The organism is Acinetobacter sp. MF4642, from assembly GCF_002018925.1.
Classification (GTDB): Bacteria; Pseudomonadota; Gammaproteobacteria; order Pseudomonadales; family Moraxellaceae; genus Acinetobacter; species Acinetobacter johnsonii.
Map to the genome: position 1 here is coordinate 1 of NZ_MVON01000010.1, position 57,671 is coordinate 57,671.

Genomic DNA, 57,671 nt, shown 5'->3' on the forward strand with positions numbered 1-57,671 from the left:
TTGCTATAGACCACATTTAAGTTTAAATATGAACACCCCGAATCAGATGTATGAGCAAACTAAAACCGAGCTAATTGCTTAACTCGGTTTGAAGTGGAATACTGTCAATCTATTTCAGGACAAGACATTAAGAAATGGATGCGGGAAAGGTAATCACCTTTTCCAACTGCATGTGTTCTGTTGCAATCATTAACAAACGATCCACACCTAACGCAATACCTGCACATGCGGTCATTTGAGGCAAAGCAGCCAATAAAAACTCATCGACTGGCATCACATGTAAGTCTAACTTTTCACGTTCAGCATTATCGGCTTCAAAACGCGAACGCAACACCTCTGCGTCGATCAACTCATCATAAGCGTTGGCGAGTTCCAAACCTTCAATATACAACTCAAAACGCGCTGCAACCAATTCACCGTCTTCATCCGTTTTAGTTTTGGCAAGCGAGGCTAGCTCTGGTGGAAAATCGGTTAGAAATACGGGCGTATCAAAACCTAGACTTGGTTCTACAAAATGTGAAAAGAGCAAATCGATATAGCCAAGTCGGTCATCACCCAAGTCCAAATTTAAACCCACGCGATTACAGCAGTCTTTTAACTCCTTCAAACTGGCTTGCAGTGGGTTCAAATCCAAACGATCCATAAACGCATGCTTATAGCTCAAAATGGTAGGGCGAACCTCACCAAAACGCTGCTTTAATGTGACATTCAATAAGTCTGTCACTTCAAACATCAAATCCTTCAAACTGAAATTCGGTCTATACCATTCCAGCATGGTAAATTCACTATTGTGTTTACGACCATGTTCATCATCACGGAAAACTTTACAGATTTGATAAATCGGCCCACTACCACTGGCCAATAAGCGCTTCATGGCAAACTCAGGTGAGGTCTGCAAATAATGCGTTTGTTGTTTGCCTTGTAGATGGCGCTGTGCTTGAACCGAAGCCAAATGCACATCGGTCACACCAGCTTGAGATAAAATCGGGGTTTCAACCTCAAGTACTTCACGTTCAGCAAAAAACTGACGAATTTGGCTGTACATTTGCGCACGCGCTCGCATGGCTTTTAAGTCACAGGTTGGCTGATAATGGATCACGTCCTGACTCATGCCTTCGGCCCTCCGTGTGCAGCCCATTCACGACGTAATGGATAAGTCTTTCTTAAATGATCAAAGGCTTTTTGGTCAATCATCCCCTCTTTTAAGCAAGCACGTAAGGCTTGGTCATCTCGTGCAATCGGGTAGATTTCCCTTAAATGCTGTTGAAGTACAGATTTCAAATCTTGGCCTTCAAAATATTGAGCACATACAGGCAACTGCGACTCGAAACTTTTATGTGCTTCAAACTGAAAGGTTTTACAGAAAGCCTCATAGATCATTTGTGTACCACGCGCTTTGCCTTCTAAGCTATAACCTGCGATATGTGGCGTCACCAGACTCACAGCATTCAACACTTGTTCAGAAATCACAGGCTCATGCTCAAAGACATCTAGTACCACTTTACGCTGTGTTTTTTCGATGTCGGCCAATAAAGCCTGCTCTTCAATTACAGGCCCACGCGCAGAATTAATCAATATTGCTGTCGTTTTCATCGCAGCGAAAGCTTCGGCGTTGAACAAATGGTAGGTTGGATGTGATCCTGTTTTGGTTAAGGGCACATGCAATGAAATCGCATCAGCAGTACTTAATAAGGCATTTAAATCGACCTGCTGAATCGCATCTTGCTGTACAAAAGGATCATGACCGATCACATTCCAGCCCAATAGTTTGACCATATAAGCTAAGCGAGAACCGACATTTCCTAGGCCAATAATGCCCAAAGTAAAACTTTCTTTAGCGTTCAGCAATACTGGATTGAGATGGAGTAAAGCCGTAATTACATATTCAGCCACCGCCTGCGCATTACAACCTGCGGCATTCGCCCATTGAATATTCTGTTTCTCAATGGCTTCAATATCTAAATGGTCTGTACCAATGGTTGCACTACCCACATATTGAAGTGTGGTGTTATTGATTAATGCTGGATTGACTTGAGTTACGGAACGCACCAACAGTGCTTTGGCATCTACAACATCGGCATGTGTTAAAGTACGCCCTGCTTTGTGCTCAATTTCACCAAATTCGGCAAAAAAATAATCGGTAAATGCGAGATTTTCATCTGCCACGATTTTCATAATGTCTTCCAACGCTTTGTTGACTCTATGATAACCGTTGCACAAGCTCAACACTATGTTGCTCTGCAATACATCTTAAGAAACAGTCACGATGTTTTATCTTCATGGTAAAAAACCGAATCCTTGAAAGGCTGGTTTAATATAGATTGGCTTTGTTGCATAAATATTTTGCAAGATATTGGTTTTTAATGAATTTGCGAAAATTTCAATAAAAAATAAATATAATAAAACCATAGTTTTAGGTATTTATGAAACAAAGTTCACTGCCACTGACAATGTAATTTTTTTCAACTGGCTCAGTTCCAACATGTACACCCATGTGTACACCCCAAACAGTCGGAGTATCAGACATTTATTAACCTTAAATACTTGTAATTTATGCCGATCAGCATATCTTAAACAAGGGTAAATTTGAATATGAGTATTATTGTGGGTATCGTTTCTGAGTTTAAAAAATTTGATGCTGATCTAAAAAATCCAAACTGGTCAGTATCCTCAATTAGCTCTAATAATGAACTAATTGTTAGTTTATGGGGTCATAAACCTTTAATGTCCAAACATCCAACTGAAAGAAAACAAGTTTATCGTGACCGTATTGATAGATGGTCTGGTAATGGACGTAATGAATTTAAGAAAAACCTTGATCTTGCATTAGAAGAAAAATTAAAAATTAGACCAATTATAGCTATGCTCGATAAAAGCTCGGATTTTCAGAATATTTTAGATGGTAAAGATGGCAGTCAATACCCCAAAAGATTTAATGCAAAAACCGATTGGATCGGTGAATTAACTATTTGGGACAGTATCCAATTTGAGATTGTATTTAGTCTTGAACAATAATTTAAACTCAAACCAAGTTTTTATTATGCTTACTACAGGCTTACGTTGCATAAGCCTAGAAACAACAAAGCCCTGAGGATGTCAGGGCTAAGTCGTTGATATTTGGCGGAAGCGGTGAGATTCGAACTCACGGAGGGGTATAAGCCCTCGTCGGTTTTCAAGACCGGTGCATTAAACCGCTCTGCCACGCTTCCATGTGCGCCATCATACGGAGCTTTTGTTTCAATGACAAGTGAAAATTCACCTTGAAGCAACCAACTGCATATTGTTTCATCAAACGTTTACAATTTTGCAGCAACTTCTGCACCTTCACGAATGGCACGTTTTGCATCTAACTCAGCTGCGAGTTTAGCACCACCAATAATGTGATAATTGGCTAACGTATTTTGCTCAGCACTTGGCATCAGATCTTTCACTGACTCCTGTCCTGCACACACAACGATGGTATCGACACGTAACAATTGATCTTGTCCTGCCAAATCTATCCAAAGACCTTCATTAGTCACTGCTTTATATTGCACCCCACGTAGCATTCGAACTGCATGTTTTTTCAACTGTGCACGGTGTACCCAGCCTGAGGTTTTACCTAAGCCGGCACCCAATGCAGAGGTTTTACGTTGCAATAAATAAATCTCACGAATAGGCGGATGAACTTTTGCAATCTGCATGCCCCCTTCAGAGACATAATTCGGGTTTGGATCTACACCCCATTCACGTTGCCAATCTGCAAGCAGTTGTGGCTGAGGTTGATGCTCTGGTTTCAATAAATACTCAGACACATCAAAACCAATCCCTCCAGCACCAATCACCGCAACTTTTCGACCGACAGGTGCGCCGCGTAACACTTCTGCATAAGACAAGACTTGCGGTGAATCACTCCCTTCGATACGTAATGCACGTGGCACAACACCCGTGGCAATGATAATTTCTTCAAAGCCTTCACGCTCAAGCTGCTCACGATTCACCTTGGTGTTTAAACGTAAGTCGACTCCCGTTTTTTCAATCTGTACTTTGAAATAACGAATGGTTTCATGAAACTCTTCTTTACCGGGCACAACTTTTGCCAAGTTGAACTGTCCACCCACTTCATGACTTGCTTCAAACAATGTCACTTGGTGTCCACGACTGGCTGCAACCGTCGCGGCTGACATCCCTGCGACACCACCACCCACTACCGCAACTCGTTTCGGTTGTTTCGCCTTCAAATAAACCAACTCTGTTTCAAACGCTGCACGCGGGTTGACCAAACAGGTTGCACGTTGGTTTTTAAAAGTATGATCTAAGCATGCTTGGTTACAAGCGATACACGTATTGATCTCATCAACACGATTGGTCGCTGTTTTATTCACCCAAAAAGCATCAGCCAATAACGGACGTGCCATTTGCACCATATCCGCTTTGCCCGATGCCAAAATCTCTTCCGCGGTATCTGGCATGTTAATACGGTTTGAGGCAATCACTGGCACAGCCACGTGCTTTTTCACTTCCGCAGTATAGTCAACAAAAGCAGCACGTGGTACCGAAGTCACAATAGTTGGAATCCGCGCTTCATGCCAACCAATCCCTGTATTCAATAAGGTAATGCCTGCTTTTTCTAGTGCTTGCGCAATCGTAACCACTTCTTTCATGGTATTGCCATCATGCACCAAATCGAGCAATGACAAACGGAAGCAAATAATAAATTTTTCGCCGACTTGTGCACGTATTCCTTTGACGATTTCGACCGCAAAACGCATACGGTTTTCAATCGGCCCACCCCAACGGTCTTCACGTTGGTTCACATGACGGCTTAAGAATTGATTCAGTAAATAACCTTCTGAACCCATAATTTCCACACCGTCATAGCCCGCCTTTTTGGCAAGACTGGCACAGTTAACATAGTCATCAATGGTATTCAAAATTTGTTTTTCAGACATTTGACGCGGTTTAAAAGGCGAAATTGGCGATTTAATTGGGCTGGCAGAAACCACAAAGGGTTGGTAGCCATAACGTCCAGCATGCAAAATCTGCATTAAAATTTTTGCGCCATGCTTATGTACGGCATGGGTCACTAAACGATGTGGAGCAATATCCCCCAGTGTATTCATCGTTCCACCCGCAGGTAGGAGCCAACCTTGACGGTTTGGAGAAATTCCACCTGTAATGATCAGGCCGACTCCACCTTTAGCACGCTCACCGAAGTATGCTGCCAATTTTGGATAATTATAAAAACGATCTTCCAAGCCCGTATGCATGGAGCCCATCACCACACGGTTTTTAATGGTAGTAAAACCCAAATGTAAGGGTTTTAAAATATGTGCATAGCTATTGGTTGTCATCATGAATCCTTATCTTTGGCTTTGCAACTTGTTGCATACTACTTTAGCTGTTTTTTAAAATATTGGGATGACAATTTATAAAAAATTCTTGGCATCTACGGTCAATTCAATTGAGCTCTCAAAAACATACGACAATAAAAAACCAGTGACGTTGCCCTCACTGGTTTAGTTTTTTAGACCAAAGTCCTTTACTGCCAATGCTTCAGCTTACTGGTTTGACCAATACCCACATTAAAACTATTGGTTGGATCAAGCTTTTCATAATGCGTTCGTAGTGCAGGTTTTGCTACATATAAATGTCCGACATTATGCTCAGCTGGGTATTCCGCCCCACGAGCATCCAGTAAATGCCACATTTGATGTTCCATCGCCAAAGGATCCACGCCTTTTTTCACAATATAGTCCTGATGAAACACATGACATAAAAAGTGACCATAATAGAGTTTATGAACAATCAGATCATCCATCTCTTTGGGTAAGGTTTCCACCCACTCGCGATCATTACGACGCAATGCGATATCCAGAGCCACAATATCTTCAACCTCTGAACGGTGCGTATCCCGATAGCGAATTGCTGCACCTGCAACAGCAAAGCGATGTAAAAATGCTTTACGTCCTTCTTCCTCTGTACAGTGGAAAAAATCACCTGAGGTTTTATCTTGGAAATAATGTCTTAAAAAGCTTTCAACTTGCTCGACATCTTGATTTTCAATCCGAATAACCAAGTGATGTTCATATAAATCACGGAAAGCATTCATCCGTTTCGGTAAATGACTAGGCAAAAATTTGGTGATCAATTGCAGGACTTTATCTGACAGTCCTTTCATACCAAATTTTTCTAAGTACGCATCGACCTTATCTTTCATTGCAAATGCAGCAGGTACTTTGGCTGTGCCGAGTTTTTCAATGAACATAAAAGTATCTTTGCCGTACTCCGCCCCAATATCATAAGCCACACGGTGGATGTATTCCCCTGCAATCGGCAATCGCGGCAAATCTTTTAGTAAAAAACGGCGAATTGCAGTCAAATCATCATGTGAGTTTGTACCTACATAGAACACCTGACTTGGGATTTTTTCAAAGGTATCCAAACGTACAGCAAAAACACACACTTTACCTGCCGAACCCGATGCTTCATATAAACGAGTCGGATCGGCATTAAAACGTGCAGGCGTATTTTCATCCACTTGTTTAACATCATGTCCATAACGATGGTCCGATGCGCAGCAGCCCGAATTATTGATAATATCGCCGATTTGATAATTTTTCGTTTCAAGCTTGCTTAGAATTTCTTCTGGTGTTTCTCCAAGATTTACCCCTAGATGATTCACCAACTCTAACTGACCATCATCATTGACACGAGCGTACAATGCCAGCTCAGTATAAGCAGGACCACGGCGTACCAAAGCACCGCCCGAATTATTACAGACACCACCTAAAACCGAAGCACCAATACACGATGAACCAATCACCGAGTGTGGCTCCCGATTAAATGGCACCAATTCTTTTTCAAGTCGATCTAGTGTTGCACCAGGTAGACAAATCACTTGCTGACCGTCATTAATAACCTGAATGCCAATCAAACGACGCGTGCTGATCAGTACCACAGGACGGTCATAGTCATCGCCAAAAGGCGTTGAACCACCGGTCAAACCTGTATTGGCTGCTTGCATAATCACAATACAATCTGCATCAACAGCCGCTTGTAGTACCTGCCACTGTTCAAGTAATGACCCCGGTGCAACAACAGCCAGCACTTTCCCCGCACCATAACGACGGCCTTGGCGATATAAACGCGTGTCTTTATCATCGGTTAAAACGTGTTGTTTACCCACAATAGTTATGAGCTTTTGAATAGTTTGCGGTGCGTCTAAATTGGATTGCATTTTATATCCTGCCCATTAATTTTTTGAGCTTTTCAATAAAGCTAGATTATGAAATAACACATTCATTTTTTAAGAGTATTAATCACGGTATTCGATGTCGTGTGGCGGCATGGATGCCGGCGTTGGGAGGGGGTACAGGACGTACCCCTCGCCCAACAAAAGATTTTTGTTACTTTTCATCTTTGAAAAGTAAGGTATCGCCTACGCAATTGAACTTAAATTTTTTAATTCAAAATGAGGCAAAGGATGCTTCTTTATATTCATTCGCTTTTATTAGAGAGTTTTACTCAGCCAACTCTCGTTCTAACTTCACTAAACAATCTGAAGTAATATCAGCAATGGTTTTTGCACCTGTTAAGGTCATAGCAACACGCATTTCTTTATCAATCAATTCTAAAAGATTTGAAACACCTTCACCGCCTGCTGCACCTAAAGCATAAACAAAGGCACGACCAAGCATACACGTGTCTGCACCCAACGCCAGCATACGCACAACATCTAGACCATTACGAATACCCGAATCCGCAAGGATTTTAATATCACCCTTGACTGCATCTGCAATTGGCGGAAGTGCACGTGCAGAAGATAAAACACCATCGAGCTGACGACCACCATGGTTTGAAACCACAATCCCATCTGCACCAAAACGCACTGCATCTTTGGCATCTTCAGGATCCAGAATTCCTTTAATGACCATTGGGCCATCCCAAAACTCACGAATCCACTCAAGGTCTTTCCACGAAATAGACGGATCAAAGTTAGAGCCTAACCAACCAATATAATCTTCTAGACCTGTAGGCTTACCTAAGTATTTAGAAATATTGCCCAAGTCATGCGGACGTCCCATCATGCCGACATTCCACGCCCAGTGTGGGTGGAAACACGACTGCATATAACGGCGCATTGCTGCATTTGGGCCACTCATACCCGAGTGGGCATCACGGTAACGTGCGCCCGGAACAGGCATATCCACAGTAAACACCAAGGTTGAACAGCCTGCCGCTTTAGCACGTTCCAAAGCGTTTTTCATGAAACCACGGTCACGCAGTACATAGAGCTGGAACCACATTGGACGCTGAATCGCAGGCGCCACTTCCTCAATTGGACATACTGAAACGGTAGACAGTGTAAACGGAATACCCTTTTTATCTGCAGCGACAGCAGCTTGAACTTCACCGCGGCGTGCATACATGCCTGTTAAACCCACAGGAGATAATGCAACAGGCATCGACAAAGTTTCATCAAACAGTTTGGTCTCTAAACTTAACTGTGACATGTCGTTCAGTACACGCTGGCGCAAAGCAATTTTTGATAAATCTTCTACATTACGCTTCAGGGTATATTCTGCATACGCACCACCATCGATGTAATGGAATAAAAATGGCGGTAAACGACGTCGTGCCGCTTCACGGTAGTCATTGGCAGAAGAAATAATCATGCTTATATCCTGTTTAATCGACTGGCACGCTGACGACGAGCTTCTTCCTCATCAATCATTCGCACCTGTTGTACTACAAACTCAATGTGTCCACAGACTGCCTTACGTGCAGCTTCTGGATCACGACGTTCAATTGCATTCATGACTTGAAAGTGCTGATCATGCAATTGATCAAAACGGTGTGCTTCGCTATAGACTTTTCGACGTCCCAAAGCGACGTTGAACTGCAACAAATCAAACAAACCACGCATCATCTGAATCAAAACCAAATTATGAGATGCTTCAGCAATCGCTAAATGAAATTTCGCATCTGCACGAGCCGCCTCGTCATCATTTCCCAAAGCCTGAAAATGGTTAATCTGATCATAATGATGTCGGATGTTCACCAGATCTTCTTGGGTTGCGCGTTGTGCTGCATACCAAGTTGTTCCACCTTCTAAAATAATGCGCGCCTCTTGCACATCAAATCGATAGGCAGGATCCTCACTCATCAAATTACTAATCGGTTGTACGATTTGATAACTGGACCAAGTTGCTGGTAATTGTTTTAAAAAAGTCCCCGCCCCCACTTTGCTGACCAACATACCCATGCTGGTCAACTGCGAAATGGCCTCTCTTAAAGAAGAGCGAGAGACTTGAAGCTGTTCACACAGTTTTCTTTCAGCAGGCAGACGGTCTCCAACTTGCATATTGCTTTGTTCAATCAATACACGCAGGCTTTGTACAGCTTTATCGGAGACTTTCATCTGCTTTCCTTAACGTTGATACACAATTTGTGTTATGGAATCATCCATGGGAACACATAGGCTTGTAGAGTAATCATAATACCCATCATAATTGTGAACGATATACTGTGTTTTAAGGTAAAACGGAATAAATCAGACTCTTTACCAACCAGTCCTACCGCCGCACACGCAATTGCAATCGATTGAGGTGAAATCATCTTACCGGTCACACCACCACTGGTATTGGCTGCCACCAGTAAAACTTCTGGCACACCAATTTGCTGAGCTGTAGTGGCTTGAAGCGCTGAAAACAGTGCATTGGCAGAAGTATCTGAACCTGTAAGGAATACCCCCAACCAACCCAAGAAAGGCGAGAAGAACGTAAATGCTGAACCTGTATGTGCAAGGGCCAAAGCCAAGGTCGAAGACATACCCGAATAGTTTGCGATAAATGCAAAAGACAACACCATACCAATTGAATAAATGGGAACTTTCAATTCATTCAGGGTTTCACCAAAAGTTACCACAGCATCTTTCGGTTTCATCTTCAAATAGGCAATAGTGATCAATGCTGCAATAAAAATCGCAGTTCCTGTAGCCGAGATCCAATCAAATTTGTAAATCGCGTCATAGTCTTTAATTTCAGCAACTACAGGTGGCATTTTTTGAATCATTTGATGCAAAAATGGTACTTTGATTGAAATCACGAGATCATGCAATGCACCGTCTTTGGCAAATAAATCCTTAAACGGTTTCACACTCCAGATCGTCACCATCACAGTTAAAATCGCGAATGGAGACCATGCTTTTGCAATTTGTCCTACAGTGTATTTTTGCTGTTTTTGTGCAGCCACATCCTCACTCATCGTTGCGTCTTGATCTGCAAAACGGAAAATGTGCTTCGGCTGCCAATATTTAAACAAAATTGTTAAAGAAATCAGGGATGCAATTGCAGCCGTAATATCGGGTAATTCTGGACCAACAAAGTTAGAAGTTAAGTATTGTGCAATTGCAAAGCTACTTGCACCCACCACAACTGCTGGCCATGTTTCTTTAACACCGCGCCAGCCGTCCATGATTGCCATAATCCAGAACAACACGATTGGCACCATAAATGGTAGCTGACGGCCCACCATTTGGCTGATTTCCATCGTATCGACACCAGAGACTTGTCCAGCAACAATAATTGGAATACCCATAGCACCAAAAGCCACAGGTGCTGTGTTTACGATTAGACAGAGACCTGCTGCATATAAAGGTTTAAAGCCTAAACCGACTAATAATGCTGCGGTAATCGCCACAGGAGCACCAAAGCCTGCTGCACCTTCTAAGAAGGTACCAAAAGCAAAACCCACCAAAAGCATTTGTAAACGCTGGTCTTCAGTAATTGAGAGAATAGAAGAACGAATGATGTCGAACTGCCCTGTCTTCACTGAAATTTTATACAGGAATACAGCGCCAATAATGATCCATGCAATCGGCCATAAACCGTAGAGGAAACCATAGGCCATCGATGCGAATGCCATCAGCACTGGCATCTTATAGGCAAATAAAGAGACAAGAAGTGCAAGTACAACGGTAATGGTACCTGCCACACTGCCTTTTAAACGAAATACCGCGAGCGCCAAAAAGAAGAAGATAATCGGAATCAGTGCAATTAGACTTGAAATCCAAATATTCCCCATCGGGTCATACATTTGCTGCCATTGAAGCATTGTCATCTCCTTGAAATGCTTACTAAGATTTAATTTTGAGCATATTATTGGCACTTTTGCCAATATTGGACAGACCAATATAAGCAACCGTAAAGAGAAACAAACCAATAATGACTTATGCTTGGCTTATTTTGATTTAAAATGAAGTAAAACTTCAATTAAAAGTTAATATTGGTATGACCAATATTAACTACCTTCATAAACTAGATCATATTTCAATCAAATTAATATCATTGTTTTTACTGATATTTTTATGAAAATAATGCCAATTTTAGACTTTAGTCTAATAATATAAAAAATAATCACCGAACTTAAATCCAGCTTAATACTCAAAAAATGGAAAAATCACACAATATTGGTAATACCAATTTAAAACCAAACAAACTTCACCACTTTTCTGATTAATTTACAGCCTAAACATCTTCTAAAAAGACAAAAATTGAGCACACAATATAGAAACCGATTTTAACCAGAAATTTTTCAACAGTATCGATATGCACATGAGCTTTAATATTTTTAAAGCCCTATGATTTTTTAGAAAAACCATTTGGAAAAGTGCTACAATCGCGGACATATGTATTCTTTCAGGCCACCCATTCTCGGTGCCTATATTTATATCGTTAGGATTAACAATGACTGATAATGCAACTATCTTGCAGAATGTCCCAGTTGGCAAAAAAGTTGGTATTGCCTTCTCTGGTGGTCTAGATACTTCAGCTGCACTTTTGTGGATGAAACAAAAAGGCGCAGAACCTTATGCTTATACAGCAAACTTAGGTCAGCCTGATGAAGACGACTACGATGCGATTCCAAAAAAAGCGGAAGCGTATGGCGCAGTAAAAGCTCGCTTAGTTGACTGCCGTTTACAGCTTGCACTTGAAGGTATTGCTGCAATTCAATGTGGTGCGTTCCACATTTCAACTGGTGGTGTACCGTATTTCAACACGACGCCATTGGGTCGTGCAGTAACAGGGACTATGCTTGTTACCGCAATGAAAGAAGATGATGTCAACATCTGGGGTGATGGTTCAACATATAAAGGAAACGATATTGAACGTTTCTACCGTTATGGTTTGTTGACCAACCCTGCACTTAAAATCTATAAACCTTGGTTAGACCAAACGTTTATTGATGAATTAGGTGGCCGTGCTGAAATGTCGCAATTCTTGATCGACAACGGCTTTGACTACAAAATGTCAAAAGAAAAAGCGTATTCAACTGACTCAAACATGTTGGGCGCGACCCACGAAGCAAAAGATCTTGAATACCTCAATGCAGGGATCAAAATTGTTGACCCAATCATGGGCGTTGCATTCTGGAAAGACGACGTAGAAGTTAAAGCTGAAGAAGTATCGATTACTTTTGAAGAAGGCTTCCCTGTTGCAATCAATGGTCAACGTATCGAAGACCCTGTTGAGTTCATCCTTGAAGCCAACCGTATTGGTGGTCGTCATGGTCTAGGTATGTCTGACCAAATCGAAAACCGTATTATTGAAGCAAAATCTCGCGGTATTTATGAAGCACCAGGTATGGCACTTCTACATATTGCTTATGAGCGCTTGGTTACAGGTATTCATAACGAAGACACGATTGAACAATACCGTATTAACGGTCTACGTTTAGGTCGTTTACTTTACCAAGGTCGTTGGTTCGACTCTCAAGCATTAATGCTTCGTGAAACTGCGCAACGTTGGGTTGCTAAAGCCATCACAGGTACTGTGACTTTAGAACTACGTCGTGGTAATGACTACACCATCATGAACACTGAGTCTGAAAACCTCACTTATGAAGCTGAGCGTTTGACGATGGAGAAAGGTGATTCAATGTTTACGCCAATGGACCGTATTGGTCAGTTAACTATGCGTAATTTGGACATTACCGATACTCGTGCGAAACTTGGTATTTATACCAATACTGGTTTATTAGCTGTAGGTACTGGTTCTGCTGTTCCACAGTTAAAAGACAAAAACAAATAAGTTTGTTGAATGTCAAAAAAACCGCTCATAAGAGCGGTTTTTTTTATTTTAGCGATTCATTCTATACACGTCGATGTGGTTAAAGGCTGATAATAAATCTGATTACGTCCCAATTGCTTGGCGCGGTATAAAGCCTGATCTGCGATCCCCAATAACTCGACTTTGCTCAAATCTACCTCGCCTTTAAAGACTGTAATCCCTAAACTAATGGTGACAAATGGAGACACTTCAGACATTTCATGCGGAATTTCCAAACGCTCAATCGCTCGGTAAATATTCGAAGCAACTGCATAAGCGCCATGTGCGTCGGTTTCTGGCAATAACACCACAAACTCTTCGCCGCCATAACGCGCCACAAAATCCATATGTCGAATCGCATTTTTAATAGATTTTGCAATGGATGAAATCACATCATCACCCTTTTGGTGACCATAACAGTCGTTATACTTTTTGAAGAAATCAACATCAATAAACAAAATGGATAAAGGTGTTTCATCCTGACGTGATTGCTCATAATAGGTATCCATCATTTCATCAAAATTACGCCGATTTGATATCTTCGTCAGCTCATCATTCTGACTTAAATGCAGCAATTCTGAGGTGTGTATTCGATGTATTTTTTCACTAATTTTAGCGCGGCGAATATTTAAAAAAATGATGCGCTCGCGGGCATAGATCATACGGCTGATAATAAACCCCAGCAAACAACTACCAAACATCACACGCCCCATCACGATTGCATCAAACTTGACTAGAGTCGAAATCAGGACTAAAAATGAAACCCCAGCAGCTACTACGCCTGTGATAAAAACATATCCCGGCTTTACTCCAGTTAGCAAATACCCCAAGACATAAATCATGCAGATAATCATCATCGCTTGATGACGTAAAGCTTCGGTATGCACCGACATGGTCAACCAAGTCGTCGAGACCACAGCCCAAAACACAGCAAACATGGCTGCATAAGCAAAAAAAGGCTTCAGCTTGGTAAAATGTGAAAAAACATAAAGGAACAAAAGACAGACAGCGCCATTCAGCAATCCCAGTAAGCAATGAATAAAATCTTGTTTAAAATGAGACTGTTCAATAATCCAGTAATCCCCTGGAATCGTTAAAATGGCAAAAATAAAATAAGCCAAAACACCAGACCAAAGAAAGTCATTAATATTGCGACGCGCGCGCTCTAAGTTTAGTCGCCAAAACTCTTGTTCTAATTTCTGAGGAAAAACCTGACCAATACGACGGTTGTGTCGTGTAATCAGCTCTTCCATTTTTTCTTTATCGTACTGAAGTTTGGCGAGGTTATATTTATATTCCATACCAGACCAGATTTAATTCTTGTAGTTGCTTAAAAATAACACAAATTTACAAAGATAAATCATAATAATCAGACAAGATGCCTTTATTTGTCATTACCATTTTTGCCGTATATGCATTATCATCTGTTTTATTTCTTTGACAGAAATCGCCTTGAATACGATTACGATTCTCCAGCCAGATGATTGGCACGCTCACCTTCGTGATGGTCTTGCATTACAACGTACGGTTCCCGATTTAGCCCAACAGTTTTCACGCGCTATTTGTATGCCAAATACAGTACCGCCTGTTAAAACGGTTGAGGAAGCGAATGCGTACCGTGAACGCATCATGGCGCACGTACCAAAAGGCAATGCCTTCGACCCACGCATGGTGTTGTATTTTACTGACACAACTTCGCCTGAAGAAGTCAAAAAAATTAAAAACTCTGAGTTTGTAAATGCCATTAAACTCTACCCTGCTGGTGCGACCACCAACTCAGACAATGGTGTAAGCGACATTCGTAAAGTCTATGCCGTTATTGAGCAACTTGAAGAACATCAGGTTCCATTACTTCTGCATGGCGAAGTTACACACAATCATGTCGATATTTTCGACCGCGAAAAGCGCTTCTTAGATGAAGTTCTTTCTCCGCTGCTAAAGCAATTTCCAAAACTGAAGTTGGTTTTAGAACACATTACAACCAGTGAAGCAGCCAACTTTGTTTTAGAACAAGACCGCAATGTGGCTGCAACCATTACTCCGCAGCATTTACTGTTTAACCGTAATGATATGTTGGTTGGTGGCATTAAACCGCACTTCTATTGTTTACCGATTTTAAAACGTCAAACCCATCAGCAAACTTTGCTCGAAGTTGCAACCAGTGCCAACCCCAAGTTTTTCTTAGGCACAGACAGTGCACCACACTCTAAAAATGCCAAAGAAAATGCATGTGGATGTGCAGGCTGCTACAGCGCACCAACAGCAATTGAACTTTATGCTCAAGCCTTCGACCAAGTGGGTAAACTTGAACGCCTTGAAGGTTTTGCCAGCCACTTTGGTGCAGACTTCTACGGTCTACCGCGCAATACTTCAACAATTACACTCGTAAAAGAAGACCAAGTCATCCCTGAGAGTTTAGACTATTTGGATGGTGAACACATTATTCCGCTGTATGCGGGTAAAACCATTCAATGGAGAAAAGTGTGACAAATGAAACATTGCCAATAATTGGTCAGCGTTTCCGTGGTTTTCTACCTGTTGTTGTCGATGTCGAAACAGCAGGTTTTAATGCACAGACCGATGCCTTATTGGAAATTGCTGCAATTCCGATTATTTATAATGAAGAAGGTCAATTTGTACCGGGTCCTGCACATCATGCACATATCAACCCCTTTGAAGGTGCAAATCTAGACCGTCGCTCATTGGACTTTATTGGTATTGATCCCTTTAATCCCATGCGCATGGCCATGGCTGAAGACGAAAAAACAGCATTAAAACGTATTTTTAAAGCCGTCAATGAAGTCCGTCGCCAGCAGAACTGTACACATGCGGTCTTGGTCGGTCATAACGCCCACTTTGATTTAGGCTTTGTACAAGCAGCGATTGCACGTACAGGGACTAAAAATCAAAACCCATTTCACAGTTTCTCTGTATTTGACACCGTCACCTTAAGTGCTGTGATGTTTGGTCAAACCGTTCTTGCGAAGTCGTGTATTCAAGCAGGGATTGAGTTCGATGGTAGAGAGGCCCACTCGGCTTTATACGACACTCAAAAGACCGCTGAACTGTTCTGTTATATTTTGAACAAACTCGCACCACACCTACTTGACACTCTGGTGGCGGATCAATAAGATACCGCCATCCTCGCAACGTCCCTATCGTCTAGAGGCCTAGGACATCGCCCTTTCACGGCGGTAACCGGGGTTCGAATCCCCGTAGGGACGCCATCTTTTTCCAGAAAACAACACTTTTTATTTAATCGTTTCTGATTGACCACCGATATTTCAATTTTAACTATGCGCTCGCTATACGATGCTTCGTGTTTTTCAAGGTTGATTGTTATGCTTAAGAAATTTTTAATCTTTTTATTGATTCTATCACCTTCTATTTTTTATCTATGGTTTGTCCAACAAGGGACCAATAACACCAAACAAGACCCTGTTGCACAAGAACTACATTCAAGTGCTGAAAACAGCTCTTCTTATCCAACACCCGACCACTAAAAAATAGTCTTTAAGCATTTGTTTTTTAAATTGATACCGATAGTTCATCAGATAATTTCAATTCACGTGATTTTTCATCTTATTAAAAACTAGAATATAACTTTAAGCCCATTGTTTGATTTTCTATGCAATCTGCAACGCCGCCTTCGCAGTCTTCAACTGATTCACCGCAAAATACCTCATTAAAACGCGCCATGAGCACACGCCACCTGATCATGTTATCGCTTGGTGGTGCCATTGGCACAGGCCTGTTCATGGGCTCAGGCGAAGTGATCTCTCAGGCAGGCCCTCTCGGTGCTGTACTGGCTTATATTATTGGCGGATTGATCGCATATATGGTCATGCTTTGCCTTGGAGAGCTTGCAGTACATTTACCTGTTTCTGGTTCATTTGGAGCCTTTGCAACACGTTATATTGGCCCTGGCACAGGCTATATGGTGTCGTGGATGTATTGGCTCGGCTGGTCGGCAACACTCGGTACCGAATTTACCGCAGCAGCCATTTTGGTACAGGAATGGTTCCCACAAACGTCGATCTGGTTATGGACCCTGATCTTTGCCAGTGGCGTCCTGATTTCAAACCTCAGTTCAACCCGAGCTTTTGCAGAGTCTGAGTTTTGGCTGTCCATGATTAAAGTCGCAACTGTACTTATTTTCATTCTATTAGGCTTTGCCTGTATCTTCGGTATCATCCCTTTTCAGGGGTATGAGTCTGCACCCTTATTTAACAACTTGACTGAGCAAGGCTGGCTACCGAATGGTCTTATTCCTTTGTTTACCACCTTATTAATTGTGAATTTCGTTTTAATGGCACAGAAATGATTGGTATTGCCGCAGGTGAAACTGAAAACCCAGAAAAAAATGTACCCAAAGCCATTCATGCCGCGGTTTGGCGCCTGATTATTTTCTTTGTTGGTACCATCATTGTCATCAGTTCGCTACTTAGCTACACCAACACAGGTTTGCAAGTAGGTGGACATGGCGGCTTAAGCAGCAGTCCATTTGTGACTGTATTCACCCAAATGGGCATTCCCTATGCCGAAGACTTTATCCGTTTTGTGATTATCACGGCATTATTATCAACCGCGAACTCAGGCTTATATGCTGCATCTCGTATGATGTGGGCCCTGTCCTCACAAAACCAACTCCCTAAGCTTTTTGCTAAAGTAAGTAAAACTGGGGTGCCTTATATTGCCATTTGGGTCACCATGATTGGTGGCTTACCAGGCTTGCTCTCTGAGCAGTTTGGTGCAGATGTCATTTTTAAGAACTTAATGGGTATTGCAGCATTCACTATGGTGATTGTCTGGATGAGTATTTGCTGGAGTCAGTTTAACTTTCGTCGCCAATGGTTAAAGCAAGGTCGGGCTTTATCGGAGCTGAAATTCCGTACCCCTTGGTATCCGTTGGTTCCGATCCTAGGCTTTATCTGCTGTACAGCAACAGGCTTAAGTATGGCGGCTGACCCTGAAATGCTTTCAGGTTTTATTGGCTGCTTACTCTTTATGGCGGCTTGCTATGCTAGTTACTATTGGCTCTATCATAATAAAAACTAAGTACCTTCAGCAAAGTGAGCTCAAGCTTATTTTTTGGGCTCACTTTTGCAGCAATAAAAAATTCATTCAATTTAATTACTTGTTTTGCCTAATGTTTGAACTTTCAACCATCACAGAGCAAAAACCCTTTTGACAAATAGGCCTTTAATCCTTAATATACGCATCACCTCGCAACGTCCCTATCGTCTAGAGGCCTAGGACATCGCCCTTTCACGGCGGTAACCGGGGTTCGAATCCCCGTAGGGACGCCATATCTTGATCTTATCCGATCAACACTTATTCATAATTATTATTATTTCATTGCAGATTTGCAGTTTTTCACTACAATAGCCCGCTTCATTCCTGAACTTATTAACGCTTATGCACTCATCTCCGAATGATGCTTCGCATCAGGGCAATTCTGCGCCTTTAAAACGCGCTATGAGTACTCGACATCTGGTTATGATTTCGCTTGGTGGCGCAATCGGGACTGGCCTATTTTTAGGATCGGGTGAAGTCATTGCACAAACGGGGCCTGTAGGTGCCATTATTTCTTATTTCCTCGGCGGGATCATTGCATATATGGTCATGCTGTGTTTAGGGGAACTTGCTGTTCATATGCCTGAGTCTGGCTCATTTGGCGCCTATGCCAAACGCTACATCGGACCAGGTACAGGTTATACCATCACATGGCTGTACTGGCTAACGTGGTCCGTCACGCTAGGAACCGAGTTTACAGCTGCCGCACTTCTCATGCAGGAGTGGTTTCCAGATAGTTCAATGTGGATGTGGACCCTAATTTTTGGTGCTTTTGTATTTAGTTTAAATATGATCTCGACCAAATGGTTCGCTGAATCTGAGTTTTGGTTGGCTTTAGTCAAAGTTATCACGGTTGTTATTTTTATTTTATTGGGTCTACTCGCTATTTTTGGCGTGATTGGCTACAGAGGCTATGAAGCTGCGCCTTTATTTAGCAACTTAACAGCTCAGGGTTGGTTCCCAGAAGGCTTGTTCCCTATCTTTACCACCATGTTGATCGTGAACTTTGCATTTTCTGGTACAGAGCTGATTGGTGTTGCTGCGGGTGAAACCAAAGATCCTGCTAAGAATGTACCCAAAGCCATCAATACTGCGATTTTCCGCTTATTGATTTTCTTTGTGGGTACCATCTTGGTCGTGACTTCACTCCTCCCGCATCAAGAAGCAGGTTTAGCAGCTGAAGGCGTGAGTAGCAGTCCATTTGTGACCGTATTCCAGCACATTGGCATTCCTTATGCTGAAGATATCATTCGTTTTGTGATTATCACTGCGTTGCTATCTGCTGCGAACTCAGGACTATTTGCCGCTTCGCGTATGATGTGGTCGTTGTCTTACCAAAAACAGTTGCCAGCAGTCTTCTCAAAAATCAATGCACGTGGTGTCCCTTACGTGGCAGTCATCGTGACCATGATTGGGGGTATGCCGGGTTTACTGTCTGAACAGTTTGCACCTGAAGCCATTTTTACAAACCTTTTAGGTATTGCAGCGTTTACCATGGTCGTCGTTTGGATGAGTATTTGCTTAAGCCAATTTAACTTCCGTCGCCAATGGTATAAACAAGGACGTAAAAAAGAAGAATTAGGTTTTGCAGCACCCCTGTTTCCTATTGTGCCAATCCTTGGCTTTATCTTCTGCTTTATCACCTGCGTCAGTATGGTGTTTGATCCAAGTATGCGTATTAGCTTCTTTGGTTGTTTACTGTTTATTGCAGTATGTTATGCCAGTTATTACACCTTTTATCACAAGAAAACTTAATCCTTACTGTTAAAAAGAGCGACTTCGGTTGCTCTTTTTTTTATACTGTTTTGATCAAGTACACCATCGGTGCATGCACGATGAATATTGTATGGATTCATGGGATGAATCAGCAGCACAAGACTGCACTTACCCTGCTTAAACATTGGCTTGTGATCTTACAACAGGTACTGAGTGAACTTGGCCGCGCAGATGACCTTCCCTATCTTCAGCGGCACAGTCGGCTGGCCTTTTACGGAGATCTCCTAACACGTCAGCATTTAGAAAACACCCTCAATGCCAGCACCCTCATGCCACAACATTGGTCTCCTTTTTCTTTTTTACATCCTATTCACCTGACGCACACCGCTGCACCCAATATCGAACATCAAGCTGAAATTTCTAAAAACCCCCAGCTCACTATTTCAGATGAACTCTCATTCAATAATAAAATTAAATACATCAGCCTCCTCGGCAAAGATCTGGCCTTACGTGACTTAGCTAGTTTAATCAACCACTTCCCAGAGCTGCATAGTAGCTTTATTCATCGTTTTTTGATGGAAGCGTATCTATATTTATCCAATCCACACTTCATCCACACCGTGCATACGCGTCTGCATGAGCACTTACACGGTACGAAACCCAATATTGTGATTGCCCACTCTCTAGGCAGCGTGATTGCCTATAATTATTTAATTCAACACCCTGAACTTAAGATTCAAACACTAATTACCCTCGGTTCACCACTGGCCTTTCGCGTTATCCAGTGTCATTTGCAGCAACCTATTCAACGGCCCGCTGCTTTATATGGCGATTGGATCAATTTTTATTCAGATGCTGATTTTCTGAGTGCTTTTCCACTGAACCAAAAACCGTTTGCTTTTACTCCCGCCATTATCAACAAGCAAATCACCACCGATCTTGCTCATCCTCATCTAATCGAAGGCTATTTACACCATCCCGAGTTCATCAACAACTTGCTAAGTTTGCTTAAAAAATCGGCTTAAATCATATGATTTTTAATCATTTTATCTAGATTGTTTTAAATTTATGCACTCAACACTTAAAACTGGAATTATTTAGAGAAAAGCGTTTGACACCCCTCTATTTTCGCCCTAATATACGCCCACCTCTGAAACGTCCCTATCGTCTAGAGGCCTAGGACATCGCCCTTTCACGGCGGTAACCGGGGTTCGAATCCCCGTAGGGACGCCAATTTCAGAAGTAAAGTTTTATTAAGTCCCTATCGTCTAGAGGCCTAGGACATCGCCCTTTCACGGCGGTAACCGGGGTTCGAATCCCCGTAGGGACGCCATTACTTAAGATCAAAAGTAATCGGTTTTAAAATATCACTTCTGTACTGTCCCTATCGTCTAGAGGCCTAGGACATCGCCCTTTCACGGCGGTAACCGGGGTTCGAATCCCCGTAGGGACGCCATATTCGAGATTGATTTTTTCTAGAGTCATCTCATAAAAAAAGCCCAAGCATTAGGACCTGGGCTTTTTTATTGCCTGTCTATTTACGATCGACTTCAACTAAAGCGGTCGAGGCAAAAATAGCCTGTGGCGCAATCACAATTTCATTCAAGGGAATGTTTTGCCCATATCGCTGTTGCATGAGTTGCTTGACTTCAGACGAACTTAAATCAAATTGCTTCAGTTTCGATAACGGAGCCAACTCAATACCTAAAGCATCATGATAGGCCTTCCAGACTATTTCTGAGCAATATAAAGCACGATTGTCCCACTCAAAATAAAGATCATAAGGCTGGCCTAAGTATTGTTCTGCATTCTTGATTAGCGTCTGCTTTTGCTGAACAGTCAAATTCGTTTTAAAGCGCTTCACCACATAATGCCGTTCAACCCCGCGATCAATCCACTGCTGAAGTGCCGTATATTTCACAGGCTGAACCGCCTCTAAAACCCATCCTTTTCCATTTCTATTAACAATTAAACCCATATGGCTATAACGGGACTTGGTCGCTTTTTGTATCCCTAAACTTTGCTGAGACTTCGAAACATGAAAAATAATATCGCCCGTTTGATAGGATATATTCGCCCATAGCAGCTGAGGACTTACCAACAGTAAAACAGCACTTAAAATCGCAACATTTCTATTTTTCATCCTAGATTTCCTTTATTCTTCTTTTTATAGATACGATCAATTACTTAAAACTAAAAATATTTATGATCTTACATCATCTTCAAAACTCGCGTTCACAACGTATTCTTTGGCTACTTGAGGAACTTGAGCTGTCTTATGAGCTCAAGCTGTATGATGCAACACAAGCTAGACAAACGAATCTGAAATTTCCAACGCTCGACATTCCACATGATACTCAGACGATACGACTTACGGAAAGCAGCGCAATCGTAGAATACCTATGCCAACTGTGCCAGAAGTTGATTATTCCTCATAAGCATACACAGTATTGGAACTTCTGTTTTTATAGCCATTATAGCGATGCCAGTCTCATGCCTAACTTGGCATTGAAACAAGTTTTCCAACACATTAAACAACAAACAACTTTGCTTGTACGTTTTGTGAGTTTGGCCTTTCAAAGCTCGTTCAATCGCGCTTATTTAAACCCTGAGCTACATCGACAACTGAAAGAAATTGATACCCACTTAAGCACGCATTCATTTGCTGGCGATGTGTTTAGTTATGCGGATATCTTGATGTGGTTTCCACTCTATGCGGCCAGTTATGCCACTCCGCAGTTTGCCCAGTATCAGTCTATTCAACACTATTTCACCCAAATACAAAGCAGACCTGCCTTTAGTGCTGCAATGGCACGTGGGCAATGGTCTGCTTCTTATTTTGAACACTATTGGTCTATCACACAGTGAGGCTATGCTTAAGCTGACTTTCTAGAGTTGACTTGCCCCTTAATCACGGCTTTCACATTGCCTTTTAAATAATTAAAAAACACTTTGAGCGGTGACAGTTTCGGATTTGGTTGTTTACCTTCTGCGATATCCTTAAATTGTGCGGCATACCAGATCACTTCCATAATCGCCATTTTATCAATCATCGAAATGCCTGTTTTGATCTTATCAACTGCATAACGTACATCTTGCCCTGCAATTAAACGATTGGTCACGTCGGGTTCTACCGCAAATGGACGCGCCATCCCAATAAAGTCACACGCGCCACTTTCTAAGGCTGCGTTCATACCCGCAGCAGTACGAAAACCGCCTGTCACCATCAACTTACACTGGACTTGTTCACGAATTTTTTCAGCAAACTCTAAGAAGTAAGCCTCACGTGCAATGGTCGACGCTTTACGTTTTTCTTGCTTCACCCCAGCCATGGCAGGTGCTTCATAGCTACCACCTGAAATTTCAATCAAATCAATCCCAGCCGCATCAATAGCTTTAAATGTCGCAATGACATCTTCTTCCGAGATTCCACCACGCTGAAAATCTGCTGAATTAAGTTTGACAGAAATAATAAACTGATCCGAGGTCGCTGCACGTACCGCTTTATAAATTTCCAATAAAAAACGCATGCGGTTTTCAGCAGAGCCACCCCATTGATCTTGGCGTTTATTGGTCAATGGCGATAAAAACTGACTGATGAGATAGCCATGTGCACCATGTAATTGCACGCCTTCAAAGCCCGCTTTCTCACAAATGGCAGCTGAAGTTGCAAAACGTTGGATAATATCCAGGATTTCATCTTCACGAAGCGCTCGCGGCGTTCCAAAACTCATTGATAAAGCGGGACTAAACGGTACTGCTGAAGGTGCAACCGTTTCCTTATTTAAACCCTTAGGACACTGACGGCCCGGATGTGACAACTGTACCAATTGCACCATGCCATGTTTTTTACCAATCGCAGCCCATTGTTTTAGTGGTTCTAAGTCACGCTCGGTTTCAATCACCACCACGCCTGGCTCATTTTTAGCTCGGAAGTCCACCATCACATTACCTGTAATGGCACAGCCTAGGCCTCCTTTTGCCCAAGCCTCATACAAGCCTAAGTGCAAATGATTCGGCTGGCCAGCATGATTAGCCAGTGCTTCACTCATTGCCCCTTTAATCATCTTATTTTTAAAATGGACCTGCCCAATGTCGATTGCGCTTGCAAGCTGGCTCATGAAAATTCATCCTTTAATATTTTTTAGTGTTTTTACTCTATGTGTTTTTTGGCTACAGTCAAGAGAATTTGACAATTCATTTTGTCAAAATTTCTGATCTTTTATTTAGAAAATGATTTTACTGATACTGACTGGCTTGAATCAATTGACGCGTATAGTCAGACTGCGGTTGCTCAAAAAGTTGTTCAGTGGCTTGCAATTCCACTACTTTGGCATGTCGCAAAACCAAAACTTGTTGGCAGAGTGCACGTACCACTTGTAAGTCATGGCTAATAAACAAATAGCTGATACCCTGCTCGTGTTGTAGGCGGCGTAATAACGCCACAATCGAACGCTGCGTGCTTCGGTCTAAGGCCGAAGTTGGTTCATCTAAAATCAATAGTTTCGGTTGAAGCACCAAGGCTCGTGCCAAAGCCACACGCTGTCTCTGTCCACCGGATAGCTCATGCGCGTAATAGCTTTTAAATATAACTGGCAACTCCACCTGAGTTAAGACATTCTCAACACATTGCGTCCTCTCAAATGAAGACAAAGGTTTTAAAGTCAAACCTTCTGCAATGATTTGTTCAACACTCATGCGTGGGTTCAAACTTGCAAACGGGTCTTGAAACACGATTTGAAAATCACCGCGAAGCGGACGTAATGCTTTTTGCGAAAGTTGGTTTAAATCATGTTCTCCAAACAGAATCCGCCCTCGACTTTCAATCAACCTTGCTACAGCCAGTGCCAAAGAACTTTTGCCTGCACCACTTTCCCCAACAATTCCCAACGAATGCCCTTGAGCCAAGCTCAAGTCCAAAGCTTCAACCGCAGCAAGATACTGTGTCGTGCGATTAAACCAGCCTTTTTTAATCGGAAATTTAACCTCAAGTTGTTTTAAGCAGAGCAAAGGTGCTGCATCTTGTACATTAATGGCTTGACCAAAAGAATGATTGAGTAAGTTTTGAGTATAAGTAGACTGCGACTGCTCAAAAATCTGCGCAACCGCCCCTTGCTCTACGACCTTACCTTGATGGATGACCACGGCATCATCAGCATAGTATTTCACCAAGTTGAGGTCATGGCTAATCAAAATCATGGCCATGTTATGGCGCTGTTGTAAAGACTTCAGCAAGTCTAAAATTTGAACTTGCAGCATGACATCTAGTGCCGTGGTGGGCTCATCAGCAATCAAAATATCAGGCTCTTGCACCAGTGCCATAGCAATCATGACCCGCTGGCGTTGGCCACCAGACAGCTCATAAGGAAAACGCTGCAACACACTTTCAGGATTTGGAATGCCCACATCTTCTAGCAAGGCAATCACACGTTGCCGCGCTTGAGCTTTCGACCAGCCCTGTAACCATAAAGTCTCGGCAATGATTTTTTCTACTCGATGTAAAGAATTCAAGGCAGTCATCGGCTCTTGAAAAACCATTGCAATTTTTTGCCCACGAATCTGCCTAAACTGATCATCGCTCAGCTCGAGTAGCTCTTTTCCGTCTAACAGTACTGACCCGTACACTTGCAATGCTTTCGGCAATAACCCCATCAAGGCTAAAGCACTGATCGATTTTCCTGAACCACTCTCCCCAACCAGCGCTAAAGTCTGCCCAGCACGCAATTCAAAACTGAGCTGATCAACCAATACCCGTTCTGAACTGTGAATGCTCAATGCATTCACTTTAAGTATGGAGGCTGTATTATTGGCGTCTAGGGTCAAATGCATCGCGTAAAGCCTCTCCTATATACATCAGCAACGCAAGCACAAGGGCCAAGCTGAAAAAGCCAGACAGTGCTAACCATGGTGCATTTAAATTATTCTTGCCTTGTAACAAAAGCTCGCCTAATGATGCCGCATCAGGCGGTAAGCCATAACCCAAGAAATCCAGTGCTGTTAGTGCTGTAATATTGGCTGTTAAGATAAAAGGCAGTTGTGACAGGCTAGAGCTGATTGCATTGGGTAAAATATGCCGAAAAATAATAGCTCGGTTGGTGACACCTAAACTTCGCGCGGCACGGACATAATCCAACTGACGTGCCCTCAAAAACTCAGCTCGTACCAGTGGAACTAAAATTGTCCAACTGAATAACAGCATGATTAAAAACAGCCAGTAAATATTTGGGCTAAACATACTGACTAAAATCATCACCATGAATAGCATGGGTAGCCCACCCCACACTTCTAAAATGCGCTGTCCGATTAAATCGACCCAACCACCGTAATAACCTTGTACCGCTCCAATCACAATGCCCAGTACAGCTGAACTGAAAGTCAAAACAAAACCGAACAGCAATGAGACACGTAAGCCATATAATACTCGTGCCAAAACATCACGACCTTGGTCATCTGTCCCGAGCCAATTTTGCATCGTGGGCGGTGACGGTACAGGGACTGTCAAATCTACATTGGGGGTTTGATATGAATATTGAATCAACGGCCAAACAGCCCAACCTTTTGCTTGAATCAGCTGCTGTACCACCGGATCTTTATATTCAGTTTCAGTTTCGAACACACCGCCAAAAGTCGTTTCAGGATAGTGTTTCAATACTGGGAAATATAAGGTCTGATCATACTTAAGCAACAGCGGTTTATCATTCGCAATCAGTTCTGCAGCTAAAGACAGTACAAAAACACAAAGAAATAAAATACAACAACTGAGACCAAACTTATTTTGCTTAAACCGCTTGAAACCTGCCTGTAAAATAGGTGACATCAGCCTCTCCCTTGCGAATCAAAATGTATTCGCGGATCAATCCACTGATATAACACATCGCCAATCAGACGCAGCAGCAAGCCCAACAAAGTAAAAATGAATAAGGTGCCAAAAATCACAGGATAGTCACGCTGCACAATCGCCTCAAAGCCCAATAGGCCTAAACCATCCAGATTAAATATGATCTCAATAAATAAATTGCCCACAAAGAAGTAAGCGATTAAAGCTTCAGGTAAGCCTGCTACCACAATCAATATCGCATTGCGAAACACATGACCATACAACACTTGAGACTCAGTCAGGCCTTTGGAACGTGCCGTCAGCACATAAGGCTTGCCTAGCTCTTCCATAAACGAATACTTGGTGAGATAAGTCACTGTGGCAAAGCCACCAATCACCATCGCCAAAAGCGGTAAAGCCATGTGCCAGAAATAATCTTTAATTTTGCCCCATAACGACAAATCCGCAAAATTTTCCGAAACCAAACCTTGTAAGGGGAACCATTGGAAATAAGAACCGCCTGCAAAAAAGACAATCAAGAGAATTGCAAAAATAAACGCAGGAACTGCATAGGCCACTGCCAACAGTAGCGATGTAGACTGATCAAACACCGTGCCGTGCAATCGGGCTTTTTTGATGCCCAAAGGAATCGAAATCAGATAAATTAGCAAAGCACTCCACAGCCCCAAGGACACGGATACAGGTAATTTATCCTTAATCAGTGCTGTAACGGGCTGGTCTTTAAAAAAGCTCGTGCCGAAGTCCAGTTGCGCGTAATTTTTCACCATTTCAAAAAAGCGTATATGCATGGGCTGATCAAAACCATAGTGTGCTTTGATCTTTGCGAGCATTTCATCACTGAGTCCTTGCGCGCCTTGATAGACATTTGAGCCTACACCCGCACCGCCCAGATTACCCAAAGTTTGCATAGCTTCCGCTTGTTGAATGGCTTGCTCAACAGGACCACCGGGCGCAATTTGAATCACAGCAAAATTGATCAGCAAAATCAGAAATAAGGTCGGAACGATCAGCAACAGCCTTTTGAATATATACATACGCATCTCACCCACCCCTATGCCAGCTTATGGCTTGGCTGCCTGACCTAAATACTGACTCACCTTTTTTGCCTGTTTGACATCACTCCACCAATAATCCAAACCGACATGCAACTGTGGACTCCGTGCTGGTTTTTGATACATATTCCAATAGGCATACCATTGATCCGCTTTACCATAGGTCGGTATTTGATAATAACCTGCACGCAACAAGCGATCTAAAATACGCGTTTGCACCACCACTTGCTTACGATCAGGCGCTTGAATCAACTGTTGGATCATCTGATCGATCACCGGATTTTGAATACCCGAATAATTATAATTTCCCACCTGATGGGCTGAAGCACTGCCCCACAGTTGCACCTGTTCTTTGCCCGGTGTCAAAGACTGTGGCATCGTTTGTAGGGTCATATCAAAATCTTGAGTCCGCATACGCTCATAGTACTGCGGTGTATCAACCTGTCGAATGTTCAGCTGTATTCCTAGGCGCTTTAGATGGCGAACAAAAGGCGTAATTTCACGTACAGCATCACTCGGCTGAATCAGAAACTCAAACTGAATCGGCTTATTTTTCCGATCTAACAGTTGACCTTTTGCATTATATGTATAGCCATTTTTTAATAAAATCTGTCGTGCGATGAGTAAATTATTTCGATTATAGCCCGATCCATCTGAAGCTGAATAACGCCAATTTTTTAAAACACCATCTCGCTGCACGGGATGCAATTTTGCCAAATAAGGCTTTAAGATTTTGATTTCAGCAGCCGAAGGTAGACCCTTCGCCTCTAGTTCGCTGTTAGAAAAATAACTTTGCAAGCGTTGATATTGCCCATAGAACATCGCCTTGTTTTGCCACTCGAAGTCGTAGGCATAGGTTAAAGCTTGGCGAAAATAAATATCTTGAAAAGGCTGACGACGGGTATTAAATACAAAACTTTGCGTTGGAATTGGATTGAAATGCTTAAAGCGATATTTTTTAACGAGACCTTGTTTCGCTGCGGGAAAGTTATAGGCTGTCACCCATTGTCGTGCAGACTCTTCCTCATGCAAGGTATATAAACCCGCCTTAAACGCAGTAAAAGCAATATCTTTGCTGCGGTAATACACATAACCCACGCGGTTAAAATTATAGCGTCCTTGGTTGACCTTTAAATCTCTGGCCCAATACTTTGGATTACGCTTATAAACAACCCGCTGCCCTGCATTGATTTTCTCTAAGAGGTAAGGGCCTGAACCTAAAATCGGTTTGACCGAAGTTTGACTGAAATCTTTGCCTTGCCAGTCTTTTTTGGAATAAATTGGCATTCTGGCCACAATCAAAGGCATTTCCACATTATTTCGGGTTTTAAAATGCATTTTGACGCTGTATTTGGACAACACTTCTGTCTTGGCTAAATCCGACAAATACATCTGTAAGCCAAAATTGGATTTGCTTTGAAAGATATCAAAACTGAACTTTACATCGGCTGCGGTAACAGGACTGCCATCACTAAACCGTGCTTTTGGGTTTAAATGAAAAATGATCGCGTTAAAGTTTTTCGGGTCATAGCTGACCTTTTCTGCCAGCAATGGATACATCACCGCAGGCTCGTCCAAAGAGCTACTCATGAGTGAGTCAAATAAATAATTGGTTCCCTCAACCGCAGTACCACGACCATTCATGCTGTTTAAGTTATCAAAACTCCCAATGACTGCACGTGTTAATTCGCCACCCTTCGGTGCCTGCACATTGGCATAAGGCAAATGATCCAATTGGCTGTATTTCGGCGTACCATAAGGTGCAATAAAAGGCATGGTCTGCAGTGCAGACCATGCCTTTAAAGGAATCGTTACAAGGCTGAACAGCAAGAGTGTTGTTCTAACCTTCATCGGAGCTTTCTCTGAAATTGCATTTCAACTCAATATTAATTCGGCACCTTAATTACATCGCCAATGCGCAACTGCGTATTCGGTTTAATGTCATTGAGCTCAGCCAATTGCGAAGTGTCCATACCATAACGACTTGCCAGTCCAATTAAGGTATCACCACGTTTCACTGTGTACTGCGAAATAAGTTTTGGGATTTGAATGGTTTGCCCAACTTGTAAGCCCGCACGTGCACTGAGGTTATTTAAAGCAGCAAGCTCTGACACTGACATCCCAGCACGACTAGCAATGGAGTTTAACGACTCGCCTGACTTCACTTTATAGCTTTCAGTTGCCCGACCTGAAGTTGCTTGTGGTTTTGCTACCACTGTTTCAGTTTTGATTGGCGCAGGATCAACATCACCTTCAATTTTCAAACGCTGACCCACACGAACATTCGCAGTACGGCTCAGGTTGTTCAATTCAGCCAAATAGTTCAGTTGCAAGTGATATTTACGCGCAATGCTATTTAGGGTTTCACCCGATTTCACAACGTGAATATCCGTTGAGTTATTACTTGCAGTCGTTTGTTTTTCGACTGTTTTCGGCGTTTCAACAGCAGGCACTTCACCCGTTAATTTGAGCTTTTGACCCGCACGTAAGCCCGCTGTACGACTCATGTTGTTGAGGTCAGCAATATAATCCATACCCAAATTATATTTCGAAGCAATCGCAGTTAATGAGTCTCCGGACTGAACGGTATAAGTATCTGGCACGCTTGAACCCGCAGGGATCTTAATACTTTGACCCACTTGCAAGCCGCTATTGGTTGAAAGATTATTGAGATCAGCCAGCTCCGACAGGCTCATCTTCGACTGTGATGCAATGCTATACAAAGTATCACCACGTTGTACTTTATAACTTTCAACTTTGAACTGTGGCTCAGCTTTGACTGGAGATGCTTTGGCACTAATTGTCGTTAAGCTTTTGACATCATTGAGTGGCACATTAATTTTTTGTCCCACCAACAGGTTGCTGCCCGCATTTAAACCCGGTGTTAAATCTGCCAATTCTTGATTTGACAGTGCATAGCGGTCTGCAATCAGTTTCAGATATTCACCACGTTTCACGGTATAAGACTGGGTTGCCACTTTGGTTGGGCTGCTGTTTTTTTCATCGTTGGATTTAGTACGGGATTGAGCTGTTTCTTTTAATGATAGCTTTTGCCCCACACGTACACCACTGGTTACGCTTAAACCGTTATAGTCAGCCAACTGTTTTAAGCTTAAACCAAACTCATCCGCAATGCCTGTTAAGGTATCATTGGCACGAACAGTATAACTCTCAGGTTTAGTCTCAGCTTTCACGGTAGAACGTACTTCTACTTTTTCAGCTTGTGGTTTTGCATCATATAAATAAATCGATGTACCGACATAAAGTGTGGCATTGGCATCCATTTGGTTCCACTTCGCCACATCACGCCAGTTCACCCCATTTTTTGCCGCAATCAACGCCAAAGTATCACCCGGTTGTACGGTATAAGTTGAACGTTTACCTTTTGGCGGCACAATCACAATTTCAGAGTCAGTCTTAACAAAATTTTTGCCTTGATTACGCTTCACTTCATCTGAATCTAAACGGGTATTGTCTGCCACAGATTTTGGATAAGCAAAACCTTTGGTTAACTCTTTACCTTGCAGCTCTGCCACGGACTGACTGGTTTGAATTGCGGTGAGCTTAATTTTACCATCCAAAGGATCTACAATTTCTGTCCCCTGAGGGGCCAAAGCTTGAATTTCAGCAACCACTTCAGCTTGTTCAGCCTGCGTTGCAATCGGCTTCAGAACTTCATCGACAGTTTTACTTTGACCTTCAGCATGAATTGCTGCGGTTAACTGTTCACGCTCTGCTGCTGAAATTGGTGGTTCAACGGAAACGGGTTTCACTGACGTGACAGGCGTAACCGCAACTGGAATACGCGGCGCACTTGGAATATCGCTATTAGCAGCAAAAGCAGCCAGGGCATTAGAACCCTTAGGCGTTGAACCACGAGACGGCGTCGCAATAGCAGTACTGCTCGACGACGTTACTGTAGACGAAGTGGCAGGCTTTCCTGTTGTGGTTTTTGTTGTTGTCGTCGCTAAAACAGGTGGTGTAGTTTTCGACGGTGTGATCGCTTTGGTGTTCAACGTTGGCGGTTCGATTTTGCTTGGTTGAATCGTTTGGTTATTTTCAGGCAGCTTGGTATTTGCAGATGCCCATAAGCCACCAGAACCACCCTGTAATTTCTTCAAACGTACATCAACAGAAGGACTCAAATCCGCAGGAATTAAAATCCGCATTGGACTTGCACCATCAATCCATTCACCGCGGTGTCCCGGGTTTAACTGATACAGCTCGGCACGACTTAAACCGGTAATCGACGCAACTTCATTTAGACTCACCGCGCCCACAGTAACTTCTCTAAAGTGTGGACGGTTGGCAATCGGTGGTAAATTGATGTTGTAGGCATTTGGATTTTTAATGATCTGCGCAACCGCCAAGAAACGTGGCACATAATTCATGGTTTCTTCAGGCAGTTTTAATGACCAATAATCTGTCGGCAAACCTGCGGCTTTATTACGGTTAATCGCTTGTTGAATACGGCCCGGACCTGCGTTATAAGCCGCTAGTGCAAGTTCCCACGAACCAAACTGATTATATAAACTGCCCAAGAACTCATACGCAGCACGCGTTGACTCGACCACATCACGGCGACCGTCGTATTGGCTACTTTGTTTTAAGCCATAAATGCGTCCCGTACTTGGAATAAACTGCCATAAGCCCGCAGCAGCCGCACTACTGGTTGCAGCAGGGTCATACGAACTTTCAATCACAGGTAGTAGAGCCAGCTCTGTTGGTAAACCGCGACGCTCCGCTTCTTTAACAGTGTGATACAAATAACGTGAAGCACGTGCACTTAAACGATCCAAATACGGTTGGCGTGAAATGAACCACCCACGCTGAGCATCAATACGCGGATTCCAATGATCGGTGTTCATTTTAAAGCCAACGGTCATACGCTTCCAAACGTCACCGTGCTTTAACACCAACAGTCGATCCCCTTCCACCGCACGCATGTCGGTTGCAGAAAGTAAATCTTCTAAAGAATCTAGGCTGTTTGCATCTAGGTAGTTCGATCCGACTTGTTTGGATTTAGATGTTTGCGTTGCACTTTGCGTCGAGGAACAACCAGCCAGTCCAAGTGTCGCAAGTGCTGAACCGAGTACTGTAATTTTAAATAATGTCGGTAACATCGGTTGGCCAAAAATGGCAGCTGACTTATACATAAGAAAATCCAAACAACTCGTATAAAATTTATTTTTTAGATCTGCCATTGTAGTAAAGCACGCCGCAGACACAAGGCGTTAATTTAACTTGAAATCAGTATAAATGTTACAAGAAATTAAAAAAGCTGCATCTTATACACTTCTCTAGTGCATTTGCGTTATACAATGGTGCCCGCTTAGTTTTATTTTCAGTTTACGGAAGTTGTGTATGTCACAAACAATTACCCTGTATGTCGATGGTGCTTGTCGTGGAAACCCTGGTCTTGGGGGATGGGGCGCGTACATTATTACAGAAACTGAAGAGCATAAACTGTGTGGCGGTGAAGACAACACCACCAATAACCGTATGGAACTCACCGCGGCCATTGAAGGCATTCTTTTCTGCCCAACCGATGCGAAGTTGGTAGTCTGGACCGATTCAACCTATGTCAAACGCGGCATTACCGAGTGGATTGCAGGTTGGAAAAAGAAAAACTGGAAAGACGTTAAAAATCCAGATTTGTGGAAAAAACTCGATGCAACCTGCCAAGGCCGTGATATCGATTGGCACTGGGTCAAAGGCCATGCAGGTCATGAAGGTAATGAAATGGCAGATCAATTGGCAAACCTCGGTGCCGATCAAACAAAGGCTCAACTTCGTCAGTCTAAAACAACGACAACAGAACCATCTGTAGATAAAAAAAAAATTGAACCAGACTGGTTATTAAACGACCCTTTTGGTTTGGGTTTCGATGACGAAGAAGCCGATGACAGCGAAGATTTAACCGAAAGTGAAATACACGTTGCAGAACAAGAGCCAAGTTTAGTCGCTGAACCAGAACTTGCTACAACGGTGCCTTCTATTGAACAAACGCCTGAAGTTGCAACGAGTGTCGATTTAACACAACTCAAACAACATCCACAAATTGTGATTACTCCACGTAAAGTTGAGGTCTTTGGGCCTCGACAGCTCATCCTCGATACAGAGACCACCGGTTTCTATTATCAAGATGGCGATCGCATTATTGAAGTTGGTGCGATTGAAATGGTCAATCGGAGGCTCACAGGCAGCTCGATTCATATCTACATCAATCCGAAAAAACCTGTGGGCGACTCTGAAAATGTCCACGGTATCTCTGATGACTTTTTAAAAGATAAACCGCTGTATCAAGAGATTGCTGGCACATTATTTGCCTATCTCAAAGGTGCGGAAATCATTGCGCATAATGCAAGCTTCGATATGAACTTCTTAGACATGGAGTTTAAGCGTGCAGGATTTGTTGCACTTTCTGAAGTTTGTGCAGTGACAGATACCCTCGCGATGGCAAAATCTAAGCATCCGGGGCAAAAAAACTCACTCGATGCCTTAGTTCGCCGTTACGAAATTCCACAGCGTGACCGTACCTTCCACGGGGCCTTACTGGATGCTGAAATTCTAGCCGACGTTTACTTGGCCATGACAGGTGGTCAGGTTTCCTTTGATATGGATGCCCTGTCACATAGTGAACAACAAAATGGGCAAAGTCAGCGTCAAACACTGGATATTGAACTGGCGGTAATTCACCCTTCAGCCGAAGAACTTGAAGCACATGAGACTTGGGTCAAACAATACCAAGAAAAACATGGCACACCCTGCCTTTTTGCCAAATAAATTCTAAAGTTTTTGTTAACTTTTGTATTACAAGATTTTTCAGTTAGGCTATAGTGATAAACAAGTTGCTATGCCTTCTTTGGGCCGCATATAAACACGATAAAACACTAGGATAGGTGCAGATCAATGTCTTACCAAACCTCTATTCATTTTGATCCAACCGCGCTGCTGATAATAAAAAATGAAGTGGATAACTCCATTAAGCTGGTTGAATCAGCTGTGAGCACCTTAGCAGAAGATCAGACTTTACCTTTTGGGATTGACGATGCATTAAACCAATTTGAGCAATGTGCTCAAGTGCTTGCATTGATTGATATGTCGAGCTTAGCCAAAATTGCTGAATATTCCGCAGAGCTTATGCGCAAGATCATGGGGAATCCTGCACAGATTAATACGCAAGATGTGATTGCACTCAGCGAAGGCACGACCATGCTGAAGCGCTATATTGAGTTCATTTGCTTAAGAGAAGTGAAAATTCCACAGTTTTTACTCGACACCTTAAACCGTCTTGAAATTGCATTAGCAAAGCCTTTAACGCAAGAAGGTCAGCACATCGAGTCATTACTAGACTGTATCACCCCAGATTTCAGCCTCCCTCAAGCACCAAGTCTTGAAAAATCTCAATATGTTCACCGCCTGTACAAGCTGTCTTTAAGCCAAATGCTGAAACAAGAAGAAAGCGAACTTGATTTACAAGCAATGAAATTGGTGGGCACTTATTTAGCAGGTCTAGCAGAACAAACACCGAGTAAACAGTATTGGAACTTGGTCTATGTTGCACTCAATCAAATTGAACAATTGCTCATTAATGAACCACGTTTACGCACTCTGATTAGCATCGAACGTAACATTGCACAGTTCCTTACTGCGCCTGAACGTTTCAAAGCCAGCCTCACCGATCTTGCCAACATTCTCAGCTTATGTATCAGCCAAGAAGACGAAGTGTCTCAACACATCCGTGGCAAACTCAATATTGGCGACGACCTACTCACAGATACGCAGCTGCAAGTTTTCAGTCGTCATCTGTATGGCCCAGATTTCGACACGATGCATACCATTAGTGATTTGGTAACCACCGAAATGTCGCAAATCCGCAATGACATTGAGTACAACTACCAAAACATGACCCCTGAAAAGACCCAAGAGCTCCAAGCAAAACTGGTCGATTTGGCGAACATTTTCAAAGTATTGAACTTAAATGAAGCGCATAATGACTTAAACCGTCAAGCAGCATCACTTAGTCAAGCAGATATGCTGAAAGATGAAGGTTTTGCACAGCAGTTGATGAATGTGATCTTGTCGGCAATGAACTCCATTGGAGTGCTAGAACGTCACCATACTTCAAGCCGTCTACAGCTTCGTGTCAACAACATGAACATTTCACTAGACCGTTTAGATGAAGCCTATGCTGCATTATTGACAGAGGCTAAAACGTCTATTGACTTAAGTAGTCAAGCGTTGGCGCAATATCAGCAAGAACAAGATTTAAGTGCTCTTGAGAATACTCCTGCGCAACTACGTGAAGTTGCGGGCGCAATGTTGTTCTTAGGTGCAGAAAATGGTCAAACCGCCCTGAATATTTCAGCAGATTTTGTGCAACAACAAATCACGGCTGAAACTGCGCTCACTGCTGCTCAGGTGAATCATGTGCTTGACACTCTTGCAAGTGCAGATATGCTGATTGATAACTTAAAAAACAAACAGCCTGTATTACACAGTATGTTTGATGTAGCATTGGACAGTAGCCAAAAACTAAAGACTGTTGCCTAATGTCAGAACTTTCACTTGCTTATATTTTCCACCAACAACAATTGTTGGTGGACCATAATTTTCAATTGCCTCGTGTAGAAAAGCTAGCAAGTGATTTAAGTTTTCACTCGGGTGATCAAGTGATTGCCCGAGACCTACTAGACAATGAGCCGATTCCTGAAGGTTTAGAACTCATCCCAATTCGCCAGTTGCTTCCACTCTGGAGCACCAAACAATTTGAACAGGCCAGCCGAGCTATTCAACTGCTAGAATGGCGTCGTAATCATAAATTTTGTAGTCATTGCGGCCATGCCACAGAAGCACATGCCAGCGAATATGCCATGATCTGTCCTGCCTGCGGTTATCATCAGTATCCACGGGTACAACCCTGTGTCATCACCGTCATTACACGAGGTGAAGATGAAATTCTGTTGGCAAAAAATGCACGTAATACCCGTAGCAATATGTATGGTTTGATTGCAGGCTTTGTTGAAGTCGGTGAAACCTTAGAAGAAGCGGTACGCCGCGAAACCTTGGAAGAAGTCGGCATTCAAGTTAAAAATGTTCAATACTTGGCGAGTCAGCCTTGGCCTTTCCCAAGTAACTTAATGATTGCGTTTAAAGCGGAATACGCTTCGGGTGAACTTTGCTTACAAGAAGAAGAAATCAGCGATGCCCAATTCTTTAAGTTTGATCAACTGCCTGAAATTCCGTTCAAAGGCAGTATTGCACATGCCATGATCATGCATGTGACAGAAGGCACAACGGTCGCAGATGATACACGTGAGTGGCTCTAAGCTCACTCACCATCTCTACAACAAATACACTTTAAAACCCAATTAATGCTTAAGCGCATCCTCGAGCGCCTGCATAATTTTTTGCTTGGTCGTGAAGTAACGACTAAACAAACTCGATACCGAACCAATCATTGAAATATGACCGATGCGTGGCACCGTCCAAAGTTGACTATAGTTACCTTTTTCTTTCAACCTACGATCCAAATCAACAGCATTACTCAACCCGACGACATCATCATTCTCCGCAACCAATAGATAATGTTTAACCCTATTCGACTCGACGAAATAATATGGCATCACTTCCTGATAAGGTCTATTCTGATCAAAAGCATCCGCACAAATTGGATCACCTTTATAGTCAAAATGATAAGGGCCTGCCAAACCAATAATGGCGGTAATTTGACTGCGGCATTGTATTTCATACGGTTTCGGATGATAGAGCGCAGACATCACATTAAATGCGCCCGCAGAATGCCCCATCAACACCACTTTTTCAGTCGAAATTTGATATTTAAGTTGATGTACATTGAGATAATTTAAAGCCAAGCTGAGATCATCAATAGAGGCAGGAAAAATATGCTCAGGCGCCAAGTGGTAGTTAATTACAGCCACATCAAAGCCCTCTTTGGCAAAGGCTTCTCCAATAAAACGATAATCTTTTTTATCGCCATGCATCCATGCACCGCCATGCACAAATACAATCAGAGGACGGTGTTCACGCGGTGTTTGCGTGCGAAAGAGATCTAAACGGTGTCGTGCGCGTAACCCATAAGCTACATTTTCTTGGACCGAATAACCCTTACGCGGTGTTAAACGGTTTAGGGCATAACTACCGACATCATAAATACGAAAGTCACGATAGAGTAATCTTGCATACTCTACCGAACGATTCAGTCTTTGAACAAAAGGCTGAAGCTTATTGAACATTATTTGGCTCAACTTGGTCTGGGTCTATCGCAACAGGCGTTTGCTCTGTCGGTGTTGAATTAATCATTGGTGATGCAAATGCACTGGTCGTTTGCGTCTGTTGCTCTATATTATCCACCAGTGTGATAATTTTAGTCACATTCCCCACTTGCTGTAACACTTGGTTTAAATCGGTAATTTCAGCACCATTTAAACGTCCCATCACATATAACACGCCATCTTCGGTGTGAATACGCACTTTCGCATCTGAAACAACAGCAGCTTTCATGATCAAGCCACGTGTATTTGCTGTAACTGAGGTGTCTTGCATGATGGTGCTATAACTAATTTGGTTTCCAACTGTAATGTAGTTATGCACGGTTTTGACATCCGACATCGCACGCACATTGTCTTCGGCCAACTGACGTAAGTGTTGATCGGGTACTTGTCCTGTTAATAAGACATTGCCATGAAAACTTTCGATATTGACACGTGACTGTTTAAAACGACTGTCCAATTTATATAAGTTAATTTTTGCAGTACGCTCAATTGAAGAGTCAATAAAGACCTGCCCTAATGAACGTGCACCGCTTTCTGTTCCTACAGCGGCTGTTCCTGTCCCACCCGAAATGAAACTTGCACATCCAGATAAACTTGCGACGCATAATACGGTCATTGCAATACGATTGAACACTCAGCAAGACTCCTCAACTTTTCAAACTATTTTAATTCAGCATTTCAGCTTTGATTTTGTTCAAAGATTAATAAAGTCTTGATCAAAAGTAAAAGCATTTTCTATCCATTGCTGATCATAAGTGAATTTTGAAAAATCTTGCTGTATGGTTTTTGCAATTTCTTTAAAAAAATCAAAACAAATCACATCAAAGCGGCAATAATAGTGCTGGAAATGTGGATGATCTTGTAAAAATAACATGGCCGTTTTTGCTATTTTGCGTTGTTTTGAATAGGAAATTGTTTCAATAGCCTGCGCAAAACGCGTTTTTGAGCGTGCTTTGACCTCAACAAAAACCAATTCCTGCCCTTTTTGTACAATCAGATCAATTTCTCCAAAGCGCGAGTGATAATTGGACTGCACATGAACATAACCCTGTTCTTCTAGCACAATCAAAGCTTGTTGCTCTGCCCATTGTCCCAGTTTCATCTCTTTATCTTCCCCCCACTTCTTTTTATTTTTTAATCATCACATTTCGAAAAACTAAATATCGATCAAAAATCTCACGCCTTGATGCTTAAAACCGCTGCTGTGAGTCTCTCGAACCAATCAATTCATTTCATTCTACGTTTTAAAGCTTTCTTGGCGTTTAGATTTCAGTCGAATGTCTTACCAACTCCTGCAAATCCATCGCCGACAATATTCTAACTCACGCCACGACGGACAATTCAGGTAGAATGCTTATCGCGGTATCGGTTGAATGCATCAAAGCACTCAAACCAACCTATCATTTTATTATTTTGCAGCGCGGAGAAAACCCATGAGTGCCCAGTTATTTGTAGTCGCAACCCCTATTGGGCACTTAGATGACATGACTTACCGCGCAATTGATGTAATAAAATCAGTCAAAATCATTGCTGCTGAGGATACACGAACTTCAGCACAATTACTGAAACACTTTAATATTCAAACTCCACTTACCGCATGCCACGATCATAACGAAAGCAACAAAATTGACATCCTTATTCAGCGTTTGTTGAAGGGTGAAGATATGGCGCTTATCAGTGATGCAGGAACACCTCTTATCAGTGATCCGGGCTTTAAATTGGTCCGTGCCGCACAAGAGCATAATATCCGCGTAATCCCTGTACCGGGTGCTTGTGCTGCGATTGCTGCTCTAAGCTCAGTGGGCTTACCAAGTGATCGTTTCAGCTTTGAAGGTTTTTTGTCTTCTAAACAAACCCAACGACTGGCAAGTTTGGAAAAACTCAAAAACGAAACGCAAACCCTAATTTTTTATGAGGCACCACATCGTATTTTAGACAGTGTCAGTGACATGGCTAAAGTCTTTGGTGCTGACCGCCCTGTCGGTTTTGCCCGTGAAATTACCAAAACTTTTGAAACCATCAAGAAGATGACTTTAGGTGAGTTGGTTGAATTTATTGCAAACGATCATCATCAACAAAAAGGTGAAATTGTGCTGGTTGTCGGTGGTGCGACCACTGAAAAAGATATGGCGCAAGAAAAACTCGACCAGCTTTTAACACGTCTCTTACAAGATTTGTCAGTGAAAGCTGCATCACAGTTAGCGGCTGATTTAACCGGCATTAAAAAGAAAATTGCTTACCAACGTGCTTTAGAATTAACACAAGATCAGGCTGAATAGGCTTCAATAGCTTAGAATAAAAGTATTGTTTTTGTTGTGAATGAAAAAAATAAAGAGCAACAGACGTAAGTGCTTTGGCCTTTCTCTACTGCTCTCCGTGTTAAGCGGTTCCATGTGAACCGCTTAACTCAAATTATGTAGTTATTTCATTTAAAATTTATTAGCATGTGTATGGGTTGACTGATCGTCAGTTACAATCTCTATCGAATTAGCTTGCTTCTTGGTAAATACGACCACCGGGTAGTTGGCAAAAGTATTGTTTCAATGCATCCAAACAACGATGGATCTTCATCGGCTGTTGTTCATGCTTTGAAATGATGGCATATAGCGTAAAGTTAGGGAGCTTCCACTCTGGAAGAACTTCCACTAAAGAACCGTTAACCAATTCTTTTTGCACATCCAAATATAAAATACGTGCAACCCCATGCCCATGTTGACATAAAGTCTTTGTCACTAAAATATTATTACTGGCTACTCTTGATTTCATCTCAAGTTTAACCGCATCACCTGTCACCACATTTTTAAAATCAAAATCATGATTATTTTTCATAATCGTGATCGGAATTAGATCATGATTTTTCAAATCTTCAGGTCGTGAAATTGGTGCAGACTGATTCAAATAGCTCGGTGAAGCAACCAAAATCTGTTCCACGCGCGCCAATGGCACGACATGTACGCTTTGATCGTCAACCGTTGGACTCATTCTTAATGCAATATCAATTCGCCCATTCATCAAATCCACATAATGATTATCTGCTTCAATATGAATAGATAATCCGCGATGTGCAGACATCCAATGCGACAAAGCAGGAATCACATGATTGGCACCTAACTCTGGCGTAGTGGCTATTCGCAGCTCACCCACAAGATCATCGCGCAATTCATTGATACGTATTTTGCCACGTTCAGCAGCGGCGAGCATTTCTTGACAGCTGTGGAAAAAAGCCTGGCCTGCTTCAGTTAAATTCAACTTTCTTGTTGAGCGATGTAAAAGAACAACTTCCATCTCTTGCTCTAAAGAACGAATTTGCTGACTCACAGCACTTGTAGTGATGCCTAACTCACGCGCGGCACCACTAAATGAACTCTTTTCGACAACACAAGCAAAAACACCCATTGCCCGTAGTTGATCTAACATAAAATTCTCTCTGGATTCATGAGAAGTTTTCATCTATTTGATAAAAACAACTCATTGTATTATACGGTGAATTTTTTGCGTTGCATCCAGATTTTTTAATTTAATGGTAAAACTATAGTCGGATTGATTGGCTTGCCATCTAAGCGTACTTGGAACTCTAACATGGTGCGCGTTGCACCTGTGGATCCCATTTCAGCAATTTTCTGTCCTGCCGTCACATTTTGACCGCTCTTCACATTCATCGCACTGTTGTGTGCATATGCTGTGATATAACCATCAATATGCTTAACCAAAATTAAGTTCCCATATTCTTTCAATCCGTCTGCTGCATACACCACTTGGCCATCTGCTGCTGCATAAATTGGATTACCTTGGTTACCAGCATAGCGAATACCTTTCACATTATTTGCTAAATTATAACCTTGCAAAACAGCGCCATTACTTGGTTTTACCCAGCGTAAAGTTGAACTTTTCGAGCTCACAACAGGTGCGGTCGGTACTTTAGCAGGAGTTGTTGTGGTTGTTGTGGTCGTATTTTGACTCGGGAGGCCAACATTTTGACGTTGAATTGGAGCGGTTTGTGTAATAGGTTGCGTCGTGGTTGTACGCGGACTACCCGAACCTTTTAAACGTAATGACTGCCCCACATAAATACGGTACGGCGCAGCAATATCATTCATGTCTGCAACAGAGGTATAACTCAGCCCATAACGAGTTGCAATACCGCTCAGCGTGTCGCCTGAACGAACTGTATAATAGTCTGGTGCTTTCGCAAAACGTGTTGCATTGTTAACCTGTGGTTTAGAAGCACAACCACTCAAAATAACAGTTGAAACTACAGCAGTAGATAACACGACAGTTTTCAGTAGTGCTGTAGGAATTGCAATGAAACGAATTTGAGACAACACAGACATTTATCTTACTCTCTAAAAATACAAAAAATAATCAGTTTAATTTGTGCTAAGATTAGCAAAAAAGTATGTGAAAATAGTATCTCTGCGCGTATTTTCACAAAGTTATAACAAACAGCTGAATACACTCCCTGTATTGCTCAGCTGTAGCGACTTTTACGCACTTATTTGCCCTTGTAATGCATGCAAAACTTCATAGTTGGTTGCATCCATCTGAATAGGCGTAATACTGACAAAACCATTTGCCACAGCGAAAAAGTCTGACTCTACCTCATCATAGCCTCTTTTCGGTTCTGCCACAGCTTCACCTGCAAGCCCAATCCAGTACACTTGACGACCACGTGGGTCAACATGACTGGTAATCGGCTTAGACTGACGACGACGTCCTTGATAAGTAATTTTAGCGCCCTGTAACTCAGCAACATCTGGAATATTAATATTTAAAATATGGCGTGGTGGCAATGCAGGCAAACCTTGCTTCACAAAATCATGCACCCACTGTGCGGCATGATGATAATCTTCTGGGCTGTTGTACGAACGCACTTCAGGGCCCGCAAGTGATACCGCAATGGCTGGCTGTTTCATTAGACGCCCTTCAAATGCTGCTCCAACTGTACCTGAGTAGAGTACATCATCACCCAAGTTTGCCCCGCTATTGATGCCACTAACAACCAGATCAAACTCAAAGTCAAATAAGCCATTCATGGACAAATAGACACAGTCGGCGGGTGTTCCATTGACTGCCCACATGTCGGGTGCAATTTCGATTGGGCGTAAGGGTCGATCTAAAGTCAAAGCACTGGAAAAACCACTGCGTTCACTTTCGGGTGCTACAATCACCACGCGACCTAATGGACGTAAAGCATGTGCGAGCGCTTGAATACCTGGTGCAAAAACACCATCGTCATTAGCTATTAAAATATTCACTATAATCTACTTGAATCTACATTAGTCTAAAAAATCCTTTACACCCCTTTATTTATCTATTTCTTTAATCTATTTTAGTCTGTATTGGTTCGCACTAATCTGTCAAAAAAACGGGTACTGTGGCGGGTAACTTATTTAATTGAACGGGTAACTTGATGCTCTCAGATACCAAGATAAAATCTTTAAAGCCTAAAGAAAAAATGTACAGAGTGCTTGATGCAGAAAGGTTATACATTGAAGTAAGACCCTCTGGCAAGAAGATATGGCGCTTTAAATACACTCTGAATAGCAAAGAGGGAACTGTAAGTTTTGGTGAATACCCTATCGTTTCACTTGCTGAAGCGCGTAAAAAGAAAGACGAATCTAAAGCGCTATTAAAGGATGACATTAACCCGGTAGATGATAAGAAGAAAAAGAAGATTGAGGCTGTGACCGCCACGACCAATACTTTTAAGGCTGTAGCTGAAGAATACGCTTTGGAACAGATGAAATATAAAAGTGAGGACTACATAGAACAGTTCAAGCGATCAATGCGAAAGGATATTTATAAAGTTATTGGCCATAAGCCTGTAAAAGATGTCAATTCCTCCGACGTGCTCACTATTATGAAAGACACTATGGTTAGGGTGAAGAAGCTTAGTCACTACGGCACAGGTGAAGCAGCAGCCAATCAGAACCGCAGATTTGTCAGTCTAGTAATGAAATATGCCATTGTTACCCTCAGAGCAGATAACGACCCCACATACGCTGTTAGGAGTGCCATAGAGGCTCCTGAAATTGAACATGCACGACCATTAGAGAAAGATGAGCGCATCAAGCTAAGAACGCGCCTAGAGTTGTACGGTGGCACAACAACGGTCAGAAATGCCTGTCTAGCTATGATGTATTCTATGTTGCGTGCATCTGAAATTAGACGCATGCAATGGTCCTTTGTGGATTTTAATGAAAAAGTGATTGAGTTTCCCAAGGCATCGAGACGACGCAAACAGGAGCGTAGCAACAAAAAGAATCATATTCATTTAGTTCCGATGTCGGATCAGCTGTGTGCCTTACTTAAAGAGCAGTATGAAATTTCTCAAAATGAGACTTACGTTTTTTCAGCGCCATTTAAAAATGATGAGATGTTGGCGAGAACAACACTAAATAGAGCATTGGTTTTTATTGGGTTGCCGGAAGTTACTACACATGATTTTAGAGCGACCGCTTCCACTTTGTTAAATGAGAAAGGTTATAATCCCGATTGGATCAATAAGCAGTTAGCGCATGTTGAAGAAAATAAAACAAGGGCGACATACAATCATGCAAAATGGTTGGATGATCGTAGGCAAATGCTCCAAGATTGGGCGGATATTGTTGATGGATGGAAAGAATAAAAATGAAAACATGGGAACAGTATTATATTGAGCAGTGCGTGACGTTGTCTCAGCCATGGGATAAGAAATTAGGCTGGTGTATCTGGCATAGTTGTTTTGAATATTGGGATGGATGTACGAGTGAGTATGCTGTTTTGAGTGGGGTGTGGAGTTGATCAATATAAGGAATTTTGTTGCAAAAACTCTGGCGATAACTTTTATTATTCTATTGTTTTTATTTGCCTTTACTTGGATTATTTTTGACTTTCAGAATTCTAGTGACTCTATAAAAGACACATGGATTATTGTTAGCTCATTGTTTAGCGGTATAGCTACTTTGGCTGCTGCATATATTGCCACGCAACTGTTTAATGACTGGAGGGAGCAACACAATAAAACAATTCTTGCTAACGAAGCGAAGGCTGTTTTTAAGAAGCTTAGCAACTCATTTTTATTATTAGCAACATACCAACAAACGGTTAGAAGGCTTTTGGGTCAAAATGCTACTTTTACAATGTCCCAAGTTAAGGGTTCACTTGGGCCTTTAATTGACTTTAATCAGGAAATGACTGTTGACTTAAAATATTTCGAGGACCTTGCACAACTATCCCAAATTACTCCACATATTCGTGAATACAACAACTGTGTTAGAAAACATATAGATTATATAGATACATTCTATTCAAACCCTAAAAATCAAAACATCTCACAAATTTTTATTGATAATTGTGAAAGTTTTACTGAAGATCTTGCTCCAATAACACACTCAATAAAAGAGATTTTAATAGACTATATTTTGGTGCGAGATGCCCTCACTTAAAGAGCCTTCACACAAATCCCCACATTCACATTCGTCGTAATTGAATGCGCTGTGCAACCTGATAGGAGGAGGCACAGCAATAAAACCTTAATTGCGCTTTTCATATTCAATTAGAACTTTAGCCACAGCCTTAGCAGCCGACCAATATCGAGCATTGAATTGAAATAATTCTTCTTCATTGGAAATGAAACCAAGCTCTACAATTAAACCGCCATTGCTGATAAATCCGAGCTTTCCTCGTGCAGATTGGCTTTGATCAATCCAACCATTGTCACCACGTAAACGACTGCCAAACACATCTGCTACAGCTTTCGATAAATCTTGAGCCAGTTTCTTATCTTTCGGTAATGCAATGGTTTCAATGCCATTCGCTTGCTTTGATGTAGCAGCATTCATATGGAATTCAACAGCTACAGATGAGCCTTTAATGAGTTTGATGGCGGCATTTAAATCCTGATTGAGTATACCGACCCCATCCGTTTTATATTGAATGCCTGCCTCACGTAAATAGTAAGCCACTGCATTACGGAATTGAGAAGCCAGTTCGGCTTCTTTAAATTTTCCATTCACTGCACCAGGATCTTTATTAGAGTGCCCTGCTGTGACCGTGACAAATTGATTTACTTCATGCAGTTCAGGCTGCTTTTTAAGTCGAGCAAGCACCATAGCTACACCAACGAAAATCCCCACCCATTCAGCAACGTTTTCAGGAATCTTGTTTTTCAACTCTTGCGGAATCACTGCCCAGACATTTAAAAACTGCTCTGAGAATAAAATCAGGGCGTAAAAAAAGGCGCTAATTGCGCCCACTTGTACTGACTTGAGTTTCCAAGCCTGTTTCCAGTTATCAATCAATTTCATTTTTCTCTCACATTTCGTTCGTAAAGTTTGTTTCGGATTTCTTCAACTGTTCTCAAAAGCTGATCAGATTGTTTTTCAAGAACCTGAATACTTTGAGCGTTGGTTGTGGCTTGAGTATTTACCGTGTCTGTTTTGCTCGTTTGGGTATTCCAAGCGACAACGAATAAGCCTGCTAAGAAAATGCCGCCAAAGCGTACAAGGTTAGTGATGCTGTCGATCTTGGTTTTGCTTTCATGCAGCACTCTGATCTGTGAATCCACCTCCTTAAATCTTGGCTCAACTTCATTTCTGAGCTGCTTAATCTCACTTTTGAAGTTTGACTTTGCGCGGTCCAAATCTTCTTGCAGATTGTCGCGAGTTTGAGTTAAGTCATTTCGTGTCTGCTGATGCTCTTTATTGAGCTGCTCTAACTGCATATTCATGCGGTCAAGTTTTTGAGGCATCTCAGCTAACTTATCCATGTTTTTGGATATGTCGCTGATCTTGTCTGAGATAGCAAGCAACTGCCCCGCTGTCGCTACTGGTGGGTCAGATGAGTAGTCATTTGGCATTGTGCCCCCTAAATTTTGGTAATAAAAAAGCACCCGGAGGTGCCATATACTTTCTAAACTTAAACTTCGATTTGAATCACTTCACCCAATGGCGCGAGTCGTTTAATCTCACCATCAGATACAAATACGGATGCTCCAAGGTTGTAGCGCGTTGAACTGGTCACTAGATTTAGGCCTGATCCACCTACTACCAACACTTTGTAGTTGGGATGGTCCACGCTGGTAATGGTTCCTACAAACTCTGCAGCTGTAGGAAGCAAATCAATTAAACGCTGTAATGCATTACTCACGATTTACACGCTCCACTTTCACGGTCTGATTGACCACCGCATGACTGAACGAGACGCTGACACTATCTACAATGCCCCACCATTCCGCATTAAAAGCCAGCACTTCTCCTGGTACACACTCACCTACTTCAGGCGAAATCGGCATGCTATAGGTATGGGTTTCGACCATTCCTGCTTTGGCAAGTTTGGCTTTACCATATGCCCCCATGCTGACATGGTTAAACATTGGATTGTTTTCAGGCTGAAGTAGGGTATCAGCACTGGTTCCAGTGCGTTTCACTTGGGCGACCAACGCCTTTCGATCATTGGTCAGCGTGATGCCGTTGTAATCAGGATAGATTTGATAATCGGTGGACTGACTTACCACCGCGGACTCAGGCAACAAGCGATCATATTCAGCGATCGACAACACATCCCAAAAGGTCTTTTTGTAAATAGGCTTGATCGTCAGGGTATTGCTGCCCTTTTCGCTATAAATAAACCCACCGCCACTTTCAACCACCATCTTGATGGCATCGATCGGTGCTAAATTGGAATAGCTTAAGCATTCACGTTCAACGACCCAGCCCAGTGCATCGATCAACTGCCAATTCAGTACCGTATCGCTAAACACACGATCCAGTTCCGCCTGACACAACTGGACTGAGGTTCGATCGTTCTCTTGTAAGAATGAGCGTAAAGGCGCAGTCGGTGCAGCAAGCAGTGCCGTTTGACTGCGTCCAATTAAGGTGTAGGTATCTTGGGCGAACTTACGAGAACGTCTGCGGTTCTCAAGCAACATTTGATGCTCGATACCATTCACGATAATCTTTAAAATCACAGGTTGGCCATTGATCGGTTCAAGTTTGCCAATCTCAGATGCCGGTACGGTCAAACTATAGGACCAACACCAGCAGCTGCGATCGGTACTGTAATTCCCGTCATAGACTTCAATCGCTACGCCATTGTCTTGGCGTGTCACAGATAAACTATTCAATATGTACCACCAATTACGATTTGGTATGCCAGGGATGCAATCATCTGCACCGAAGTTGAGTTCAACATTGTGCACATCCAGCTCATCACACAAGCAAACAAACTCTAGATCACCCGTACCCTCATATTCAGGAATTTCAGGTTCTGGCCATGGTTCAATCGGATGCTTGCGATAATGAATGGATTTGGCTTTATCCCAAGGGATCTCATCTTGTGTGACTAGCTCCAGCCCTTTGTCCCAATCAAAGCTAAAGCGCTTTTCAAAGACGTGTGCGACCTCATGTGAAAATGAGATATTTCGGCGTTTACGTATCATCTCCTGATGGGAGAATTCACGATTCAATCGAAGCTTGATCGATTCATCAAAATACAAATCACGTGCAATGCGAATTTTGAGATTTTCTTGCCAGCGCACACTTTGGTTACGACTAAGATTCGCGCCCTGGTCAAACGCTGCATGGATGGATTCAGACAAAGTCCTTCCATGCTGAAAGCCAATATCATTGCCATGGTTGATCACCAACCCACGATCGTAAAAAAAGGTGTCATTTGACACCCTGAGTACTGGTTTCGCCCATGGTATTTCTGTTGATCCAAGCTGGGTGATTGCACGCTCAAATACAGCACTGAATCTCAGCTCAACACCCAATTGATGATTAATATCAAATAAGGCACCAAACACCGGATCGAATGACGTGTTGATCACAGCATCAAGTGCACAATACGTATTAATCCCCACCACGTTCAGCTCAGGGGTAAATCCTGTAAGGATCGTGGCTTCAAGCTGTGCTGTTTGCCCTGATACAGTATGAAACTCTGCGTGGAATGAGACATCAATTTCAGATTCAAGTGCATTGAAATCTAAACGCTGTGCCTGAAACAAAGCCCAAAACGTGATATCAATCGTGGCTTCTAGTGATGCGAGATTTTGTTCATCCGCACCAAAGTTAAGATCGGTAGAGCCCGTTACAATGTCTTTAAAATTAAGATTTACATGATGTGCATCAGGTGGAATATAGTTCGCCACATGTCCACCTCTTTTATGTAGATGGTTTGAGGATCAATGAGTTCATCATCAAAGTGCTTCCCAAAACCAGTTCAGGATTGGCCAGCTCTATATCCGTACCCACGGTAAAGTCAGCAACAGCTTCACCAGCACCATTGAGTAAGCGTGCCCATGTTGCAACACCTTCCTTCGTTACCGTTGCTGCATCAGTTTGATTCAGCTCGATACGGTCAGCATGCATGGTCTTTAAGCATGGCTTAGGCAAAGTTAGGATCACCAGTTTTGCAGCATTATTGGCAGCCACTGAGACCGAAGCAGGTTTCGCATCATCATAAAAAATAAAGGAAGCATTTGCGCTTCCTTGATCGAGGTATGTGGCCAGTGCTTGGAGTTGTGCAAGACTTGCATTTAGTGAGGGTTGAATCATTTGGCCACCAGTTTGTCTGAGATGACTGCGTTATATTGCCCATTGGGATCAAAGGCCACCACAAAGCACTCCAGTCCTACAGCAATGTTCCGAAACGAATAAGTACCATCTGGCTTTGAAACTGTTTCCCAAAGCAACTGCCGAGTACTTCGCTTAAAACAACATACAGGCACAGGTGAGTAGTTTTGACCGAGCTTTTTTGTTGTTCCCTTGACCACTCCAAAGCCCTGATTATTGTTAAGTATGACCATAATCTGCTTTGAAAATGATCCCACTACATATCCCATAGCTTCCAACTTTTGTTGGTTGGCTGTATATCCACCTAAAAACATTCTAAAGATTTTAATTCTCAATTTTTATTTCCTCGATAGGAAACGCATAAAACACAGCATAATCAGGTGAGCCTGCATCACTAATATAGTGCAATATGATTTTATGACTTAAATCAATATCTGCTGTCTCACTTGGAGATTGACTTGAGTTCATTGCTGGAATATCTATGCCCAATTTGACTTTATAGGCACCATACAAACAACCAAGAATTTGCCCGTTACCTTGTGCATACACACACATTGTCTCAGCCGTAGTTGTGTTGAAAGAATCTAGGTTGGATGGAAGAAATGAGCTTAATGCTTGTTTTCGATAATCGATATATGAATATGGGGGGCTGTTTACTGGCACGCTATGAAATAATACCTGTACTGCTCCCAAATATGCCTTCGCTGAAGCAAGCATATTTCCATTCGACGCACCAGTAATGTTGCCATATGAACTTCCAATAACAACTGGGTATTTGATTGCATTATAGTTAAATGTATTTGTAGGCAAGATAGCAGCTATGCAACCATATCCTGTCGTGTTTGCTGTACTTGTAAGCATCACAAAATGATATGCACTGCCAATAGTTAGGGCTTTTCCAAAATTTGAAAAACCTTGTGTATAGCTGTAATTGTTAAAGGTTGCATTTGCAGCTTGTTGCAAATCCCATTTAAAACCATCTCCCGGCGTGAGAATTTCTTTATTTTCTCCTAACGCATTGGGGTCTGTGATAATGCCAGTTACAGGATCATATGATTTTCCTACACAAGGACTAATACAGTTACGTCTAGCAGATTGGTTTTGAAAACACAGTCTTAAAAAGAGATCCGATTCATCTAGCGATTTAAATTTATAGACTTGAATATTTAATTGTTCATAAACTAGTGCATAACCCATCGAAGCAATTTTTGTGGTAAATCCACCTGCAACTGCAGATGGAGCAGCATCAATGGTCATAGTGAGTGTAGTTGCGGTGACTGCATCAATCCAAAACTCCCCGTCATTTATTTCCGCCAATGGCCCTGAATTGATCTTAAGCACCCGATCTGCAGCATAACCATGGGACACACCGTAGTTCAGTGTTACTTGATTACCAGTCACCGAAACACTGGCCACAGTCTGTTCGTTATAGCCTTGTGACAGCATTTTCTTAAAGCGATCAGGAAACAGATTTTTTGAGCCAGCACAAAAGTCCAAACCTACATCTGCAAAATCAAACATCTTGGTCTGTGTTTGCTTCATTGCCATTATGTTTTACCCATAAAAAAACCGCCGAAGCGGTCATATTTGAATTAAAAGTTAAGCAACGCGGTCAATGTCACCGCGCAGCATGATTTGAAATGAGTCAGACAACACCGTAGGTTCAGACTGCTTCACGGTACGAATCACCCAGATCGGATGATTGGCTGCAATGGTGTTGAAACGCAGTACATTGCCACTCGCCCAGCCATTACCCCAACCTTCTTTTTTAATGCTGAAATAAGGGGCATTGGTGACTGGATTAATTGGGGAACAATCTTCAGTACGCACTCCCGTTCCGATCTGGCCAGAGCTTTCACCAATGATTCGGAATGCATCATTCGAGGTAAATACAATCGCCCAGCGCTCTTGAATATTGCCCTTGTTAGTAACATCAATCGGGTACAGAGTGTCGTTGTAGTTGGCTGAAATGGCAGCACCAACCGCTTCGTCCTTCCAAATGCTGTCCCACGTCGCCTGTACAAACTTACGTGTATAACGCGCTTGCATGTCACCAATCACAAGTGCTGAGCCAACAATCGTATGAGCTGGACCATAGTTGTGCGTCAGAGGCTTGGTGAAGGTCACTTGGCCATTGATTTTGACATCACGCACTAAGCCCATGTCCTGATAGCGGTACCTGGCTGAGATAGGTCCAGTTAAATTACCTAAGGCAAAATCACCGTTTAAAGTCACTTTGCCGTAGTCATAATCAACCACATACATATCAAATGGAATTTTAATCCCATCGGCATCTTCAAGTTCACACCAGGAGATCCGTGCATCATTCAATGGATAAGTTTGGCCAGCAATATAATCAGGTAATTCCTGCGACTTACTCGCACTCACAATCCCAATTTCACCCGATCGGAAAATCGGGACTCGTCCATCAATCGGCAAACGGACTGCAGATAGGCCCAGCAACTCAGCATCAATCGGAATATAGCTATAACCGACTGCGCTGTATTTGATGGTTTCAGGCAGCACCATAATGGGCTTGTGAATCCACTGCTTGGTGTCTTTGGTATATTCCAGCTCAGCTACATACCAATCCTGCGCCATAATTTCAGCACGGTTAGTAGAAGTCACTTCAATCTTTTGCCGAAAAACAAACTGGCCATAGCCCTGGTCAAAGTTAAAGAAACCATCACACTCCGCTGTATCAATGGTACCCGAGCCATCTGGGGTGATATTCAACACACCACCTTCCACCTTGGTTGCTGATAAAGTTAATGACTGCGCTCGAATTGGAATCATTGGTGCACGGTATGACACTTGGTTAGTTTTCACACTCTCCAGTTGTGTCACCAATGTCTCTAAGGTCGGATTATTCGCACCACCTATATCCCATGCAGATAGCTCTACCGCGCCATTTCCATAATGGATCTGGCCAGCTACCGTTCCTGCGCCTGTGGTCACCGATGGATTACGATACAGCGATCCGAGTTTATCGACATAGGTTGAATCAGCCAGTGTAAAGCGAACCGAACCTGCAAGAATCTGCTCTGCAAAGCCTTCGGTTAAATCCGTTTTTAGCATAGAACCAATGAGGGTATCCGACCATGATTGAGCTGCTGAACTATCACGATACGAGACACTCACTGTCACCGCAGTCGCCACTTCATTCAGGCTTAAAGTATGGGTCTCACTGGTATTTTCATACTTAATGGTCATCCCCAGCATGCCTGCCGCAATTGCCTCCTGAGACGTATTATGCGTTCCATAGTAAGGGCGCATAATCTTCTCACGCTCGATCGCTTCAAGTGTAGTACTTGGGGTGATACTCATTGTGCGCGACGCATAGTTGATCGTGCCCTGTTGCTGACCTGCTCCATTGATTAAACGTCCTGTAGAGGCATCAATCGGCATATCGCGCAGCTCAACCTCACCTAAATAGTTCATATACTTGACCGGTACACGCACTTTCACAGACTTAGGGATCAACGCAGCAGAGCCATTGTCCAATTCAATTGAGATCGTACCGCTGGTGGGTACCGCAGTCACTTGGATTGCTGATTTAGTGCCTTTTTGACCTGATACATTAAACGTGGTACCGCCATTGGGTAATAAGGTCGGCATCAAATTCGCTACACCATCCGCATAATCAATAGTACCTGTGGCATCACCTGTAAATTGCCCTTGGCCATTATCGGTTGCTGACTTAGCCACCCCATTCAATAACCAGTCAACAGTTAAGGTGCCTGCCACAATCGAATCATTTACAGGGATTTCGACATAGGCTTTATTGATGGTTAATCCTGAGCGCTCCTGAGCCGTGATCATATTACTCCACGTCATCAAGATTGCACTGCCGACATCTGCAAGTTCACCCGTAGTGAGTGACATGGTGCCGGTATCGTAATCAATGCTGCCTGATCCGAAGGATGAATCAGCACCGCGTAATTGGCCTGCACCATTGTCTCGAAGCGTGTAGACCTGATTCTGCACCAAGTATGAGACTTGCAAACTGCCCGGTGATGGCAGCGGGACCAAATTACGTAACCAGTTAAAACCGATGTTCTCCTGATTGACATAAATCAGCTCAGATTCAACAGGTGCTGTTACTGCTGCTGCAGGCATAAAGTTAATTGTTAGATTGGTGGTACCTGTCCCCGCACTTGCATTCCAAGCAATCGAACCGTTTTGATAATTGATGGTACCAATGGATGTACCTGCAGCATTCTTAAGTTCACCACCGACGTCGCTAATCACTGAGCCAAACAAGGTGAACTCTACTGACTTCGGCATGACGGATGAGCCGAGATACAGGCTCGACACAGTATTGATCGTGACATTATTAAAAGTCTTGGACAGAACCTCATCTTTAGCTTTAACAAACGCCACAGAGTCACCCGCAGCATTGATATTCACCATGGGGGTTTCAGTCTGAGCCGAGGGAACCAACTGCGTATAGACATCCTCGGCAACCACCGAATAGTCACCCACTTGTGCAGCTTCTTTTAAATTCGCACTGGAATAATACTTCCCCGTATCCGCCACAATAGTGTCACGGATGATGGTGGTACTCTTTTCACCGCTATACCATTGCTTTGCAGATAGCCCCACAAAATCGGCTTTTAATGCATCACTCAGGCCATAAGTGGCAATCTTATATTCCACCTGTTTGCCGTCGACCATCACATAAGCGGTTCGTGTTGTCACCTCCGTAATACGCAAATATTGCTCAACCTCTAAGGCTTTACCTTCATTTGAGATCAACACAATCGACTTGCCGATCGATGACTCTGCCTCCTGAGGAAACATCGCCACTTGTAAAGACTTCATGCCTTGCCAATGCGTGTCCAACGGTGTGCCGGCAATCTGCGCACCCTTGGCCAAGTAATTTTCAATTCGGTTTTGAGCGCTCGAACGTTCATCCGTCCAACTATCGGTACTGAATAACACGGCGGAGACATTGGGATCTTGCGCATTCTGAGAGATAAATACTGTCGCCCCCATCAAAGCATCGGTATCTGCTGTATCCACCGCAGCATAGATCTTTTGGATAGAAGTACGGCCCGTGGTTCGATCCATCTCAGAAATATCATTGAATAGGTTATTGCTTTGACCATCGACAATTTCACGGCCTGAGTATTTACCCCCACCATCTTCAGCATCTGTACGAATGCGTTCAGACTCAAGGAGCTTTAAATTTTTGGTTTCAATTGGCATCGCTTACCTCAATGAATCGCATAGTGACGTTAAAATAAGTATCAAGTGATGTTGCTGGAGTGCCTTTAACAGTAGAGCTTTCCAATGCACCGTCTTTATGATTCCAAATCACATTGAATACACGCTGATCATGTGGCCATTCAAACTGAAGCGTAAATTGCTCCTGCAGGTTTTGCCATAAACGAAGCGTGTTCAGATCGCGCAGCTTGATCCAACCTTTCGATTTATTAGCAGGCTGTAAGGTGATTGGTCGGCCTGCTTGTTTGCGTCCCTCTTGAATAATCAAGGCACCACTAATGGCATACTCCTGGTTCTGCTCAATCTCAGACCAGTTTTCATCAGACCAAAAAAAACCATCCTCAAGTTGGATGGTTTCTCCGGTCGACTTTCGTGTTAATCGCATTACGATCTTCCTTTAATTGCTTCAAGTTCTCGCATCATTTCCTCAAGAGCTGTGGCTTGATCGGGTGCTGCTGATACTGTCGCTGTTTGACCCGTTCCCATATCAATTTTGATTTCCACGCTTTGCTTGGTCTCCATACCTTCCATTGGTTGAATATCAAGACTAGTCGCAATAAGTGGAGCATCAGGCACGGCGGAAATTTGCTGAGCTGAATCCCCACTATTCGACAGTAATGAAGCATTACCACCACCTGAGCTGCGTGCTTGTGATTTCGCATTCAGCTCATCAGTACGCGCTTTCATCTTAGCTTTGAAATCATCCCAGTGGTCATTGGTGGCTTGTTGTTCAGGGCTTATTTCAGGTTGCTCACGTGAAGTCGCTTGGCTAACTTGACTCACAGTACGCTGAGTAGCAACAGCGGCTTGCTGGATCTCACCCAGTTTAGTAACTGTGGCTTTGCCTGTGGCATCTAGTTGGACCTCAAGTCCTAAATAAGCGGCCTTGGCATTCGCAGCAGCCATGACTTGAGCATTACCAGATGCTTGAGCTAATCGCACAGTTTCTTCATAAGCTTTTTGCAAACCCTCTTGAGTTGCTTCACCGCTTTTCATTACGGTATCGAGGTCAGTTAAGGCATTTTCCGCAGCTAATTTCAGTTGCTCTTTGGATTTAATTCCAAGTCGCTCCATTGCTGCTTCAGCAGGGTTTAGAGCAGCAGGCAATTCCTGACTTGCACGCTTAATGGCTTGCAAGCCCATCTCAACTTGTGATGTGGATAGTTTGCCTTGGTCGCCAAAGGATTGAAGCTTGGCTTTGGCTGCATCAAGCTCCACTTGAGATTTGGCAGTCGCCACCCACTTTTCCCAACCGGTGTAAAGTGCATTGGTTGCCTGCTCACCCTTTAAACCTAGCTCATCAAATCCATTTGCGTAATTATTCAAATGCACTTGATCTGCTGCAAACTTTTCAGAAACTCGACCCAAAGCTATATCAAGATCGATACCTAATGCGGTAGCAGCTTTACGAGCGCGAACCGCTGCACCCTCAACAACCTGTCCAGCTCCAGAATTAAGCTGATTCAGCTCATTAATACGAGTAGTCCTGTTGTTAGCAAGTTCAGCCTCTTTTGTATCAATCCCAGCAAGCGAGGTTTGTGCAGATGCGAGTGCATTCAAATCGCCAGTTCTTTTGGCCTGCTCAATCTGCTGTTCAAGTGCTGCACGCTCAATTGCTGCCTGTTTCTGATAAGCCAGATATTCTTCGTCCGCCTTTTTAACATTCTCCTTGGCAACCTTGAGCGCTTCCTCCTTAACCTTCGCATTTTCTGCTGCCTGTGCTGCACTAACACCAGCCTGAACACTGACCTTTCCAGCTTCATCAATAGTGACGATGTAACCCTTGGTGATAAGGTCAGCCTGCATCACGCCATCCATTACACCATTATTGGCTTTGATGGCAGCTTCTGCATAAGCGGTAACAGCATTTAATTTTTCCGCTTCAGAGGCCTTTTTACCATTAGTTTCGGCTTGTTGGTTGGCAAGCATCTGGTCTAAGGTGTTTTTTGAATCAGCTAAACGCTTTCGATTTGCTTCTTCCTCTGTTTGGGTTATTTCGGTAATTGCCTGACGTGTCGCCGATTTACTCTCCAGAGCGAGTTTGTCTGCATCAGCAATATTTTTCTCAGCTTGCTTAAACATGCGGTCAGAAGCATTTTGAGCTTGAGCCGCAAGCGTATCAAATCCTAGAAAACCTAATGCTTGAGCACTTAACGCATAAAGACCACCAGATAGAAATTGAATGCCAGACAAAAGCAATTTCAACCCAATATTCAACCCTGTCGCACCATCAGCCACAATACCTAATGCTATTTTAAAAACATTAAATAATGTCGTTAATCCATCAACATCCTCTTTTCCATTTAGAATCGCGTTGAGTAATGGCGATAGTGCATCTAGCGTGGATGTAAAAGCACTCCATGCTGTTTCAGCAATACCAGCTATACTGGATATGACTGTTCTAATTGTGTCATAAACAGCAGACAGAGTGCTTCTTATCGACTCAAGTGTGGACGGATCAATTTCTGACAACTTATCCTGAAACCACCCTATTCCATTAGCCACATCATCAAAGAATACTTTTAGAATCCCAAGATTATCAGCAATGATAGATAAAGCATTTGCAACCTTGGCACTCGATCCATTCGCCTGATCCATCTCACCAATAAGAATTTGCCACTGTGTTGAAATCTTAGTAAGCGCATTCCCGATAGTTGTTGGAAATTGATCAAAGGTTTGCTGAACAGCATCCTTCTGACTCAATAGGGCTTTATAGACACGCTCTGCTCCAAGCTCTCCATTGTCAGCCATATTCTTAAGTTCACCAGTGGTGACACCCAAACCTTTAGCTAACGCCTCTGCAACACCATAACCAT

46 protein-coding genes, 6 tRNA genes and 1 pseudogene (1 of these 53 running past the window's edge) are annotated in these 57,671 nt (G+C 42.7%); 21 read left to right on the top strand and 32 right to left on the bottom strand.

Going from position 1 to position 57,671, the window contains the following annotated elements; translation table 11 throughout:
* Positions 1–127: 127 nt before the first annotated feature.
* Positions 128–1,111, bottom strand: a complete 984-nt coding sequence (epmA, locus tag MF4642_RS07310; protein WP_078425784.1) for an EF-P lysine aminoacylase EpmA — start codon at positions 1,109–1,111, stop codon at positions 128–130.
* The gene (locus MF4642_RS07315; RefSeq protein WP_078425785.1) at positions 1,108–2,175 is read right to left on the bottom strand and encodes a 4-phosphoerythronate dehydrogenase; all 1,068 of its coding nucleotides are present in this window, start codon (positions 2,173–2,175) and stop codon (positions 1,108–1,110) included. The genes epmA and MF4642_RS07315 overlap by 4 nt, the downstream gene beginning before the upstream one ends.
* Before the next feature lie 417 nt (positions 2,176–2,592).
* Between MF4642_RS07315 and MF4642_RS07320 the strand changes: the two genes are divergently transcribed.
* Positions 2,593–3,015 carry a hypothetical protein gene (locus MF4642_RS07320; protein WP_078425786.1) on the top strand — a complete coding sequence of 141 codons (423 nt, stop codon included), beginning with the start codon at positions 2,593–2,595 and terminating at the stop codon, positions 3,013–3,015.
* 103 nt (positions 3,016–3,118) lie between these two features.
* Here MF4642_RS07320 and MF4642_RS07325 read toward each other — a convergent pair.
* The 6 genes from MF4642_RS07325 to lldP all read right to left on the bottom strand — a co-directional run bounded on the left by MF4642_RS07325 (position 3,119) and on the right by lldP (position 11,103).
* Positions 3,119–3,209: transfer RNA gene (locus MF4642_RS07325), tRNA-Ser, on the bottom strand.
* Positions 3,210–3,296: 87 nt separating this feature from the next.
* Entirely contained in the window at positions 3,297–5,333 is a 2,037-nt protein-coding gene (locus tag MF4642_RS07330; protein WP_078425787.1) for an NADPH-dependent 2,4-dienoyl-CoA reductase, read from the bottom strand.
* Between the two features lie 188 nt (positions 5,334–5,521).
* Positions 5,522–7,219 carry a D-lactate dehydrogenase gene (gene dld / locus MF4642_RS07335; RefSeq protein WP_078425788.1) on the bottom strand — a complete coding sequence of 566 codons (1,698 nt, stop codon included), beginning with the start codon at positions 7,217–7,219 and terminating at the stop codon, positions 5,522–5,524.
* Between the two features lie 283 nt (positions 7,220–7,502).
* Positions 7,503–8,657, bottom strand: a complete 1,155-nt coding sequence (lldD, locus tag MF4642_RS07340) for an FMN-dependent L-lactate dehydrogenase LldD (RefSeq protein ID WP_062034458.1) — start codon at positions 8,655–8,657, stop codon at positions 7,503–7,505.
* Positions 8,658–8,659: 2 nt separating this feature from the next.
* A complete protein-coding gene (gene lldR / locus MF4642_RS07345; protein ID WP_004694009.1) occupies positions 8,660–9,403 on the bottom strand; it encodes a transcriptional regulator LldR in 744 nt (247 codons plus the stop codon).
* 32 nt (positions 9,404–9,435) lie between these two features.
* Positions 9,436–11,103, bottom strand: a complete 1,668-nt coding sequence (gene lldP / locus MF4642_RS07350; protein WP_171262504.1) for an L-lactate permease — start codon at positions 11,101–11,103, stop codon at positions 9,436–9,438.
* A gap of 626 nt (positions 11,104–11,729) precedes the next feature.
* Between lldP and argG the strand changes: the two genes are divergently transcribed.
* Positions 11,730–13,073: an argininosuccinate synthase gene (gene argG, locus MF4642_RS07355; RefSeq protein WP_004694013.1), complete on the top strand. Its 1,344-nt coding sequence runs from the start codon at positions 11,730–11,732 to the stop codon at positions 13,071–13,073.
* A 56-nt stretch (positions 13,074–13,129) separates the two neighbouring features.
* Here argG and MF4642_RS07360 read toward each other — a convergent pair whose 3' ends face one another.
* Positions 13,130–14,392: a GGDEF domain-containing protein gene (locus MF4642_RS07360; RefSeq protein ID WP_078425790.1), complete on the bottom strand. Its 1,263-nt coding sequence runs from the start codon at positions 14,390–14,392 to the stop codon at positions 13,130–13,132.
* Positions 14,393–14,543: 151 nt separating this feature from the next.
* Between MF4642_RS07360 and pyrC the strand changes: the two genes are divergently transcribed.
* The 11 genes and pseudogenes from pyrC (at position 14,544) to MF4642_RS07410 (ending at position 21,339) form a co-directional block, all read left to right on the top strand.
* Entirely contained in the window at positions 14,544–15,578 is a 1,035-nt protein-coding gene (gene pyrC / locus MF4642_RS07365) for a dihydroorotase (protein WP_078425871.1), read from the top strand.
* Positions 15,563–16,222 (top strand): ribonuclease T, encoded by a 660-nt coding sequence (rnt, locus tag MF4642_RS07370; protein ID WP_005399764.1) that lies wholly within the window; start codon positions 15,563–15,565, stop codon positions 16,220–16,222. The genes pyrC and rnt overlap by 16 nt, the downstream gene beginning before the upstream one ends.
* Before the next feature lie 20 nt (positions 16,223–16,242).
* Positions 16,243–16,318 (top strand) — tRNA-Glu (locus MF4642_RS07375).
* Between the two features lie 114 nt (positions 16,319–16,432).
* The gene (locus tag MF4642_RS16955) at positions 16,433–16,594 is read left to right on the top strand and encodes a hypothetical protein (protein WP_162841305.1); all 162 of its coding nucleotides are present in this window, start codon (positions 16,433–16,435) and stop codon (positions 16,592–16,594) included.
* Positions 16,595–16,719: 125 nt separating this feature from the next.
* Positions 16,720–18,149, top strand: a pseudogene (locus MF4642_RS07380) (amino acid permease).
* Positions 18,150–18,324: 175 nt separating this feature from the next.
* Positions 18,325–18,400 (top strand) — tRNA-Glu (locus MF4642_RS07385).
* A 109-nt stretch (positions 18,401–18,509) separates the two neighbouring features.
* Complete coding sequence (locus tag MF4642_RS07390; protein WP_078388883.1) at positions 18,510–19,922, top strand: amino acid permease; 1,413 nt, start codon at positions 18,510–18,512, stop codon at positions 19,920–19,922.
* Positions 19,923–20,002: 80 nt separating this feature from the next.
* Positions 20,003–20,908, top strand: a complete 906-nt coding sequence (locus MF4642_RS07395; RefSeq protein WP_171262505.1) for an alpha/beta fold hydrolase — start codon at positions 20,003–20,005, stop codon at positions 20,906–20,908.
* Positions 20,909–21,040: 132 nt separating this feature from the next.
* Positions 21,041–21,116: transfer RNA gene (locus MF4642_RS07400), tRNA-Glu, on the top strand.
* A 24-nt stretch (positions 21,117–21,140) separates the two neighbouring features.
* Positions 21,141–21,216: transfer RNA gene (locus tag MF4642_RS07405), tRNA-Glu, on the top strand.
* 47 nt (positions 21,217–21,263) lie between these two features.
* Positions 21,264–21,339, top strand: a tRNA-Glu gene (locus tag MF4642_RS07410).
* A gap of 78 nt (positions 21,340–21,417) precedes the next feature.
* Here MF4642_RS07410 and MF4642_RS07415 read toward each other — a convergent pair.
* On the bottom strand, positions 21,418–22,026 hold the full coding sequence (locus tag MF4642_RS07415) for a YiiX family permuted papain-like enzyme (RefSeq protein ID WP_078425792.1): 609 nt from the start codon (positions 22,024–22,026) through the stop codon (positions 21,418–21,420).
* A 62-nt stretch (positions 22,027–22,088) separates the two neighbouring features.
* Here MF4642_RS07415 and MF4642_RS07420 point away from each other — a divergent pair, with 62 nt between their 5' ends.
* Positions 22,089–22,751 (top strand): glutathione S-transferase N-terminal domain-containing protein, encoded by a 663-nt coding sequence (locus MF4642_RS07420; protein ID WP_078425793.1) that lies wholly within the window; start codon positions 22,089–22,091, stop codon positions 22,749–22,751.
* 8 nt (positions 22,752–22,759) lie between these two features.
* Here the strand turns inward: MF4642_RS07420 and MF4642_RS07425 are convergent, their stop codons facing one another.
* From MF4642_RS07425 to MF4642_RS07450, 6 genes are all read right to left on the bottom strand, one after another.
* Entirely contained in the window at positions 22,760–24,004 is a 1,245-nt protein-coding gene (locus MF4642_RS07425; protein WP_078425794.1) for an NADH:flavin oxidoreductase/NADH oxidase family protein, read from the bottom strand.
* 118 nt (positions 24,005–24,122) lie between these two features.
* On the bottom strand, positions 24,123–25,712 hold the full coding sequence (locus MF4642_RS07430) for an ABC transporter ATP-binding protein (protein ID WP_078388880.1): 1,590 nt from the start codon (positions 25,710–25,712) through the stop codon (positions 24,123–24,125).
* Complete coding sequence (locus MF4642_RS07435; RefSeq protein ID WP_078388915.1) at positions 25,687–26,700, bottom strand: ABC transporter permease; 1,014 nt, start codon at positions 26,698–26,700, stop codon at positions 25,687–25,689. Before MF4642_RS07435 ends, MF4642_RS07430 begins: the two co-directional genes overlap by 26 nt.
* Positions 26,700–27,761: a microcin C ABC transporter permease YejB gene (locus MF4642_RS07440; RefSeq protein WP_078388879.1), complete on the bottom strand. Its 1,062-nt coding sequence runs from the start codon at positions 27,759–27,761 to the stop codon at positions 26,700–26,702. The genes MF4642_RS07435 and MF4642_RS07440 overlap by 1 nt, the downstream gene beginning before the upstream one ends.
* A 21-nt stretch (positions 27,762–27,782) precedes the next feature.
* Positions 27,783–29,624 (bottom strand): extracellular solute-binding protein, encoded by a 1,842-nt coding sequence (locus MF4642_RS07445; RefSeq protein WP_078425795.1) that lies wholly within the window; start codon positions 29,622–29,624, stop codon positions 27,783–27,785.
* Positions 29,625–29,659: 35 nt separating this feature from the next.
* A complete protein-coding gene (locus MF4642_RS07450) occupies positions 29,660–32,929 on the bottom strand; it encodes a LysM peptidoglycan-binding domain-containing protein (protein ID WP_078425796.1) in 3,270 nt (1,089 codons plus the stop codon).
* A gap of 208 nt (positions 32,930–33,137) precedes the next feature.
* Between MF4642_RS07450 and dnaQ the strand changes: the two genes are divergently transcribed.
* The 3 genes from dnaQ (at position 33,138) to nudC (ending at position 37,105) form a co-directional block, all read left to right on the top strand.
* On the top strand, positions 33,138–34,559 hold the full coding sequence (dnaQ, locus tag MF4642_RS07455; RefSeq protein WP_078425797.1) for a DNA polymerase III subunit epsilon: 1,422 nt from the start codon (positions 33,138–33,140) through the stop codon (positions 34,557–34,559).
* 126 nt (positions 34,560–34,685) lie between these two features.
* Entirely contained in the window at positions 34,686–36,329 is a 1,644-nt protein-coding gene (locus tag MF4642_RS07460; protein WP_078425798.1) for a chemotaxis protein, read from the top strand.
* Positions 36,329–37,105 carry an NAD(+) diphosphatase gene (gene nudC / locus MF4642_RS07465; protein ID WP_078425799.1) on the top strand — a complete coding sequence of 259 codons (777 nt, stop codon included), beginning with the start codon at positions 36,329–36,331 and terminating at the stop codon, positions 37,103–37,105. Before MF4642_RS07460 ends, nudC begins: the two co-directional genes overlap by 1 nt.
* 42 nt (positions 37,106–37,147) lie before the next feature.
* Here the strand turns inward: nudC and MF4642_RS07470 are convergent, their stop codons facing one another.
* From MF4642_RS07470 to MF4642_RS07480, 3 genes are read right to left on the bottom strand one after another with little or no spacing between them, the layout of a single operon-like run.
* On the bottom strand, positions 37,148–38,032 hold the full coding sequence (locus MF4642_RS07470) for an alpha/beta hydrolase (RefSeq protein WP_010326353.1): 885 nt from the start codon (positions 38,030–38,032) through the stop codon (positions 37,148–37,150).
* Positions 38,022–38,705: a BON domain-containing protein gene (locus tag MF4642_RS07475; protein WP_010326352.1), complete on the bottom strand. Its 684-nt coding sequence runs from the start codon at positions 38,703–38,705 to the stop codon at positions 38,022–38,024. The genes MF4642_RS07470 and MF4642_RS07475 overlap by 11 nt, the downstream gene beginning before the upstream one ends.
* A gap of 60 nt (positions 38,706–38,765) precedes the next feature.
* Positions 38,766–39,173, bottom strand: a complete 408-nt coding sequence (locus tag MF4642_RS07480) for a YraN family protein (protein ID WP_078425800.1) — start codon at positions 39,171–39,173, stop codon at positions 38,766–38,768.
* Between the two features lie 331 nt (positions 39,174–39,504).
* On the opposite strand from MF4642_RS07480, the gene rsmI reads away from it, so the two are divergent.
* Positions 39,505–40,350, top strand: a complete 846-nt coding sequence (gene rsmI, locus MF4642_RS07485) for a 16S rRNA (cytidine(1402)-2'-O)-methyltransferase (protein ID WP_078425801.1) — start codon at positions 39,505–39,507, stop codon at positions 40,348–40,350.
* Positions 40,351–40,558: 208 nt separating this feature from the next.
* On the opposite strand, the gene MF4642_RS07490 is transcribed toward rsmI, so the two are convergent.
* The 3 genes from MF4642_RS07490 to surE form a co-directional block, all read right to left on the bottom strand.
* The gene (locus tag MF4642_RS07490) at positions 40,559–41,488 is read right to left on the bottom strand and encodes a LysR family transcriptional regulator (protein ID WP_010326350.1); all 930 of its coding nucleotides are present in this window, start codon (positions 41,486–41,488) and stop codon (positions 40,559–40,561) included.
* Positions 41,489–41,583: 95 nt separating this feature from the next.
* Positions 41,584–42,402 carry a peptidoglycan DD-metalloendopeptidase family protein gene (locus MF4642_RS07495; protein ID WP_078425802.1) on the bottom strand — a complete coding sequence of 273 codons (819 nt, stop codon included), beginning with the start codon at positions 42,400–42,402 and terminating at the stop codon, positions 41,584–41,586.
* 153 nt (positions 42,403–42,555) lie between these two features.
* Complete coding sequence (surE, locus tag MF4642_RS07500) at positions 42,556–43,326, bottom strand: 5'/3'-nucleotidase SurE (RefSeq protein ID WP_005399784.1); 771 nt, start codon at positions 43,324–43,326, stop codon at positions 42,556–42,558.
* Positions 43,327–43,481: 155 nt separating this feature from the next.
* Here surE and MF4642_RS07505 point away from each other — a divergent pair, with 155 nt between their 5' ends.
* Genes MF4642_RS07505 through MF4642_RS07510 form a run of 3 tightly spaced genes read left to right on the top strand, consistent with a single transcriptional unit; the run spans position 43,482 to position 45,498 of the window.
* Complete coding sequence (locus MF4642_RS07505) at positions 43,482–44,699, top strand: tyrosine-type recombinase/integrase (RefSeq protein WP_078425803.1); 1,218 nt, start codon at positions 43,482–43,484, stop codon at positions 44,697–44,699.
* 2 nt (positions 44,700–44,701) lie between these two features.
* A complete protein-coding gene (locus tag MF4642_RS16865; RefSeq protein ID WP_161489507.1) occupies positions 44,702–44,854 on the top strand; it encodes a hypothetical protein in 153 nt (50 codons plus the stop codon).
* Complete coding sequence (locus MF4642_RS07510) at positions 44,845–45,498, top strand: hypothetical protein (protein ID WP_078425804.1); 654 nt, start codon at positions 44,845–44,847, stop codon at positions 45,496–45,498. Before MF4642_RS16865 ends, MF4642_RS07510 begins: the two co-directional genes overlap by 10 nt.
* Before the next feature lie 87 nt (positions 45,499–45,585).
* On the opposite strand, the gene MF4642_RS07515 is transcribed toward MF4642_RS07510, so the two are convergent.
* The 10 genes in view from MF4642_RS07515 to MF4642_RS07560 are tightly spaced (at most 59 nt apart) and all read right to left on the bottom strand, a layout consistent with a single transcriptional unit that may run on beyond the window.
* Complete coding sequence (locus MF4642_RS07515) at positions 45,586–46,359, bottom strand: N-acetylmuramoyl-L-alanine amidase (protein ID WP_078425805.1); 774 nt, start codon at positions 46,357–46,359, stop codon at positions 45,586–45,588.
* A complete protein-coding gene (locus MF4642_RS07520; protein ID WP_078425806.1) occupies positions 46,356–46,910 on the bottom strand; it encodes a coiled-coil domain-containing protein in 555 nt (184 codons plus the stop codon). The genes MF4642_RS07515 and MF4642_RS07520 overlap by 4 nt, the downstream gene beginning before the upstream one ends.
* Positions 46,911–46,969: 59 nt before the next feature.
* A complete protein-coding gene (locus MF4642_RS07525) occupies positions 46,970–47,200 on the bottom strand; it encodes a hypothetical protein (protein ID WP_058869408.1) in 231 nt (76 codons plus the stop codon).
* Complete coding sequence (locus tag MF4642_RS07530; RefSeq protein WP_078425807.1) at positions 47,193–49,202, bottom strand: hypothetical protein; 2,010 nt, start codon at positions 49,200–49,202, stop codon at positions 47,193–47,195. The genes MF4642_RS07525 and MF4642_RS07530 overlap by 8 nt, the downstream gene beginning before the upstream one ends.
* A gap of 13 nt (positions 49,203–49,215) precedes the next feature.
* Positions 49,216–49,608 (bottom strand): hypothetical protein, encoded by a 393-nt coding sequence (locus MF4642_RS07535; protein ID WP_078425808.1) that lies wholly within the window; start codon positions 49,606–49,608, stop codon positions 49,216–49,218.
* A complete protein-coding gene (locus MF4642_RS07540) occupies positions 49,605–49,961 on the bottom strand; it encodes a hypothetical protein (RefSeq protein ID WP_078425809.1) in 357 nt (118 codons plus the stop codon). Before MF4642_RS07540 ends, MF4642_RS07535 begins: the two co-directional genes overlap by 4 nt.
* A complete protein-coding gene (locus MF4642_RS07545) occupies positions 49,951–51,174 on the bottom strand; it encodes a hypothetical protein (RefSeq protein ID WP_078425810.1) in 1,224 nt (407 codons plus the stop codon). Before MF4642_RS07545 ends, MF4642_RS07540 begins: the two co-directional genes overlap by 11 nt.
* A gap of 51 nt (positions 51,175–51,225) precedes the next feature.
* Complete coding sequence (locus MF4642_RS07550; RefSeq protein WP_078425811.1) at positions 51,226–54,837, bottom strand: hypothetical protein; 3,612 nt, start codon at positions 54,835–54,837, stop codon at positions 51,226–51,228.
* Positions 54,827–55,240 carry a hypothetical protein gene (locus MF4642_RS07555; RefSeq protein WP_078425812.1) on the bottom strand — a complete coding sequence of 138 codons (414 nt, stop codon included), beginning with the start codon at positions 55,238–55,240 and terminating at the stop codon, positions 54,827–54,829. The genes MF4642_RS07550 and MF4642_RS07555 overlap by 11 nt, the downstream gene beginning before the upstream one ends.
* Positions 55,240–57,671 carry the 3' portion of a tape measure protein gene (locus MF4642_RS07560; protein ID WP_078425813.1) on the bottom strand. Its footprint extends 961 nt past the window's final position, so the window shows 2,432 of its 3,393 coding nt (coding positions 962–3,393); its start codon lies beyond the right edge, outside the window; its stop codon occupies positions 55,240–55,242. Before MF4642_RS07560 ends, MF4642_RS07555 begins: the two co-directional genes overlap by 1 nt.

Coding starts and splice junctions, on each gene's coding strand:
- epmA (WP_078425784.1), bottom strand. CDS start 1,111: ATGAGTCAGGACGTGATCCATTATCAGCCAACCTGTGACTTAAAAGCC.
- MF4642_RS07315 (WP_078425785.1), bottom strand. CDS start 2,175: ATGAAAATCGTGGCAGATGAAAATCTCGCATTTACCGATTATTTTTTT.
- MF4642_RS07320 (WP_078425786.1), top strand. CDS start 2,593: ATGAGTATTATTGTGGGTATCGTTTCTGAGTTTAAAAAATTTGATGCT.
- MF4642_RS07330 (WP_078425787.1), bottom strand. CDS start 5,333: ATGACAACCAATAGCTATGCACATATTTTAAAACCCTTACATTTGGGT.
- dld (WP_078425788.1), bottom strand. CDS start 7,219: ATGCAATCCAATTTAGACGCACCGCAAACTATTCAAAAGCTCATAACT.
- lldD (WP_062034458.1), bottom strand. CDS start 8,657: ATGATTATTTCTTCTGCCAATGACTACCGTGAAGCGGCACGACGTCGT.
- lldR (WP_004694009.1), bottom strand. CDS start 9,403: ATGAAAGTCTCCGATAAAGCTGTACAAAGCCTGCGTGTATTGATTGAA.
- lldP (WP_171262504.1), bottom strand. CDS start 11,103: ATGACAATGCTTCAATGGCAGCAAATGTATGACCCGATGGGGAATATT.
- argG (WP_004694013.1), top strand. CDS start 11,730: ATGACTGATAATGCAACTATCTTGCAGAATGTCCCAGTTGGCAAAAAA.
- MF4642_RS07360 (WP_078425790.1), bottom strand. CDS start 14,392: ATGGAATATAAATATAACCTCGCCAAACTTCAGTACGATAAAGAAAAA.
- rnt (WP_005399764.1), top strand. CDS start 15,563: ATGGAGAAAAGTGTGACAAATGAAACATTGCCAATAATTGGTCAGCGT.
- MF4642_RS16955 (WP_162841305.1), top strand. CDS start 16,433: ATGCTTAAGAAATTTTTAATCTTTTTATTGATTCTATCACCTTCTATT.
- MF4642_RS07390 (WP_078388883.1), top strand. CDS start 18,510: ATGCACTCATCTCCGAATGATGCTTCGCATCAGGGCAATTCTGCGCCT.
- MF4642_RS07395 (WP_171262505.1), top strand. CDS start 20,003: ATGAATATTGTATGGATTCATGGGATGAATCAGCAGCACAAGACTGCA.
- MF4642_RS07415 (WP_078425792.1), bottom strand. CDS start 22,026: ATGAAAAATAGAAATGTTGCGATTTTAAGTGCTGTTTTACTGTTGGTA.
- MF4642_RS07420 (WP_078425793.1), top strand. CDS start 22,089: ATGATCTTACATCATCTTCAAAACTCGCGTTCACAACGTATTCTTTGG.
- MF4642_RS07425 (WP_078425794.1), bottom strand. CDS start 24,004: ATGAGCCAGCTTGCAAGCGCAATCGACATTGGGCAGGTCCATTTTAAA.
- MF4642_RS07430 (WP_078388880.1), bottom strand. CDS start 25,712: ATGCATTTGACCCTAGACGCCAATAATACAGCCTCCATACTTAAAGTG.
- MF4642_RS07435 (WP_078388915.1), bottom strand. CDS start 26,700: ATGTCACCTATTTTACAGGCAGGTTTCAAGCGGTTTAAGCAAAATAAG.
- MF4642_RS07440 (WP_078388879.1), bottom strand. CDS start 27,761: ATGCGTATGTATATATTCAAAAGGCTGTTGCTGATCGTTCCGACCTTA.
- MF4642_RS07445 (WP_078425795.1), bottom strand. CDS start 29,624: ATGAAGGTTAGAACAACACTCTTGCTGTTCAGCCTTGTAACGATTCCT.
- MF4642_RS07450 (WP_078425796.1), bottom strand. CDS start 32,929: ATGTATAAGTCAGCTGCCATTTTTGGCCAACCGATGTTACCGACATTA.
- dnaQ (WP_078425797.1), top strand. CDS start 33,138: ATGTCACAAACAATTACCCTGTATGTCGATGGTGCTTGTCGTGGAAAC.
- MF4642_RS07460 (WP_078425798.1), top strand. CDS start 34,686: ATGTCTTACCAAACCTCTATTCATTTTGATCCAACCGCGCTGCTGATA.
- nudC (WP_078425799.1), top strand. CDS start 36,329: ATGTCAGAACTTTCACTTGCTTATATTTTCCACCAACAACAATTGTTG.
- MF4642_RS07470 (WP_010326353.1), bottom strand. CDS start 38,032: ATGTTCAATAAGCTTCAGCCTTTTGTTCAAAGACTGAATCGTTCGGTA.
- MF4642_RS07480 (WP_078425800.1), bottom strand. CDS start 39,173: ATGAAACTGGGACAATGGGCAGAGCAACAAGCTTTGATTGTGCTAGAA.
- rsmI (WP_078425801.1), top strand. CDS start 39,505: ATGAGTGCCCAGTTATTTGTAGTCGCAACCCCTATTGGGCACTTAGAT.
- MF4642_RS07490 (WP_010326350.1), bottom strand. CDS start 41,488: ATGTTAGATCAACTACGGGCAATGGGTGTTTTTGCTTGTGTTGTCGAA.
- MF4642_RS07495 (WP_078425802.1), bottom strand. CDS start 42,402: ATGTCTGTGTTGTCTCAAATTCGTTTCATTGCAATTCCTACAGCACTA.
- MF4642_RS07505 (WP_078425803.1), top strand. CDS start 43,482: ATGCTCTCAGATACCAAGATAAAATCTTTAAAGCCTAAAGAAAAAATG.
- MF4642_RS16865 (WP_161489507.1), top strand. CDS start 44,702: ATGAAAACATGGGAACAGTATTATATTGAGCAGTGCGTGACGTTGTCT.
- MF4642_RS07515 (WP_078425805.1), bottom strand. CDS start 46,359: ATGAAATTGATTGATAACTGGAAACAGGCTTGGAAACTCAAGTCAGTA.
- MF4642_RS07520 (WP_078425806.1), bottom strand. CDS start 46,910: ATGCCAAATGACTACTCATCTGACCCACCAGTAGCGACAGCGGGGCAG.
- MF4642_RS07535 (WP_078425808.1), bottom strand. CDS start 49,608: ATGATTCAACCCTCACTAAATGCAAGTCTTGCACAACTCCAAGCACTG.
- MF4642_RS07545 (WP_078425810.1), bottom strand. CDS start 51,174: ATGGCAATGAAGCAAACACAGACCAAGATGTTTGATTTTGCAGATGTA.
- MF4642_RS07550 (WP_078425811.1), bottom strand. CDS start 54,837: ATGCCAATTGAAACCAAAAATTTAAAGCTCCTTGAGTCTGAACGCATT.
- MF4642_RS07555 (WP_078425812.1), bottom strand. CDS start 55,240: ATGCGATTAACACGAAAGTCGACCGGAGAAACCATCCAACTTGAGGAT.